Below are 57,671 nucleotides of genomic sequence, written 5' to 3'. Positions count from 1 at the left end.
TGATTGAAGATCTGCGCGACAGTCTTAATAAAGGCGAGTTTGAACTTTATTATCAACCTATTGTAGATTTAAAATTGAATAAAATATGTAAGGCAGAGGCCTTGATCCGCTGGAATCATCCCGTTAGAGGCATGGTCCCGCCATTAGAGTTTATCGCCATAGCTGAAGAGGTTGGTTTAATAGAAGAGATAGGTGAATGGGTGGCACGAACAGCAGCACGCGATCTCGCTGAAATCAGGAAAATGGGTGAAGCAGATTTTCAGTTAAGTATTAATGTCTCTCCCCTGCAATTTAAAGGTGATGGCCAGTGGATGTTAAATTGGATTGATTATATGGCAGCGCTTGGATTAAGCCGAGAAGCGATTATTGTTGAGATCACTGAAAATTTATTGATGGAAAATGAATCATCAATTCGCGCTAATTTAGGTAAATTAAAAGATCACGGCATAAGCATTGCCATTGATGACTTTGGTGTCGGCTACTCTTCTTTATCCTACCTGCAAAAAATGGATGTAGATTTTCTCAAAATTGATAAATCATTTGTAGATCACTTAATCACAAAAAGTAGTAGCCGGAATTTATGCCGAACCATGATAATGATGGCGAGTCATCTAGGTATTCAGGTTGTTGCAGAGGGTATTGAAACTGAAGAGCAAAAGGATATATTGGCAGAATCGGGTTGTCAATTTGGCCAGGGATACCTGTTTTCTAAACCATTACCGCTGGCAGAGTTTAAGCAGCAATTTTTAAAAAATTCATCAAAAACTAATTTGCACCCTGCTCTTTTGCGACCAATATCTTCCTTAATGATAAAGACAGTACTGCCGCAGTAGAGTTGGAAATCTCTTGATAGTCATATTTATGTAGCGTGCACAGGTATCGATTGCCGTAACGACAAACGGCAGAAGGCATTTTTTTGTGTAATATAAACTGGCACTGTCACCACATACTCCCCGAAAGAATAATCATTCCAGTTTCTGTTATTGCATGTAATTAGACAATAATCACACTTTCCGTGACTGAAAATGACGGCTTGCCTGCTTGATATTGAGATCCCGCCAGCGCTTTATCAATCAACCCTTTGGCATCTTCATCGGTGCTTTCACACCCGTTTCGATGACCTTTTTCAAGTGCTTCTGCCGCAAGGTTGGTATGAGCAACTCCCGCAGGACAACCTGTAGCGCCAATAATAAAGCCTTTGCTTGGCGCAGAAGAAACTTTGGTCAGCGCTACTTTTTCAAAGAGAATTTCCAGCGCCTGGGCGGTATTTTTAGCATTTAGAAATTTATCAATAAAGTCGTCTTCAATCAGTTTTGAAGAAAGCTCTGCTAACACGTCAAGGTGTTGGTTCGATCTATCATCTGGAGAGGCAATCATAAAAAACAGTTTTGATGGTTTTCCATCTTCAGTGCAGTAGTCAACCCCCGCTTTACTTACGCCAATGGCAACCGTTGGTTTTATTGCAGATCCGCCCTGGTGCTATGCCTGTTGGACAAGCTGTAACTGCAGCAATTTTTATTTATGGGGGCACTTCTGCGAGTTATTATTAATTGGAGGATATTCAACTTTAAAAAATGGGGGGTTCTTACTAATGAAATAAAGAAAGAGTGTCTAATGTGATCAATGAGGTTATAAACACAATAACGATTAGTTTTACTTTTTTAAATCCTACAGCTCAAATAGAAGACGCGCGACACTGATACCGTTCACCTAATCTCTGCTGTTGATACTGAATGCAGAAACGGCGGTACCAGTTCAGCACTCAAAGAACCGACTGGATTCTAATCAGCTTCTATCTAGAGGTTTAATGCAAAACTCAATAATACCCGTTTGCCCGATTCAATTTTAGAAACACTGTGATCATATTTATCCGGACGAAATAAATAGATACGATTAAATAAATTTATAATGCATTTTGAGCACTTAAAAACACCACCGGCTTTAGGCTTTATAAGCACAAAATTAAGCTTGTAATAACGCCCCTGTTGTACCGGATCAATATGCTGCATTACGCTATGATTGGTAGGATAAGTGACAAGATTGATAGAAAATATGCTGCTGCTTAAAATTGCTTTATTTGTTACTTTGCCGCTCATAGCCACTCCATTAATTTTACTTGCAGCATTGTACCATAGGCTGAAATAGCGATGCTTTTCTTCCACCGGACCAATACGCAATAAGATAGAGTTTTTATTCAGAAGATCCTGTTCTTTAAAACTTTGTGGTCAGCTAAAGCGGTTCAAAATCGGTCCATAAAATTTAGTGAAGCGGGCATAACGATCAAATGCAAGACACGCCTTGTTAAGGCTGATCTTTCCTTGGCAATCATTGCTCACTTCATTAATTATTTTAGCGGTTCTACTTAGGTTGCGCTCTGCGCACTTTTATATTATAAAAAATACCGATCGCGATAAAATAAAGATGCGTCAATGAGACAAGCAGACTGGCTATAGGTAATTCAATTTGTTGGCTGATGGCCTGGGTAAAGGGCTCGAGTATAAGACCTGTACTGAGGATCAGCACAGCAACGGGATGGAAGTGGAATCGCTGACATATTTTTGTCCAATCAAACAGATCAAATAGTGCGAAAAGAAAAAACAGGAGGCCAACAGCGGCGGTCATAGCGTGAGCGGATTGAACTTCTAACTGCATTTTTTAAACCTTAATTGGGTTGACAGAATAAATTTACTTTTAGGTTGTTTTTTTAAGAAAAAAACAACGTCTTAACTTATTAAGCTTACCCTATTCATTTCTTAAACGGTAATGTAAATGCGCCTGTGCAGAGTTATTTCAATAAGTTGTTTGCATTTTAATTCACTTTTAATAAAAAAATTCAAAATAGTGCTTTTCATGTGCCGGATAATGCCTATCATAGATTCTTTATCGCTCTCGGACATAGAACATGACCCAATGGACCCCGTCAAGCTGGAGAAACAAACCAGTACAGCAACTTCCCACTTACCCAGATCAACAAAAACTTCAACAAACCGAGCAGTATTTGTCTGCTCAACCGCCATTGGTCTTTGCCGGTGAAGCTCGCTCCTTACGTGAAGATTTAGCAAAAGTGTCCAGAGGGGAAGCATTTTTACTGCAGGGGGGCGATTGCGCAGAGAGTTTTGATGAGTTTCATACCAGCCATATTCGCGATACTTTTAAAGCCTTAATGCAAATGGCAGTGGTATTAACCTTTGGCGGACAAAAGCCGGTGGTTAAAATTGGCCGTATTGCTGGACAATTTGCCAAACCGCGCAGCGCCGACATGGAAACCATCAACGGCATAAGCTTACCTTCCTACCGCGGTGATATTATTAATGGCATTGATTTTAATGAAAAGAGTCGTGTACCCGATCCGCAACGTATGATCACCGCTTATAACCAGTCAACGTCTACGCTTAACTTGCTGCGCGCTTTTGCGCAAGGTGGTATGGCCGATCTAAACGAGGTTGGTAAATGGAACTTAGACTTTATTAAGAAAAGTCCGCTGGGTGAGCGCTATCAAGCATTAGCCGGCAGCATTGATGACTCGCTTGCTTTTATGAATGCCTGCGGCATTAATGCGGCTACTGCGCCACAGCTGCGTGCAACCAACTTATACACTTCACACGAATCGCTGTTACTGCCCTACGAGCAAGCGTTAACCCGTTGCGACAGCCTTACGGGTAAATGGTATGACTGCTCGGCGCACATGCTGTGGATTGGTGATCGCACTCGGCAAATCGACCACGCCCATGTAGAATTCCTGCGCGGAGTAGAAAACGCAATTGGTCTGAAAGTGGGTCCAACCACTGATCCTGAAGAACTGCTGCGTATTATCGACATCCTTAATCCAAACAACGAAGCGGGTCGTTTAAACTTAATTGTGCGTATGGGCGCAGATAAAGTGGCAGATCATCTGCCCGCACTTATTCGGGCGATCAAGCGTGAAGGTAAAGACGTAGTATGGAGTTCCGACCCGATGCACGGCAATACCATTAAAGCGCCAAACGGCTACAAAACTCGCCGCGTGGACGATATATTACGTGAAGTGAAGCAATTTTTTCAAATTCATAAAACCGAAGGATCTTACGCAGGCGGTGTGCACTTTGAGATGACCGGTCGTAACGTCACCGAATGTGTGGGCGGCGCGTTCCAAATTACCGAGCACGACCTGGCACAGCGTTACCATACCTACTGTGATCCGCGCTTAAATGCCGACCAGGCATTAGAATTAGCATTTTTGATTGCTGAGCACATTAAAGCGGCAAGATAATGCATAGTGATATGCAATAAATCGTTCAAGGGTGGTTACTGAGGTTATGTTTCTAATGTAGCGGTGTTGGTAAGGAATTAAAATTTGGGCCGATAGACTGTTCGGCCCAAGAGATTCATTGTAATGAACAACTCAAACAAGATGAGTTGTTGATCATAAACAAAAGCCTGAAGAGATTATTTAAACACTCTCTGACGAACTTTTTCAAGACGTTTAAGGATATCATCGAGGCGCTCAGGGTGAACCATAAACTCCTGGAATCCTTTCATGCCTTCTTTAGCCATCGCAGGATCAGTATCACGATCGTAGAATTGTGCGGTACCCTCTGCTGCATTCAATATTTTTACACCGGTCTGTAAAAACTCATTGTCTGCAACTGCGGCTTTATTGTTGGTTGGAATCTGCAACATTTTTTTGTTGATCAATTCTTGATTTTCTGCGCGAGCAACAAACTCAAGAAATTTACGTGCATCAACTTTATTCTTAGCTTTAGACGGGATATGTACCGTATCCATTGGTGCGTCTTCCGCCATTGGAACGTTTGCATCGATAGATGGGAACTGGAAGAAGCCCATTTTTCCGTCGAGCTCTTTCGGGAAACTTGGGGTAATAAAGTTACCGATCAAGTACATAGCAGCTTCACCGTTATACAAAAACGGTTGTGCTTCCTGCCAGGAATAAGCGGCGTGGTTTTCCAGGTAATAACCAGGCTCTACTATCTCTTTCCAATTTTCAAAGGTCTTTTTAACCCGCGGATCGGTATAAGCAACTTTCCCTTCCATTAATTTAATATGGAAATCTAAACCATTAGTTCGCATGTTGAGGTAATCGAACCAACCCGCGGCTGTCCATAGGAATTTAGTGCCAATAGTGAAGGGTGCGATCTCATTTTTCTTCAGTGTTGCCGCAGCAGTTTTCAGCTCTTCCCAGGTTTTAGGCTCAGCAATATCGTATTTTTGGAAAATATCTTTACGGTAGTAAAGACCCCATTGATAATAAGTATACGGCACACCATATTGTTTACCGTCAACGGTCATCGCAGCCGCAGCAGAGGTAAAGTCAGCCTTAAGATCATTCTTTTCCCAGATATCACTGACATCTTCAAAAAGGCCACGATCAACGAAGGTTTTCATACGATTACCCGCGTACCAGAAAACCACATCAGGTGGTGAAGTGACTAGCCAGTTACGAATGGTTGTTTTATAGGATTCATGGTCATAGAGATTATATTTAACTGTTATGTCCGGATTTTCAGCTTCGAAAAGACTGATTATTTCCCCCCATGCAGCTTTTGGCGCAGGATCAGAGGCATCTGAGTTAATCACTAGCGTACTCGCAAAAGCCGAAGCAGAGAGAGTTGCTGTAAGTATTGCCGATGCAGCAATTTGCTTTACATATTTCATATTGAGGTCCTTGTTGGCGAGCAAATGCTCGTTGTTGTTCAATGACAATTAGCGTGTCATCAAGTTATTTCTCAACCTGTTGTGAATATTTATACCTTGCGGTACGTGCGTCACTATTGTTTGCCAGCCGGTAAAGCAAGCTGGCAAGCTACAGTTATCCTTTTGTCGCACCTAACGTTAAACCAGTTATAAAATGGCGTTGCATAGTAAAGAACAGGATCACGGGTGGAATCGCTGCAACAACGGCACCGGCAGACATAAATTGCCATGATGATAACCACTGCCCCTGCAATGAACTTAACCCGGCGGTAACCGGACGAACTTCATCACTCTGCACCAATACTAAGGCCCAGAAAAAGTCGTTCCAGATGAAGGTAAATACCAGCACTGCAAGCGCCGCTAATGCAGGACGAACCAGAGGTAATACAATGTGCCAGAATATTTTCCATTCACTGACCCCTTCAACGCGCGCGGCTTCAATCAAAGCATTTGGAATGCCAACAATAAAGTTGCGCATAAACAGCGTACAGAAACCGGCTTGGAACGCGATATGGAAGAAAATAAGTGCCCAATGCGTATCGTAAAGCCCCAAACCGATGGTCAAATCACGTACCGGAATCATCAGGATTTGAAAGGGTACAAAGTTACCTGCAATAAAAGCGGCAAAGATCCACATATTGCCTCTAAAGCTATACTTCGCTAGTGCAAATCCGGCCAACGTCGACAGTGCGACAGCACCGGCAACCGCAGGCAAGGTAATAAGCAAACTGTTGAGCAGATACTGGCCCATCGAAGTGGAGACAAATACCTCCGTATAGTTTTCAATAAAGTTAAACGACTCTGGCCAACCCCAGTAATTACCCTTATTAATATCTTCTATCGAACGGATAGAGGTCATCATCACGGCAATCAGCGGCAGTAACCACAGTACAATTGAAATAGGTAGGGCAACACGATAGCTGATATTGGCAAAGCGGCCTGATTTTTTTATTGGTTTAGGAAACATTATTTTTCACTCCTAAGCATACGCCACAAGAAATATGCGATATAAACATCCATGATTAAGAACAGCACAACAGATACTGCAGCACCGTAACCCATGCGATAGTTAAAGATAGACTCTTCATACATTTGATAGGCAAGCACTGACGAACTGCCCCATGGACCGCCCGCAGTCATGGTTGCCACGAGGTCAAATGAGCGTAAAGCACCAATCACCGTCACCACGATAGCAATAAAGGTTGCGGGTCTTAACTGAGGAAGCACCACATACCAGAGCATTTTGAATTTTTTAGCGCCATCTAAACGCGCGGCTTCCAATTGCTCAGCATCAAGATTATTAAGCCCGGTCATATAAAGGATCATGCAGTAAGCTATCTGCGGCCAAAGACCCGCAGCAATAATGCCGAAAGTGACATATTCCTCATTCGCCAGAATGGCTATCGGTTCAAAACCCAATGCGCCTATGGCCACATTAAACAGACCAAAACTCGGGTCATAGAACCATGCAAACACTAAACCAACCACCACTTGGGAGATAACAAATGGAAAGAAGAACAGGGATTTTACAATGCGAATGCCCCTAACTTGCTGATTTAGGAAAAGTGCGATGGCCAGACCTATCGGCGGCGCAAGCATATAGAAAATTAACCATAATAAGTTATTTTTCAAAGAGGTATAAAAAGCTTGTGAATCAAATAGTTCAACATAGTTGCCAAAACCGACCCAGGTTTTTGCCCCCATACCATCCCAGTTGTAAAAGCTTAAGGAAATACTGGATAATATGGGATATAGAACATAAACAGAAAAAACTATCATTGCCGGGGCTAAAAACAGCCATGGGGATAATTTCGCACTAATTCGCCTTTTTTTACTAACCGAAGGCAATCGGCTTTTTGGGTACGTTGTTTTCACTGAACACTCCACCTTTCCGAGTTTCGACACTTGCACAATTATCATCATCAATAGGGTGAATCCTCGCATAAAAATTAATTTCAATTTTCATTAAAGGTCACAATAAACACGATGGGTTAAAGAGAGTAAAACCTAATTCAGCCTTTACACCGGCATAAAATGTTTTTGAAAACATCTGTTAAAAGGCATTGCAGTCAATATAAAGCAATACAACATAGCTTTAAAACTAACGCGTCATGATTTCGCAAACAACATCACAAAATCTATTTTAAACATCTCATAAACATGAGGTAGGTCAACAATTGGATATTATTGACTAACAAATTTTGACAAAAAGCATATCTTAAAAAGCACATTAGATATTTGTCTACAAATCAGCCATAAAAAGGAGCCCGTAATGGAAGACATTACACTTAAGAAGGTCATTAAACGATTCGACGATGTTCAAATTATCCATGGCATTGATTTAGAAATAAGTCATGGTGAGTTTGTCGTATTCGTTGGACCGTCCGGCTGCGGTAAATCAACATTGCTGCGACTGATAGCCGGTCTTGAAGATATTACGGAAGGTGAAATTTATATTGACGGCAAACTAGTCAACGACATTGATCCCGCCGAACGTGGCGTCGCGATGGTATTCCAATCCTATGCCCTTTACCCGCATATGACGGTTAAAGAAAATATGGGCTTCGGCTTAAAGATGAATGGCCACACTAAAGAAACGATTGATAAACAAGTCAGCCTTGCTGCGAAAACACTACAGCTTGAAGATCATCTAAACCGCAAACCCAAAGAACTTTCCGGGGGGCAGCGTCAACGTGTTGCTATTGGCCGCGCTATCGTACGGGACCCTAAAGTATTCCTGTTTGATGAGCCGCTGTCTAACCTGGATGCTGAACTTCGTGTGGAAATGCGGCTGCAAATAGCCAAACTACACCAGGAGCTTAAAAATACCATGGTTTACGTTACCCATGATCAGGTCGAAGCAATGACACTTGCAGACAAAATTGTGGTACTGCGTTTAGGTCGCATCGAACAAGTAGGCTCTCCATTACAGCTTTATCATAAACCAGTAAACGAATTCGTTGCGGGATTTATCGGCTCTCCGAAAATGAACTTTATTCCAACATCAGTCACCGCTACTGACGATGATAGCGTCACCTTAACCACCAAAGATAATCAGAAATTAATCATTCCGACTCCCAAAATAAGCGTGAATATTGGTGACCAAATAACCTTTGGTATTCGACCTGAACATCTTCTTATTCATGGAGACGATGAAATTAAGCTCACATTCAACAGTGAAGTCGTCGAGCGTTTGGGTAATAGTACCTATATGTACGGTCAATCTTCAGGCGTTGATGTTTTTACCGTGCACCTTCCGGGCGATCAGGAAGTTAAAAAATTCCAGTCAGTACAACTGAGTTGTGCCAGCGACAATATTCATCTTTTTAACGACAAAGGTATCTGCATAACAAGTTGAGTAATCAGCAACAATGAAATGCTTTGGCAATCTTAAGTTTGAGCGAATTCTTATAAGGTTCGCTTTTTTGTTGGAAAATTGTCTTAACCATATATATGAGGTTAGCAGTTAACGCTACATTTTCAATCACAACAGCTGATTGAAAGACCATCAACTATGACAATCTCCAAACCAGAGTGAAAATACATCTGAAGATAAATGTTATTAAAATACAGAGGAGAGAAGAGATGCAAAATAAACTGTCAGACTCACAAATGGCTGCAGCGCTTATAACGGCGTTCGGCGGTGAGCAGAATATCGAAGCACTTGATGCCTGTCTAACGCGTCTCAGAATTTCGGTTAAAAACACAGAAGAGGTAGATCAAGCACGGCTAAAAGAACTCGGCGCTATCGGCGTTGTGATCCTTGGCAACGTTATTCAAGCAATATTAGGTACCAAGTCCGACGATTATAGAGAATCGATGCAAAATTGGATAGATGCTAACCCGAAAATGGGTATTGCGTCTGTTTTAGTGGCAGCATTTGGTGGTAAAGACAATATCCTGGCATTAGATGCATGCCTAACACGTCTAAGAGTTTCTGTTAAAAACATTGAAGGTGTTGATCAAGCGAAATTAAAAGAACTGGGTGCAAATGGCGTAGTAGTTATGAGTGCAGATAAAAAAATTCAAGCCATTTTTGGCAGAGAATCAGATGAGCTTAAAGAGGCAATGCAAGCTTTAATTAAGCAATGATGATTGCGTTAACCTTATTGGGCAATCGTGTTGGTCGCTCTTCCGCTTTATAATATGGTCCTAATTTAGTCAGAAGAACCTTAATAATATCACTGGCATTGCTGATAGGATCTTGAGCTTATAAATTCATCCTTGTTTAACTAAAAAGCCAGAATCAGAGTTAGATGTTCTGGCTTTTTTATTATACAAAAAAGACTGGGCATATCTCTCCGCAATGATAATGGATAAAGAAAACGCGAGGCAAAATCAGAAAACCAGATCAAGATCTATTTTGGGGTAGTTATAATGCCTACTTTTCGAATCCTGATGGTTATTTATGGAAAATTGTTTATCCTGATTGCTGGGATTTCAGTCAGAATGGCAGCTAAGCCATTGACCAAAAAAATCATACTGCTGCATTTTACCTTTTATTGGCTATCATGAGTGGTTATTTTGGATTATTTAATTTTCAGCGTTTTATATTACCCGTACAAGGTTTTTAAGGTGCAGATAGTAATGAGAGAAAAAAATGGCATTTATTAAAAAATGGTGGCAAAAATATTGTGCGGCACTTGACGAGTTAGGCTTAACTCAAGAAAATATTCGCTGCTGTATCCCGCTGGATGAGCGGGCACAAAAAGCCATCAAAGAAGGTGAAAAAGAGTTAAAACCGCAACACCAGGATAACAAACCGCTTTAAGTGTCCCGTAATAACGGTCAGCGACTACAAAATTGTCAGCGCTTTTTATCTTAATTTTCACTGCTATTATTTATATCAGAGACTACTTTTTGAGTGTTTTGACCGATTGATTGTACTATGTCACGAGAAGTATGACCTATAGTTGTAGTCACCTCTTTTGTACCTTGACCAATAGTTTTACCAGTATCTTTAAGTTCAGCGCAAGCTGACAAAGCATAAATACTGATAATGCATAAAATCATTTGAAATATCTTCAACTTCATTCTCTACCTATATATTTATTTAAGTTTTAGGGGATAGCACGCAAACACCGCCCCCAACCGCGCCTACAACAGCTTATTATTTACCTTACAGTTCTTTTAACATCCAAACGTCACAGCCGTTGTGAGTAGAACCTGCTAACGGTTTATCCAGAGACTGAAACCCTAACTTTTCATATAAAGCGATAGCCGATTTCATGCTTGTCAAGGTATCCAAATAACATTTCTTATAACCTTTACTTTTGGCATACTCGAGACAATCTTGGGTAAGCTTTTTGCCAATTCCCTGACCTCGGCTTTCGGGTAAAAGAAATAACTTTCGTAATTCACAAATTTCATCACTGTTATCAAAAGAAGCAATACCACTGCCTCCGACGAGATGACCTTCTATACTGGCAACGAGATAGAGACTGCCATTTTCATTTTTGTAATACTGGCTCATGGCATTAACTTCGGTATCCGAAGGACCAAACCCTTCGCCAATTGCACCGTATTCCCTACCCACCCTTCGAATAATTTCGCACACTTTAAGGTCGTGCTGCGATTTTATTTGTTGGACTATATAATTCATTAAGGATCTCCAGAGTCGACTTGTGCAGATAACAGCACTTATTGGTGATCTGACTGGTTAACGACCAAACTCATTTAAGGCCGCTATCGCCATCTCTGCTTTTTCAGCTTGTACAAATATATGATCGTGATAGTAAGCTGCAATCACATTAGCGCTGATCCCTTTTTCTGCCAGCTTATTTGAGACTGCAGCCGTTAAACCAACAGCTTCAAGACTGGAATGAACCGTTAATGTAATGCCTTTAAATACGCCCTCATATTGAAAATTAGCTTTATCTGCATTATCTTTGCTGAGCAAAAGTGTTAAACCTTCAGATTCAAGATATGACGCTAAGGGCAAGGTTTCAGCATAATCGCCGTATTTTGCTCCATCAATAGTACAAAAAACATATTCTTCATCTAACAATACCGGCTTCATTGAAGCCAATAATTTAATTAAGTTTGTCTCTCCTGTCACAATAATCTCCCAGTTAGCTTATTAGACTGTTTGTATATAATAAAAACCAAAGTAGTCTATATTCTATGGGTTATTCTGTTGTTAATAAAGGACTGATTAAATTTAGTAATAGACCGATTTCTGATTAGCCAGACACCCTGTTTTTTATTGTATAAATAAAATTAAAAAAAGAGCTGCACAAACTATCAGCGAAGTTATTTGATTGATTTTTTAGCAGGCGGACTATAGTCACTAACCATCATAAAAAAAGGAAAAACCCTACTTTTAATTCCCCAGTAAATGATGTTTATTAGGTTTAAAAATGATATAAATAACACCTTTTCCTTTACTTATGAACCAGCATTAGGCAAGCTGATTATTTGCATCTTGAAAGCAAATGGAGAAACCAGAAAAATACAGGCACTCTCTAGCACAAATTATGTGTTTTGGGTTCTCTTATCGTTAGCAAGCACAAATATATAAATAAGGTAGAAAAAGGGTCAATAGTCACTCAGCCCATTGATTTTAAATTTTTTTCAATAATTGGTTACAGAATTTTTCAATAACCGGCAGTTAGCAAAATATTTAATTTAGAGGCACAGAGGTTCCTATGACCTATACAAAACCAAAGGTAGAAGTTGTTAATGAAAAAGATACATCTCTTCAAAATAACGAGCAAACAAAGCAAACTACTAAGTTGGTCATGGTCAATAAAGAACTCAATTTTCAAAATAACGAGAAACAAAAATGTGCGGCCGAGCTTGCCATCGCCTGCGCAAAAGATGCCGTCGGCCAGGCACCTCGCAAGAATGACGAACTCTACTCTGAATATCTACATATTAAAGCAGTTAAAAATGCTCAAGGCATGGTCACCAACTACGTAGAAAAACTCACTGACATCACTACTATTAAAGCTGCATCCGATGAAATTGAAAGGCTGGCTTTCTATGACCCACTCACACAGTTACCTAACCGCCGTCTTTTTCTTGACCGCCTCAACCAAGCTTTAGCTGTCAGTACCCATAGTGGTCGGCGAGGTGCTCTGCTGTTTCTCGACTTGGATCACTTCAAAACTCTAAATGACACTCGAGGACATGATATTGGTGATTTGCTGTTGCAACAAGTTTCAGGACGCCTAACTGCATGCCTAAGAGAAAGCGATACCGTAGCCCGTTTTGGGGGTGATGAGTTTGTGGTATTATTGGAGAACCTGAGCGTTCATACTCTTGAGGCGGCAGCTCAAACTAAAGATATCGCCACAAAAATGAGACTCTCTCTCAACCAACCTTATCAACTTAGCGCACACGTTTACCATAATACCCCGAGCATAGGCGCTACATTGTTCATCGGCCATGAACTAGTAGCAGAGGAACTGTTAAAACAGGCCGATATTGCCATGTATCAATCCAAGGCCGAAGGCCGAAATACCCTGCGCTTTTTTGACCAGATGATGCAGGAGACTATCGTTGCCCGTGTTAATCTTGAAAATGATCTACGCAAAGCCATTGAACAACAGCAATTCCAATTACGCTATCAAATTCAAGTAAACCACACCGGTCAACCTTCCGGTGCAGAGGTTTTAATCAGTTGGCAACATCCACAACGTGGCATCGTTTCCCCGCGACACTTTATTCCCTTGGCAGAAGACATAGGATTGATTCTGCCTATTGGACAATGGGTGCTGGATGAGGTTTGTGCGCAACTAAAAACATGGCAGCAAGACCCTCTGACCAAGGACATCGTGCTTGCGGTGAATGTCAGTGCCAAACAATTACATCAAGTCGACTTTGTGGAACAAGTACTGGCCACCCTGGATCGCCACGGCGCTAACCCGGCGCGACTCAAACTAGAGCTTACGGAAAACATGCTGCTTGAAAATATTAACGATATTATTGGCAAAATGAATGCCCTGAACAAAATGGGTATTCGCTTCTCATTAGATGACTTTGGTAGCGGTTATTCGTCTTTACGATATCTAAAAATGCTACCGCTGGACGAATTAAAAATAGACCAGTCATTTGTCCGTGATATTGCCACCGATAGCAGTAATAGAACAATAGTGCGCATCATTATTACGATGGCAGCAAACTTGGGTATAAACGTCATTGCTGAAGGGGTGGAAACCGCTGAACAACGGCAATTTCTGCTCGATAACGGATGTTTTTATTATCAAGGTTATTTATTTAGCAAACCACTGCCTATTGAAAAATTTGAACCTATTCTGAAAAGGTTCAAGTTAAGTTCTGAAAGTAAAGAAAGCTGACCGCCCCTTTAAAAAATCGTGGTTATACCAAAGGTATTAATGAAGTGAGCAAGTATTGCGAAGGAAAAATTAACACTAACAAGGCGAGAGTTGCATTCGATCATTGTTCTCCTTCACAAAATCGTCTGCAACGATTTTGAACAGCTTTAGCTGACCACGTAGTGGTGAAGAACAGGATGTTCTGAATAAAATTCACAACACTGTTAGAGGTGATTTTAACCAGCAAGAGTGATCACTTTTTTAGCTCTTTTGGCATTAGTTAGGTTTTTACACTCTTTATCGCAACCTGCTGATGACAAACATAAAAAAACTGCCCCAAACCAAGCAACAGGTTAAGTCATTTAGCGTTTCCATAAGACGTTAATTAACGCCCCAGCCATGATGCAAGTTCCCCCTATTATGGTAGTGATAATGGGGATTTCACTAAAATAAACCCAGCCAATAAAGATTGAAAATATAACCTGAACGTAAGCATAAGCAGTTGCTTTATTAGCATCTGAACTGTGCAGGGCTTTGGTTAAACCTATTTGACCTATTTGCGTAAAGATACCCACCAGGACTAATACACCTGTTGCCGCCAAACTGGGCAGAACAAAATCACTGCCTAATAAAACCATGGAAATAGGGAACGCTATAATAGGGAAATAAAACACAATCACCGAGCTATCATCGGTTTTGGTGAGCTTCTTAACAATAACATAAGCCGTTGCACTACCAAAAGCACCCAACATACCTGCCGCAATACTTAACCATGAATAGTGTGTACTACTATCGGGCAGAAAATTAGGCTGAATCATAATACTCAGGCCGAGCAGACTCAAAACAATACAAGCAATAGTGGAACGCTGTATATTTTCCTTTAAAAAAAGTAACGCTAATATCGCCGTAAACACCGGGTGCAAATACTGCAGGATAGTGGCTTCTGCTAACGGCAGCGTGGTAACGGCATAATAAACAAGCATCAGGGCAAATGCACCGACTATGCCGCGTGCGATAAGCCATGGTTTATTATTACCCCAGATCGATATTTTTTTGCGTTTAACGTCAGCGTAACTGATGATCGCTGAAACAATGGCTCTGGCGGCAACAATCTCAAGTACCGGAATACTATAGGTGGTGCTTGCTGTTTTTACGCATGCCGCCATCAGGGCAAAGCCAAGTGCAGACAGCATCATGTACCAGGCACTGATTGGAACATGATTTTTTAAAGGTGCATACATGTAATGATTTACCTTAAATGAGGTGACTAAAACTGAACATAAATAACAATTTGGCTCCTAACAGACTAGAAATACCCATTGCCTAGGCTGTTGTATTTCACATTTTCAACCTATCTGTTTAAAATAAAAACTAAGGTAGAGTATATTCACTTGATATTCAACGGATGGTTATGATTTTAAACATTTATTTATAATTGAGTTGATTGAGGCGGCACGGCGGGATCATTTACTCTTAAGCTTAGGGTAAACTTTTTTTAACTTTTCTGTTTTATGGGCTCAGGAAAACTGTCTTTTGCTGCTCCGGAATCACATTTTTTACAATTTAATTGGTATCCTAACATTGAACAACGACCTTTTTGCGTTGTTACCCAGGGTCGACAGATAAAGGGTGGGTTATTACGAACATGCTGAAAATGACCGCAGAGAAGTTCAGCAACCCAATCATTTTCTTGATCTTTATGGTAAGCGATAATTGCTTGCTTCATTAATTCACACAACTGCTCATTAAGGGCTTAAATAAAACTTGCCTGAAATAGCGAGCCAATTGATATAATTGAACTTCGCTTGAGTGACTTACTTTGCGAGCCTGTCCGCCCATTTCCCGTTGTTATTTTTATCACAATTCTCCTGCGTATCGTAGAAAATAGGAATAGAAATACTGTTCATTTTCATACCCATTTCAAAAAGCTTGTTCTGAATTAGGCCTTGCTGACTTTCCGTTGCCTTAAAGCGGTTAAGGTTATCATTACTATCAAAGACACAAATGACCTTTAAACTTTTAGGAAAATTAGCGTAGTTAACAACATGAGTTAACCATTGAAATCCGGCAACTTCCTTTAAGGTGCTTTCGCATATCTCGGTTAAAGCGCCCCGAAGCTGATTATCTATTTTTTTATCTGTTTTACGCATATTTGAATATTTACCTGTACTCGTTTAATAAAAAAAAGTTGACGAACATTAGCCAACTTTTTTTGTTATTTATTTAATGGTTATGTGTTTTTATGACTGCCATCGCAGAGGGGTTGTTTTGCTGTTTGTTTACAGCCGCAAAAAAACACTTTTTTAGATTCTGTCGCGGTAAATCTTACCGGCGAAAATTCAGAACCTTGATGAGATCCATCACAAAAAGGTTGTTTTTCGCTTTTGCCACAAGCACACCAGGCGTATTTTTTACCTTCTTCAACTTCTACTGCAAAAGGTGTATCAGATACTCGTACTGGTTTAGTCATGATAATTCTCCATAAGTTGATATTAAAAAACGCCCTGCTGACTGACGAGTAAGTTGGTGCTGTTTTTGTTTAGAGCAAAAACAGCGACGACCGCACTGAATATAAGTGCGGATAAGAGTTATATTTCTTACTTGCAGCGAGACAAGTGTAGCTCTTTATTTATATTGGGTGAGCAGATGAATTTAATCTAGTTCAAATTCATCTGGTTAATATTTAAGAGTCGCGCCCGTTGTTGTTCTACCCGCTTACATCAGCCATTTCCACCATATAAACAGTGCTAAGAAACCAAATAAATACGTCAAACCTAACCACGACAATACTTTCATTTTTTTGGTTAAGGCCAACCCTTCCGGTAAATTACTGCCGTTAACCAACTTGTAGTTAAGCAGAGCAAAAATGGGGGTAGTCATAAAGGCTAAGACCATCGCAAAATTCAGCATCGCCATCAAAGATGAAACAAAGAACAAAATAACCGCCATCGCACAAGCGCTAATCAATAACATCCAGCTATTATGGAGCGGCTCATCGTCGGATTTTTGCAGCTGTGCTTTGGCTTCTGCAAGCGCACGCGCATAACCATCGATGACGGTAATGGTGCTGCCAAAAATACAACCGAAGGCAATAACTGCAATCAAGATTCGAGACCATTCACCGATAGTACTGGCATACATGCCGACCAGTTGATGGGAAAAAGCAATGCCTGATTTTTCTAAAGTATCTGTCTGACCGTGCAAAACCAAGGCCCCAAGCGCTAAAAATGCGATAGCCAATAACGCGGTGATGATATAACCGACGTTAAAATCAAATAAAGCCGATTGATTGGTTACCTTGATCGTTTGCCGTTGTCGTTTTAACCATAACGATGTTAAGCAAGAGATTTCAATCGGCGCCGGCATCCAGCCCATGGTAATCACAATAAATCCGATAGAAGCAATGGTCCACGGCGAAGGGGAAGTAAAGTCAGCAGGCACAGCTTGTACTTGATTTGCAGCAACCACCACCGCAATCAGAGTGGTCACGGTTAACACCCCCATGATGATTTTTGCTAACCCTTCTAAGGCATTAAAGTGTCCGCGTAATAAAATTGCCAGACAAGCAATAATAACAATCCCTGATAGCACAGAGAGTGACAAATCAAAGGGTAAAAATATGCCTAATAAACTGGCACTAAAAATAGCTAACGCGGCGGTATTAATCACAGATGAAATAGCGGTTAATATAGTAAACAACCATAAATAACCTCTACCCATTTTCCCATAACCGGCGATCAAGCTTTGCCCGGTGCCCATAGTATAAGTGACACCCGCCCTGAAAAATGGATATTTAAGGAAATTAACCAGTAAAATCAGCAGCGCTAATTGCCATCCAAAAATAGCCCCGGCTTTGGTTGACGCGACAAGGTGCGAGCCGCCAACGGCAGCGGTTGCCATCATGATCCCCGGTCCAAGGGATTGAAAAAGGTGGCTGAGTTTACTTTTGGGTGTGATATCTACTATTGCGCTACTTTCCATGAACATTCCTAAATAATTTTAATGGATCATAGAAGAACACAGCGTGCAAAACAACGCAATAACCCAGCTCATAAAATGTATTTAACTTCATATAAATTAAGTGAAAGATAGTAACAGACAGGAAAACATGGACTTTACATCAAAGCCCATGAATAAATTTTGAGATGAAAAATTAATTAAAGTTTTCGAATGGTGGTATTTTGTTCAAGTTGTAAAATTAAAAGCCACTCTGTGCGCTGCGAAAAATACCACCGCGCAGCTATTTTAGAAGACCGGAGCGTTTGACCAACTCAACCGTCGTCAAAAAAACCACAATAATTACGACAAGTTCAATCACCCCGGAAACATTAGTGGGAACAATCAATTTGTCACTGATAAACGTTGCGCCTCGTATCCCGAAGGTATCACTCGCAATTTCCGAAGCCCAGGCTCCGCAAAAAGTCCCTGCGATCAAACCAATTGCATAGACTAACAAAGGTTTTAATTTTACCATTTTAACTCCCTTTATAATTGTAATGTTAGCAAATATCTTCTCTGTAAAAATACTACAGATAAGAGTGTGATTGTTGGTAACTTTATTATCTGATACTGATAAATTAAACCGCTAGATAATCTTTACTGCTGCGTAACAGATTCTCCATATCCCGAGCAATCAGTGGTCTGCTAAAATAATAGCCTTGCACTTCTTCGCATTTATTCTGGCGTAGAAATTCCAGTTGAGATGCCTCTTCAACACCTTCCGCCGTAACTGTCAACCCCATATTATGCGCCAGAGCAATAATCGCCTGAGTGACAGAAGCATCCCCCTTATCCGTGGTCACATTAATAATAAAAGAGCGATCAACCTTAAGTTTATCAATCGGGAAACGTTTTAAATAACTGAGACTTGAATAACCGGTACCAAAGTCATCAATCGCCAGATAGACACCTAATGCTTTCAGTCTATGCAAGGTTTCAACAGAACCCTCAACATCGTCCATCAACATATTTTCGGTAATTTCAAGCTCCAGGCAATGGACTGGCAGGCCGGTATCTAACAATACTTGGGACACCAGTTGATCTACACTTTGTTTAGCGAACTGTCGTGCTGATAAGTTTACTGCCACTTTAATCTCGGGCAAACCGTCATCTTGCCATTTTTTCACCTGACGGCACGCTTCTCTGAGCACCCACTCACCGATCGGTGAAATCAATCCGCTCTCCTCTGCAACCGGAATAAATTCAACCGGAGAAACTATTCCCAGTTGGGCACTGTTCCAGCGAAGCAAAGCTTCAACACCGATAATACGTCCACTTTCAAGATGTACCTGAGGTTGATAATTGATCGACAGTTCTTTATCATCGATAGCACGGCGCAAACAATTTTCTATTTCTAGTCGACGTTTACCTCCTACATTCATAGAGTCAACAAAAAGGTCATAGCCATTTTTGCCCGCATGCTTAACGAAATACATCGCGGCATCGACATTTTTAAGCAGACTTTCAACATCCTCACCGTGATCTGGAAAGATAGCAATACCGATACTGGTGCTGACAACAAAGTCATGCCCAGAAAGGTGAATACTGGATTCCATGGAGTCCAGTATTCGTTTAGCAATATTTTCGGCATCTTCTATCTGCCGGATCTCTGGCAGTAATATGGTAAACTCATCTCCACCGAGGCGGGCAAGCGTATTCTTATTTGAATATGTCTCGCAGAGACTATCGCTGCCACGAACAGTATCAGTTAAACGCCTGGCTACCTCTTGTAAAAGCTGATCACCTATACTGTGGCCATAGGTATCGTTAATTCTTTTAAAGTTATCCAAATCCAAAAATAATACCGCCCCAATTTGAGCATGGCGTTTTGCCCTTGCCACCGCCACCGCCACCCGGTCACGAAATACACTGCGGTTAGCCAATCCGGTAAGGCTATCAAAGTGAGCCATCTCAACAATCTTGTCCTGTGCCTGTTTCAATTCAGTCACATCAAGTACGGTACCTGATACCAGCCTTGCTGCACCGTTTTTGTCATAGAAGACTTCAGCCTGATGCTGTACATTTATGTGTCTGCCGTCGCACTGAGCAATACTGTGATTCAGCCCCTGGTGCTGATCCTCCTGATTTCCATTGACCAGGCCATGAATCCAACCAAGAACCTCCTTTCGTTCACTATGAGGCAGTTTGCTGATAAAACTGCGATAACTCAGCTTGGAAACTCCTCGATTCATTTCTATCATCTGATAAAGCTGCTCTGATAAATACATTTCGTTATTATTGAGGTTCCACTCCCAATTACCCAGTCGGGCAATGCGTTGTGCATTTCCTAAACGAGACTCACTTTTCTGTAATTCCTGTAACTGCTCGCTGGTATCACTAGCTCTTACCATATAACGTAATCGGTGTGCCAAAACCTTCCAATTGAAGGGCTTAGTGACAAAATCAGTCGCACCCGCTTCATAAGCCTGACGTACCGAATCAATATCGTCCTGTCCTGTCGCCATCAGTATCGGAATTAATTTACCGCAGGGGAAACTACGCAATTGTTCGCAGACTTCAAAACCACTCAGGCCCGGCATTTGCACATCCAGCAGCACGATATCCGGCTGCATTTCCTGAAACAATGCTAATGCTGTAAAACCATCTTGCGCTTCTATAACTACGAAATTTTCTTTACCCAAGGCCTGACTGGCCATCAGTCGTGCCGTGATATCATCATCAACCACTAATACTTTGGTCAATTCAGGGGGTTCGCTGATGATCTGAATTTTATGCATTATTATTCTCTTTAATTTCAATTAATGCGTCTCTGACTCGCTTATATTCTTCTTCGATACCGGCACATAGCGATTCAGCCTGATCAAGATTTTTGTCCCGCCCCCTTATTTCCAAGGTTTTACACAATTCTGCCAGGTGATGAGCGCCGAGGTTATAGCTGCTGGATTTAAAACTATGGGCCGCCTGACTCAGTGCTTCAGCATCAGACTGCGCCAGTCCCTGATTTAAGCGTTCGATATCTGTAGGGGATTTGTCCAGATACGCGTCAATAATACGATTAATGAAATGACCGTCATCATCCATCTCCCGCAGCTGCTCAATCGCAGTCGTCAGAAGCGGCCCATCTGCTACAACCATTGCGGAGTCAACAGCACAGGTAACAATCGCTTTTTTAATAACCACTTCCTCGACAACAGCAACAGAATCTGAAGCATTAGGAAGCCAGCGCTGCAGCAGGATCGCGATTTGCAATTTATTGAATGGCTTGGACAAATAATCATCCATACCGGCACTAATACAGCGCTGCCGGTCTTCTAACATGGCGTTTGCGGTAAGTGCAATGATAGGCAGACGCGGTGATCCGTTTTGCTGTTCTCCCTGGCGGATTAGCTGCGTTGCCCGATAGCCATCCATTACTGGCATCTGACAGTCCATTAACACTAAATCATAGTGCTGTTGTTGTAATTGGTTCAGTGCATCGGCACCATTACCGGCCAAATCCACCTCAACACCTAACCCCGTCAACGCTTGAAGAGCATATTCCTGATTGACCGGATGATCTTCCACCAGTAGTATTTTGCCCTGCAGTTCTATCTGTTTTTTGGCGATAGTGCGCACGAGCAAAGGATCTTCACTCAAAATCTGATCAGTTTTATTGAGCTTAAGATTAAACCAGAAAGTCGTTCCGTGACCTAACTCACTGCGAAAGCCAATATTTCCCCCCATCATTTCTATTAGCTGTTTGGAGATAGCCAGACCTAAACCAGTCCCGCCATAATTACGGGTGGTCGAACTATCAGCCTGAGAAAATGATTCAAAGATCCTATCCTGATGCTCAGCCGCAATACCTATACCTGTATCCTGCACCCGTATCTGCAGTGATAATTGCGTCACCGATGGCTCAAAAATGACCGCCGACACTGATACTTCACCTCTCTGTGTAAACTTAATAGCGTTACTGATCAAATTAGTTAATACCTGACGTAAACGAACCTTATCACCTAATACCCACGTATTTATTTCCTGAGGCAAATGGCAACTTAACTGTAATCCTTTTTTACCGGCCTGAGGGTTAAGCACAGTCACCAAATTGTCAATCAACACCCGTAATTGCATTGGGTGATTGTCAAGCTGCAGTTTACCCGCCTCTATTTTAGAAAAATCCAGAATATCATTGATAATATCCAGCAAGCCAACACCGGAGTATTTGATCAATTCCATAAAACGACGCTGCTCGGTGCTTAGTTCTGTTTCCATAACCAGGTCAGTCATCCCCAGCACACCGTTCATTGGGGTGCGAATCTCATGACTCATGGTTGCCAGAAATTCACTTTTTGCCAGACTGGCTTTCTCCGCGATTTCTTTTTCATGCCGTACCTGCAGAATATTCTCGCGAATAGATGCCTCCATAAACACAAAAGACTCTGCCAGACGCCCCACTTCATCACGGTATTTCATCGCCAAACATTGAATTTTTATGGTGTCGGGGTTTTGCTGACTGAAATCCTGTGTTGGTAATGCCTTCGCATAGGACGCCAGAGTATTCAGCGGACGGGATATGCGAAACACCAAAATCAGTGCGGCAGCTAAACTGAGCAGCGAAATCAGCCCAATAATAATGCTCTGCCGCTTGATCAGATTTTTACCCGGAGCTTTAATTTCTTCCACCGGGACGACTACCCCCAGATACCAGTCAAAGGCTTTAAAGTAGCTAATAAAAACTTCTACCTCCCGATCTCCGGAAAAAGGGTCGTTATAACTGATAGCGCTCTCATTTTTGCCATTGGCAGAAATAATTTTATCCAAAGCAATACTGTATTTAGGCAACGACCTGGATGGATCACCAATCGGATCGAAACTATCTTCCGGAGAAGCAATAAGAATTTTTTTATCACCATTAAAGAGAAAAGCATAACCGGTTTTTGCTATCTGAATTTTAGTAAAGGTCTGGGTCAGGGTGGCAATAATACTGTCCATTTTACGCTGACTTTCTTGCTCAACATTATCAAAATTAACAATTACAGCCAAGGTCCAGGGCCATCCATCGACGGGCAGAAACTGCCCCAAAAATTGACTCGATTTTACCTGTCCTGGTTGCTGCCAGGAAAAGATCGCCGTGTCGCCTTGCGGCCGCAACTGATCATCCCTCATCGCCTGATAGAGTAAACGTCCTTTAACATCCCGGATATCAGTAATAGTCTTCCCATAGAGCTCCGGTTTACTAGCAGCGAGAACAGTGCCATCATGATTAAATAGAAAAAATTCTCCTCTGGGGTAATCAATTTTACGCAACCAGTTTTTTGCTTTTTGCTGCGTTTCCTTCTCTGAAAAATTGGTATCTCTGTTGAGCAGCATAAATTCGCGCAGAACAGAGTTGCTCATCTTGGCGGTATGCACCATCTCTGCTTTTAACTGCGTTAACAACTCAATTTTGTCACTGATCAGCTGATCGTAATTAGCTCTAATATTCAGTTCAACTAATTGCAGCACGTTTTCTGCGGATGACTGCTCAGCCCGAAGCATCGCGCTGCCGACATCACGTTGCGTGAAATACAAAGTCCCCATCGAGGTGATCACCAGCACCAGTAAAATCAGTGCCACAATTTTAAATTTAAGTGAAGTTAAGATCATTCAGGAAGCTCAATCTGCCATAATAGATTATCAGCTGCTGCAAGCAGGTCTGCATTCACGTACAGACCTATATTTTCAGCGGTTTTCATATTCATTACCATACTGAATGAGCCATCAAATACCTGTTTTAAATTACGCGGTTTAGCACCATTGATAATTTTTCCTACATTATCCGCCAGAAAAACCCCTTCAGGTCCTAATCCCGATCGCCGGATTAACCCCAGAAGGTAACCATAACGAACTTGCTGTTCACCATGCTGTGCAAATGTTGGAATACCGTACCGATTAGCAATTTTAACAAGCTTTGGAGTGGTTTTGGCGTTTACTCCGCCTTGACTGGAAACGAAAATAGCATCAACTTTCGGCGCGAGCTCATCAAAGCAATCTACGACACTCTGTTCTGCCATCTGTTGTTCGGCAATATCACTCAGTGTATAACAAGGCACTATTTCAAATCCCAAATCTGCCGAGGCTTGTTCAATCAAGTCCATACCAGCATAGCTTCTGCCACTGACTGTATTTTCATAGGGTACACCCAGTTTTTTAAATCCGATCAGCTGGTGAAAAACCTGTATCTGTTGTTGTTGAAGCCTAGGATCGTAACTGGAAAACAGATGATCATAGCCTGAATCATCTATATTTTTAATAATGCCGGAACGTAACGGATCAGAAGCAGAGACCACAATAGTGGGTACCCGATGAAGATTATTTGCCAGGTCCTGTCCTGCCCATGTCCCCATCGCAAAAACCATGTCGATATCTTTATTATGATTAAGTCTCGATATCAGACTATTGCTAATTTTATGACGGCTAATATTGTCCCAATCCGCTGAATAGTAACCATCAGGAACAAACTCCAGATACTGACTATTAATATTAAGCGACAACCACTGCCACAATTTCAGGGTATCTCTATCGGGATAGTCTGGCAGTGATAGTGGTTCAATCCAGCCGAGCTTGCTCAGACCTTTCGTCATTGCATACAGATAATCATAATAATACTCATACTCACCGCCCTGATAATAAGCGATACGCCAACGTTGTTCTGGCTTAACCTGTGGACGACTACTGAAATCCTCAGCAGCGACACTGACAGTGAGAACACTGCAGCACAGCATCAAGCAGATAAAAATCTCTTGTGTTTTTTTCATCATTTTTCAGTATTCTATGATTATGGTTAATATTAATGACCGATTTTGCATATCATTCACCATCCTGAATTTTGAGGTAAATCTCATCGGCAGCCCCTAGTAGCAAAAGGGGAGGATTAAAACCGACGATCTCAGCAGTTTTCAGATTCAGTGCCACCTTTGGAGGCTCTTCGAACAGTTGGGTCAGTTGATTTGGCTTAGCACCATTAAAAACTTTTGCAAAAGTCATCGCGTGGAATGCACCAATATACTTATAGCCTGCGCGGGAAAGGCTTAACATGAAACCATATTTCACCTCTTCCACACCCGTTTGGGAGAATGTTGGAATACGATTACGGTTCGTAATACCTACCAATTTTGAAATACTATTCGCATTTATTCCACCTTGACTCGTAACGTAAATCGCATCGACTTGCTTTGACAGTTTTTCAAAACACTCTATGACGCTCTGTTCAGCAATGTTCAAGTCAATGACATCACTTTTTGTGTAGCAAGCGACCATTTTAAAGTTTAGTTTAAGAGATTGCTCTTTAATAACTTCAACTGCAGCATAGCTTCTACCACTCACAGTATTTTCATATGCAACGCCTAATCTTTTAAAGTCTACGAGTTCATGAAAAATACGTAACTGCCTTTCATGAAGCGAGGGATCAATAGTCGCGTTAATGTGATCAAACCCTGAATCATCTACACTTTTAATGATACCGGCAGCAAGAGGATCACTGGCGGAAATGACCATTGTCGGAGTACTATGCTGATTGTTAGCTAGGTCCTTTCCTGCCCAAGTGCCCATCGCAATCATCAGGTCAATGTCATTTTTATTGTTCATCCTGCTAATAACTTCTTGAGCAGTCTTAGCTCTGACATCCTCATCCCACGCCGAACTGTAGTGAGCATTCTGAACAAACTCTATATAATCGCTTTGTTCCCCATGTTCCAACCACTTCCAAAACCCAGCCGTTTGCTCACCTTTTAGCTCGGGTATATCCCGGTTTTCAACCCAACCAAGACGCATTAATCCCTTAATTGTTTCAACAAAAAGCTTCTGGTACTCGATATACTCGCCGCCTTCATAATACCCAACACGCCAGCGTTTTCCATCATTTAATACAGGTTCAAGCGAAAACGGATGATCAGTGATTTTAGCTACGGCAGGCATAATGCTCAAGGCAAATACCCCCACCAGAATGCATAGCAGATTTTTAATTATACTCATACTTTATCCTCTATAATTATCCAACATCTAAAATTACATTTAGCTAATACTCACTACCAAATTAGTAGATTGTCTTAATTATTAGTTTGTTGGGCATACTATTCTCTATTCCAGATGAAAACGACGATCTAAAGTCTTCATTGTGAGCTAACTCGACGGCAACATCATTGACAGTTTCATACAGTGATGCGGCATGCGCCTCGGCAACTGTCATACTATTGATCCTGTCAATCTCATCGTTTTCCAGCCCTCCAGATGCAATGATCTCGATGGGACCTGCGGGCATAAGACCACCATTGCGGCTTCGATACATCACTGCTTGCATTCCTGAAAGATAGCTATCAACAGGCGCATTTTCTATTGAAGAAATGACCCGACTGGATAATTTTGATTGTCTTATAACTAAGCCTAACTGATCACGCATCTCAGTCAGATAATCCCCTTGGTAATAGCCTCCCGCACAAGTCACTCCACGTGCAAAGGTAAGCGCGATGAAGCACGCCATGACAGAAGGCAACAAACGTCCCTGATCCAATGCCTCATATAGATTACTGGGAGTAAGCTCGATTTGCCAGAATTCCCCACTATCATCAACACCTACCAGCTTAAACTCGTTTCCTTCCTGTATGGGCAACAAAGGAATTTTTTGGCCATCATCCCCTACTCCCCAGAACATGAAGGTACCACTGGCTTTAGATGATTGGTGACGCAGGTCCTCTTTTTCTGTTAAGCGTCGAGTCAACTCACAGGCAGTCCAGCACCCCTTTATGCCGTCTAATCCGACCAGAAAATTTTCTCGAAGGGTGGTGCAGAACAACAATTGATACGCTAGACTATCGCTATTTTGTAGATCTTTACGTAACAGGATAGAAACGATCTTCTCCAACTCCATATAAATAAGAACGGGTTTGGTGGTCACATTACCCAGTATTTTTTCCCAGATATGCTGGTTTACAAACATGGACTGCTCGCTGTAACCTGCAACAGTCGGCGATCTTTCATTGACACAATATTTATTCAACACGCTCGATAAAGTCGACGATACTCGTTGTGGGATAGAGCATTCGGCGACACGTTTTCCTAAAACTTTCTGCGCACGTACGATCATTCCTTCATCGACACTTGCCACCTCAGACACCATTTTTCGTTTCATTCTATCTGGAAATAGTGGCAAGCGAAGTGGCAGCTTGCTCCCTTCAGTGGCATATAACAAAGCTCCTCGAGGATAAGTCAAATTATCCAACGGGATACTACCACAGGCAAAAACGGGTACTGTTTTAGCCTTCTGACCATTTGGCAGTTTGCGCTGGCTGAACAGCAGCGTACCCTGAACTGACTGGGCAAAGTAGTCTACTCCATGGTGGTTAGCCGTCAGAACCACGGGGCTCTGTTTGAGCTCTTCGCGCGCTATTGCAGCAGCCTCTTCACCGAGCAGCGGTAAGGCATATTCATAAACAGCATCCCCCAGATCTTCGTGTGACTGGTAGCGCTCGCTGGCGGTTTCGGTAACCACGTCAAGATATTCGCTCAGCGGCATATCACCGTATAACGCCAATGTTCTGTCAACGACCGGCACCCGCTTTCTGATTTCAGTCAGATAATGCTCGATCAATGAATCACCTTCCGCGGAACCGTCATCATTATTCAGATTATTCATACTACAAAATTCCTTTTTATATTTGTTGCAGTTGCTCAACTTCACGACCTGTCAAGCAGATAAAAATGAGTGCCATGACGATGTATGCCAGCCCCAGATATGTCACGCCAATACCTATATCCTCGAACACAAACAGCCAGGCGAAAATAATCGGCCCGAGCATCTGCCCGAGACGGCTGCTGGAACGAAATATTCCCATAGCCTTGCCTTCACCAAGCTCCTGAGTGATATCCAGTTTTAGTAGATATACACTTTGCGCTGACAGTACCAGACAATTGGAAAGTCCTAGTAAACAAATGGCAATGGTTGTCGCTAGCAGTCCGTCCCAGAGACTAAAGGTAAGGAATGCGAGCGCGCCGAGCAAACTGCCGATAAACACCAGCTGTTGTTTGTTTTCGGTGGCATCGATCAGCCGCCCAACTCTTGGACCGAGCACCGCCAGGCAGACACCAAAGAGCATCAACACCTGACCGATAGTGGATTCGGAGATCCCTTGTTGATTAAGATAAACCGGACTGAAATAGTTAAGAAAACCAACCACGGCAATAGACGCTGGCATACTGCTGAAAAAGATCGCAGCCAGTACCCGTTTGTCCAGCAAGAAACGCCGCAAGACAGACTTACCGGAATGCTGAAGCGGTACGGTTTTAGTCTTGCTTGGAGTAATGACCGGATATCCCAGAATCAGCAGGCTATATATCACCACGGACGTAATAATCACTGCACCGCTGAGAAACACAGCCTCGTAACCGAACTGCTCGGCCATCACCGCACCAGTTGCTGCACCGCAAATACTGCCCGCATAAAGACCGGCAGCCAAATGAGACATTCCTTGCGCCTTGGTGGATTTGTCCGTATTACGAATAACGAAACCATGAGAAGAGAGTTGTACCAGACCGTAACCAAGTCCTACCAGCCCGCGAGAGAGGATAAAATGTAGGGCATCTGGTGCCATCCAAGAATACAGTGCACCTAACGTTGCCAGTGCCAGTCCCGCATAGAAAGGCTCCTGCCAGCCGCGTCGGTCAAACCAGACACCCGCTAGCAGAATTGTCACCCCAACACAAAAAAACTCAACGGAAATGGGCAGTCCCATCATTACATTTTGCGATAGTCCGAAAAAGTTTTGGTCCATCTTTCCCATATACAGCGGAATAAAAGCCATCGACAGATCGATACCAAAAAGAAAAACGAAAATCGCCGGACGCATCAGCCGGAAGTCAACGGCTTCTTTTTGGCCCTGAATAGTTTTGGTCCGGGCAGTGAGTCTGGAGATTAAGACAAATGAGACCTCGAGGCAGATAAGTACCGCAATCAAGGTCGCAGTAACCCCGGCAGCCAGCAATTCAGGCAGAGCAGATGAGCTGGTACTAGTAGCGTAAAGCGGTTTTATATATAAGCCAAGAAACGTCACAAGCGCCACGCCTAACACCAGACTGAGTCCAGCTGCAGGTTTTCGTTGCAGCCAGAAACGGACTGCCGGCCGATATAGGTTTAACATTGCCAGAACCAGCAGACCTGCCAACAGCGACCATAATACAGCCTGAAGTTCTATCACCTCAGCTGTATGAATGCAATCATCTGCAAGAGCAGAACCCATACTGAGCAGCAGATAGGTGATTATCAGGCTCATGGGCAACATAACCAGTGCCGTAATAGTGACCGGACGTATTGAAACGGAATGAGTCATCACCACTTAAACCACCCGTTTATCTTTTTCCGGGACCGCAACAACAGACCCCTCATTTAATGCTTGAGCCAAGTTGTTATTTATAAGCGGCAGACGGTACAACGCATCAAATAACATCACAGGATTAGAGCTTATCTGCCATCCTTCCGATGTGTGTTTAATACGAATATTCGCTTGCTCATCATGCCAACGACAACGATGGGGTAAAACGTTAATATCTGAGATTTTCAGGTTTTGCATTCTATTATAAATATATGCCACCGCCAATGCACCGGTGCCACAAGCCAGCGTTTCCCTGTTGATACCCCGTTCATAACAGCGATTTTCTATCACCGCAGGATCGATACGACGGGCAAAATTAACATTTATGCCCGCACGGAAAATATGCTGCATCCGGTTGTTTATATAGTTGCCAATATGCTCCACCAGCCAGGTTCCAAAGCTTTCACGGCGCTCCGAGACTACGCTGTTATCGGAACCGGCAAAGATATAATCCGCCAGTTCCGGTGCAGAAAAGTCACTGTCTGGGAAAATAACCAAATGGGGTTCACCGGTAAACACCAACGAAGCACGGATACGTAACTCTCGTGCGCTTGTGTAACTCTTTAGGTCATCTGCACGAAACTTAACGGTCAGTTCCTGCATCTGATGAATTGTCGAAGAAATCTGTTCTGTATACTCTAAATTCACCAATTCCGGAGGCGTTAATCGCGGATACCCGAGATTAACCCAACTACCGGCCTGGTTTTTGCTTGCCCCTATATTGATAATCTTAGGCGTTGCCAGCGGGATCTCTGTCATTATGGAAGCACTGCTTATACCATGTTGGTTTAACAAATGACTAGCGATACACATCAAACCATTACCGCAACAAAGCGCTTCTTCTCCCGAAGGTTCAAACATTCGAAACAAGAATTCAGCTTTTTCAGCAAGTGGTGGTTGTACCCAGTAAGGCCGGCTTTGAGTAATTGATTGCAGCGTAGACTCATTACAACGCTGAATAACCAGCAGATTATCGCAGCCTACACCAAAACTGATATTAGTTGCCTGGAAGGCAAAACGAGACATATCATCTTCGCTGAGAACACTCTGATCAGTCTCATCAATAATAACAAAACTATTACCACAGGATGTATATTTAACTAAAGGGATCAGATTCATAATACGTGTCGGGCCTGTTATTTTATAGTTTGAGAACAACTCTCAAAATCCTTTTTATTCTACTTTTAGCTGCAGTATGATATCCATAAACCGACTTAAACATGGGCCCTGTATAAAATTCCGTTACCTATAGATACAACTAAAGAGCACAGATTAAATCCCTGCCCTATTTTCCACCAAGTTGTAACGGCACAAAAAATAACCAATTAAAACATGATCTTAAAATATTTTTTATGGTACAAAAAAACGGTAATTGAACACAATACCTAATAAATATCTTTTATACAAACATATACTCGCCATCAAAATCACACAAAAAACCAGAAAAACAAAATCTTTTATAAAATCTACATTAATAAAAAATAATGACCTATCCATAAATAATCTGGTATAGGTATATAAAGAAATGTTTATTGTAGAAGCGCAAAATATCGCTTTTATTGTTGAGTTTAAAATAGTCCACCTTTCACAAACTTCTCATAAAGAAATATATCGTTAATAAAGACTTTAAATGCAGACGTTGCTTGTATATATTTTCACCCGATATGTAGCACTGTTCCGTGCGTTTTAATCAACCTATTTTATTTCGAGTCTTATATTATTTATAACATTATTTGGTATGACAATAAAATGAGTATTTGACCTTGCACCGTTGACTTTGTTAATGCTAACAGGGGTACGCTGAACTTAACGCAATTTACAAAAACACTTCATCCAGCTGCGGGACAATCGGCATTTAATTCTATTAACAGCTCAAAATTGCATTTTTATTAACGGCCATTTTATTGGGAGCAGTACGGTGAGAAAATCAGAAACGCTAAAGTAATTTTTAATAAAGGACGGATAATCGCCTCAAGGAATGACGCGGTTATTACTGACAGTTCAGATAGATAAGATATATTACCCACAAAGTAAGCGGATGCCGCCGCTTCAGTATGCATCTGAGTCGACAGCCTCATTTGTCACAATAATGTATTTAGCCTCAAAGAAAATATTTTTATGATAAAAGCTATATGAACCGTTTTTTTGCTATGTGAAGCAATAAATATAATCCGCGCCAAGAATAAAATCGAGCTGAACAACTAAGTCAGCGCTAACAAAATACCTTTGTAAAAACTGAAATTATCACTGCTGATGAGCTTTCCTGCAGGAGTGGGAGCAAAGCAAAGATATGAAATATGCTTATCATAGTGCATATTCAACCGCTTTCTGAGCATGGATTGTTGTTGTATCTAAAAGTATCACTTGGGTATCAGCTTGCTCAACCAGCATGCCAATTTCAGTGCAGCCAAGAATGACAGCCTCGGCGCCTTGATTCGCTAAAGATTCAATAATTCGCAAATATTCGGCTTTAGATGCCGGCACTGCTTTCCCTAAACAAAGTTCTTGGTAAATAACATCATGAACAATTGCTCTGTCTGCTTGATTCGGAACCAAAACGCTTAAACCATAATTTTCGCTTAATCTGCCCTTATAAAATTGCTGCTCCATTGTAAAAGCGGTTCCCAGTAAACCTACTGTTTCAATGCCTTTTTTTGCCAGCACCTCAGCCGTTGCATCGGCTATATGAAGCAGGGGAATATCAATAGCCGCTTCTATCTGTGGCGCTACTCTATGCATAGTATTGGTACAGATAAGTAAAAAATCCGCTCCAGCCGCTTGCACATTCTTAGCAGCTTCAATAAGTATTTCCGCTGTTCCTTCCCAGTCCCCCTGCTGCTGTAATTTTTCAATGGGATCAAAATCAACACTATAAATAGCGATTTTTGCTGAGTGCAGCCCGCCAAGCGAATCTTTTATACCTTCATTGATGGCACGGTAATAACCGAGCGTACTTTCCCAGCTCATTCCGCCTAAAAGCCCAATTGTTTTCATATTATTTCTCTGCCTGTATTTATACCAAACGCATTAATAAAGTGATCTAATTTGCTATTTAAAATTGAACATAAATTTAATAGTTGTCTTATTTGAACGCCAACTAGCACCAACCATAACAACAAACGCATAGCTCGTAGGGTGCATTCTATGCACCGATTTCCGCTGCCCGCGGAACATAGAATGCACCCTACCGATAACACCATATCAAATGAATTCATAAAGTAATCAGATTTACTATTCAAAATCATACCGGCGCCCAACAGCAAAATCGCAAACCAATCATCACATAGTATGATCACTCCGACGCGGCAATCAGGCTTACATCACCACCCGCTGCCGTAGTGTCGACACACAGGTGCCGTGCTATGACAAAACGCTCCGTAGCATCAAGCTCGGTGATCAGCGGCAGTAATGCACCCTTGCGTTTCGCCAGAGCTACTCGATATGCATGCAGGGTTGGTTGTGTCGCAGAACTGGTCACTGCCGCAAATCCGTTAACGTGCTCAAGCGCTTGCGGCTGCAGCAGACCGTCCAGTGCGATCATCGCAACGCCTTCAGAGATCGCGGCAGCAAAGCGCGCTTCCGCGCCGGGAGCAACGACCACTACAGAATTGCCCTGCGACAGTGCGATGCCCGCCTGCTTAAAGGCGCATTGCAGATTGGGGCCGAGACAAACAACCACACCGCGCGGATGAAAGGAAAGACGATTGAGCTCTCCCGTTGGTCCGGGCATTTCTTTCGCAGTAATTGCCAAAGTGGCGGGCAGAACGCCAAAGAGCGGCCTGAGTCGCTTAGCACAATCGACAGTCTGGCAGGCGTTTTGATCTTTGCCGTCCAACTGATCAATGACACTTTGTAATTGCGCTGCACTGACGGCTGGTCTTGCGGCAGCCTCAACCTCATCGATGTTTTTGGATTTCATAAAGCGGCGCACATAATGAGGTCCACCAGCCTTCGGACCTGTACCGGAAAGTCCTTCTCCACCAAAAGGCTGGGAACCGACGATAGCACCAATCTGGTTGCGGTTGACGTAGATATTGCCCATTTTAACCCGCTTGACGATTCGCGCTATCTGCGTATCCATGCGTGTATGCAATCCGAAGGTCAGACCAAAACCTTTGGCGTTAATCTGATCGATGACCTTGTCAATCTCATTAGCCTTGAACGTCGCAACATGCAGAACCGGACCGAATATCTCCTCTTCCAGCTCCTCAATACCTGCAAGTTTAATCACAGTCGGCGATACAAAGAAACCCTGCTGTGGAGCCGGTAAAGTTTTCATCACCCGTCCCAAGTCTGCAAATTTCCGGCAATGCGCTTCAATTTTCTGCTTAGATTTAAGGTCGATCACCGGCCCGACATCCGTCGAAAGTAACCAGGGATCACCTATACTGAGCAAATCCATAGCACCGTATAACATGGTCAGTAAATGCTCTGCAATATCTTCCTGAACATAGAGCATGCGCAGCGCGGAACAACGCTGCCCGGCACTCTGAAACGCTGAAGAAAGCACATCTCGTACAACCTGTTCCGGCAAAGCGGTTGAATCGACAATCATGGCATTCAATCCCCCCGTTTCGGCAATCAGCGGCGCATTCGCAGCTAACGAGTTGGCCATCACTCGGTTAATATGCTGAGCTGTGTCCGTCGATCCGGTGAAACAAACGCCCGCAATGCGGGGATCACCGGTTAACGCGGCGCCGACTGACTTTCCGGAACCGGGTAACAGTTGTATAACCGCTTTGGGGATCCCGGCCTGATGCATCAGCTCGACAGCCCGTGTTGCTATCAACACGGTATTGCTGGCCGGTTTAGCAATAACGGTGTTACCCGCCGCCACTGCTGCGAGCGCCTGTCCTGCAAAGATGGCAAGCGGAAAATTCCAGGGAGAGATGCAGGCAAACACCCCGCGACCCGAGCCAAATTCCTTGTTTTCTTGCGCCTCATCCGCATAATAACGGGCAAAGTCCACCGCTTCGCGGATCTCGGCGATCGCATCCGCCATGTTCTTACCCGCTTCCCGAGTTGCCAGCGCAAACAACTCATAGGCATGGCTTTCAAACAGATCCGCCACGCGCCGTATACAGACGTTACGCTGATCAATCGGCAGTGCCGACCAGGCTGGAAAAGCGGATTGGGCTGCTTCGATCGCAGTCTCGATATCTGTGGCGGAAGCTTGAATAACGTGCCCGAGCAGATCGTCAGGGTCCGCCGGATTTCGTACTTCCAGCGTTTCTGTGCTGTGCACCTTAGCAGCTAAAACAGGTCCGCCTTGCCACTGATGATCCTTGAATTTCGCACGCGCCATGTCAATCATATTGACTTCGTCGGCATTACTGATATCCCAACCTTTGGAATTGCGACGTTTAGCGCCGTAAAGAGCATGTGGTCGTATAATCGTTTTACTGGTCAAGACGTTTTTCATGACTTCCACAACGCCAAAGGGATCGCGGGCAATCTCATCAGGTTTAATACTGTCATCGACAATCTGGTTAACAAAGGAGCTGTTAGCACCGTTCTCAAGCAGACGCCTGACCAGATAAGCTAATAAATCCTGATGTTGTCCGACCGGCGCGTAGATTCGGCAGTGCGCCTGCTTGTTGCTGACAATAGCATCGAACAGTGATTCGCCCATGCCGTGCAGACGCTGAAACTCAAAGCTGTCGGGATCTTTGCATAATTTCAGTACGACAGACACCGAATGCGCGTTGTGAGAGGCAAACTGCGGATAAAAACGGTCAGTCATACTCAACAATTTTTTGGCGCAAGCGATGTAAGACAGGTCACTGTTAACCTTGCGGGTAAACACCGGAAAGCCTTTCAGCCCCATCACTTGTGCACGCTTGATTTCCGCATCCCAATAGGCACCTTTCACCAGTCGCACTATCATGCGTCGATCCAGCTTGTGCGCTAACGCATACAACCAGTCAATTACGTGAGGAGCGCGCGGTCCAAAGGCCTGCACAGCAAAACCGAAACCATCCCACCCGGCTAAAGAAGGATCAGAGAATACCGCTTCAACGATATCCAAAGAAAGATCCAGTCTATCGGCCTCTTCAGCATCAATGCTAAAGCCCATATTGGCAGCCTTCGACTTCTGCGCCAGTTCCAAAACGCGGGGCACCAGTTCCTTCATGACCCGATCTTTTTGAGCAAACTCATAACGGGCGTACAGCGCGGATAATTTAACCGAAATCCCTGGATTCTTACGTACTTCGTTTGATTTGACTAAGGGTGCCAGGTTATCGAGAGCGACCAAATAGGCACGGTGGTAGCGCAGAGCATCAGCGTCCGTTCGAGCCGCTTCCCCGAGCATATCGTATGAATAGGTATAACCCCGCGCCTCATATTTTTTGCTGTGTTTAATCGCTTCCGGAAGGTCACGCCCCAACACAAATTGCCGTCCCATTCCCTTCATCGCCTGATCAAAGGCGGCACGTACCACCGGCACACCGACCCGCTTGATCATTTTGCGCAGCGTATGTGCGATGCCCTTCTTTTCAACCGGTTTGATAAGCTTGCCGGTCACAAATAGCCCAAGACTGGCGGCATTAACCACAGAAAATTTGGACTCTCCCAGATGCTTATTCCAGTCGGCAGAGGATATTTTATCTTCAATCAGGGCATCAATAGTATGCTTGTCCGGCACTCTCAACAGCGCCTCGGCCAGACACATAAGTGCAACACCTTCGTGGTTATTTAGCCCGTACACAGAGAGAAACATTTCCATTACTGTCGGCTTGGATTCAGTGCGCACAGTGCGCACCAATTCTGCCGCATGAGCACAGATAGACGTTCGCTGATCAAGAGAAAGTTGGGTATCGGCCACCAAGGTATTTACGACTTCGGTTTCATCTGCCAGATAGTGAACACGGATATTTTCACGGTATTCAGCCATGGACTGTAATTTATTAGCCCCCATTAACTTATCTCCCCTGTTGTTTATTTATTTAAAACATACATTCTCTGCTTTGAACTGAGTTTTGATAGCCTGAGACGGAGCTGCGCACAAGCGGTAGACGGTGCGAATAACCCGCAAGGTTGATCACGACAAGCCGCTCTATTGATTACCATCGTCATTAATTTTTCCTCCCCGAATGCAGAGAAAATCTCTAACCAAAAGTAAACAATATAACCGATTGATTTTAAAGTCGCATAAAAAAGCCCCAAGCAGTTAAATAACTTGAGGCTAACCATAAAAATAGAAGATTTTATGTCTGACTTTTTGGATTAACGCTCAACCCTCGCTGGTCTTTAAAAAAACAAGGTCTCTGCTGGGCGTTATGGTTAGACAGTTAAAGTGCAGATGACGGTTTTTCAAAACACATTACGGCTGCTGTATTGGTTTTATTAGCGGTAGTGTACTCGGACATGTAAATCATTCTCCAACCATCATAATTTTTAAGAATCTCATTGGTATCCTCATCATCGCCGGTTGTGTAATTAGCACAACGCGTCATCATACTAGAGCCTTCGCTAGCAGATTCTCTGGCTTGAGAACTGATATTGGCTGCAGCGCAGCCCGTTAAAAGAACAACAACACTTAAACTTAATAACAACTTCATTCTATTTCCTTATATGTGCACCCTGTCATTCAACCTTCGGCCTCGGGTGCTAAAAAGCCTGAAAGACTATCTCGCCTTGATTCTGTTTTTGCTGTTTTTTTTAAGAAAAAACGCGACAACCCTTATGCCAATGCACCAAGTTGTTCTCTATTTTGTTAATCAAGGTAGCCTTTTTTCTTCAGCTCTTTTTCACTCAGGTATTCTTTACAAACTAAAGTAATTCCCAGCGCGACAATGAAAAAAGCACCCAAGGTAATCAGTAACTTCCAAAATAATGCCGTTTCCATGATAGAAAACCACATTTGAACCAGAGACAGTAAGACCGCTAATACAAAAAGAGCCGTGCAAATTATGGCGCCGCCTTTCATCGTGCTCTCCCCAAGACCACTACATAGGCTTCTCTTTTCCAAAGCAGCAGCATTCTACGGATGTCTTTCTCCATGGTTTGTACTCTCCAGCCTTGAGAAGCATTTTCATTAAGAAAATTCGAGAATTTAACGGGATCAACTTTTGAGTTACCAAGTAACAGTGACCCTAACATTCCCTCTTGATATATAACGACTTTGTATTCCATTGTAATTCCTTTATATTTAGTTTATTGCTGATGCCGTAAACATTAGCGCATAGATTGGTACTGTTTTTCTTCTTTGATTTTTTAGCAAAAAAAGAGAAAAATGTATCGAGTCCGAGTGCAACAATTTGTTATAAGCTATTTTATTACCTTCAGATAGGATGGCAGACGAATTTTCCCAACCTTCTGAGTTTCTTGATTAAGAAACTCCTTTTTAGCACTATCAATTAATATTTCTAATTTATTTAAATAATATTCACACAACTCTTCAATGGACTTGTTCTTTAACTTATTGTCTTCAGGAACGGGCAATTCACTAAAATGTTGTTGTACCTTAGCCATGCTTTCTGGAATGTTTACGTAATAATGTTCTTCCGTACCGTCAGCAAGTTCTATAACCCAACCACTACCGCCAGTTTGATCTCCAATAAAAAAACCTTTATAGCCTGGTGGAGGGGTTCCTAGCTTAGCTATATCATTAGAAGAAAAGCTTGCAGAAACAGAAGTACTAATAGGTAGTTTTCCTTGTTTTAATATTTCGTTTCTTAACGTCACGAAGTATTTCATTAAAACATTTGCTTTCATTTCTTCTTGTAGTGGCAAATACCATTCATTAAATTTATCTTCTCCGACAGGAGTTTTTAAGTTTTGCAGTACAAAAGTTACTGACCGACCAAAAACGACAAGATTACGTAACCCTGAGAAGCGGCGACCTCTATTTGCTAAAGTAAGGTCATCAAATCCAAATCTGGCCGTTTGATATGTATCTTCAGCTTTTTGAATTATTGCTTGAATTTCAATACTCACGATATCTCCATTGGCTTATAACAGCGTATTAGTCTCCATTCTCACTAATACACATTTTAAATCTTATTTATTAATGAAAACTATATCACAACAGACTTATAAAACAGTTAGATAGATTCAATGATTGATTGTAAATTGATTGGTTGTATTGGGAGATAAATGAAAAGTAGAACAGCTAATCAACAGATGGAAAGTCAAACTTATAACCATTCAATTAAGGAGATGATCTGATTAATTGGATGGTTATTGTTTGAAGATAAATAAGATTTACGCATTTTCCGCTGGTAAGTATGACTTTATAATTTCATATAAGCGGGGACGGAATTGGGCAATTTCTTGATTAGAAAGCCCTTCCAGAGAATGCGGATATTTTAACCATGCATCTGTCTCATGAAGATAATAGTCTGGAATGCGATCCGTCTTATTACGTGTCGGTTTAAAATAAGGGACTGCAACTCTCACATCTGCAGGCATATTGAGCCGGGTCTGCTTGTGCAATTCATCGATAATAGCCTCAATTGAGCGACCGGTATCAAATACATCATCGACCAGTAATAATTTGTCATGCTGCTGGAGATTCTTGACTAAATAGTTAAGCCCGTGGACTCTGACTTCTTTGGCCTGCTGATCGATTGCTGCGGCATAGGAGGATGTCCTGATGGCAATATGATCTGATGTAATGCCATGTACCGCCAAAAACTCCTGAACGGCGATACCGATTGGCGCACCTCCGCGCCATATTGCGACAATAAAGGTGGGCTCAAAACCACTGTCTAGAATCTGACGTGCAAGTGCGTATGAATCTTCTAATAAAGATTGCGCTGTTAAGTACTGTTTTTCTGCCATATTAATTCCAGTTAAATAGTCATCACGTTGTGCCTTGCCTTGCTATTCTAGTGAGTGACTGAATGCGGCACCTTGGTTGGCAACGGGGTTAGATATACAGTCGCTAAACCTTGAAAAAACACTGCGTTTATGTTCTAATTCGCGACCTAAATGATTGATAATATACCACATTCAATCGGTAATTTCTTGGTAAAAAATCGTGAAAAAAATATTTTTAGATGAAGATTCATTAATCGAACAGTCCTTTCAATTAGCAACCCAAATAATGGCCAGCGGTTTTAAACCGACCTTTATTGTCGGATTATGGCGTGGTGGCAGTTCGGTTGGTATTTATGTGCAGGAATGCCTGCAGACATTAGGTGTTAAAACGGATCACATCTCCATTCGCACCTCCTACGGCGGTTACGACAGTTACCAGCAAAACAGTGATTGTGCACAACCGATTCAGGTGCATGGTCTGACTTATTTAGTTAAAATGCTAAATGCGGATGATAAATTGCTGATCGTTGATGATATGTATCGTTCCGGAAAAAGTGCTCAAGCCGTTATTGATGAGCTGCAAAAAAGACTCAGACGCAATATGCCGTCCGATGTTCGAATTGCGACCGTGTGGAAAAAAGCCTCATTAACCGAGCAGAAAAGTCCTCACTTTTATGTAAATGCAACCAATGACTGGGTTGTCTTTCCCTATGAGCTGCAGGGTTTATCCCTTGATGAAATTAAAGAGCATAAGTCTTTTGCTTATAACTCGATTGATTCGGACTTATTTATTAAAAGTTAAACCGGTTATATTAACCCCGTATACGTTTATCTGAGAGCAATTAGGCAACATATGGGGTCATTCTATTTTCCGTTCTATCCAATATACCCGCACGGCCTAAGCACTTTGAGAGTAGTAATGATTTTAAATGATAAAGCGGATCACTTAACTAATACGTTTGCGATGATCATTTTTGTTAGGATATTTTTTACAAAACAGTGCCCCGCCTGAAGGCGCGATTCCAAATGATAAAGTCTGCCCGGCTCTCGGAACTGAGCCTTTAGGCTCGGCATTTGGTATTTTTCTGAAGTAACGTATTGATAACAAACATATTAAATTTATACTCAATGCCTTCAAAGACAAAATTGACACTCATAAAGTAGTAGTGATGATTTTAAATGATAAAGCTGATCACTTAATTAATGCGTTTGCGATGATCATTTTTGTTAGGATATTTTTTACAAAATATTGCCCCGCCTGAAGGCGCGATTCCAAATGATAAAGTCTGCCCGGCTCTCGGAACTGAGCCTCTAGGCTCGGCATTTGGTGTTTTTCTGAAGTGGCGTATTGATAACAAACATATTAAATTTATGCTCAATGCCTTCAAAGGCAAAATTGACACTCATAAAGCAGTAGTAATGATTTTTGATGATAAAGCGGATCACTTAACTAATACGTTTGCGATGATCATTTTTGTTAGGATATTTTTTACAAAACAGTGCCCCGCCTGAAGGCGCGATTCAAAATGATAAAGTCTGCCCGGCTCTCGGAACTGAGCCTTTAGGCTCGGCATTTGGTGTTTTTCTGAAGTGGCGTATTGATAACAAACATATTAAATTTATGCTCAATGCCTTCAAAGGCAAAATTGACACTCATAAAGCAGTAGTGATGATTTTGAATGATAAAGCGGATCACTTAACTAATACGTTTGCTATGATCATTTTTATTAGGATATTTTTTACAAAATATTGCCCCGCCTGAAGGCGCGATTCCAAATGATAAAGTCTGCCCGGCTCTCGGAACTGAGCCTTTAGGCTCGGCATTTGGTATTTTTCTGACTGCGGGCTAATTAAGCTATGTGGCATTTTGGTCACTCCAGCCGATTGATTTTTTCAATCTGCAGGAGTGACCAACTTAAGCATTCACTTGCTATTAATCTTTCATATCTTCCGGCAGCACCAGATTCAGGATAATCGCAGTGATCCCACCAGCTGCCATGCCTGAGGATAAAACGCCTTTTACCCATTCCGGCATGAACTGCAGGATTTCAGGATTCTGTCCAATACCCAGCCCCATTGAAAATGACAATGCCATGATCAGAATGGCACGACGGTCGAGATCGCAGCGCGAGATAATGCGTATTCCGGAAGCGGCAATAGTACCGAACATCACAATAGTCGCACCGCCTAAGACAGGTTCAGGAATCAGCTGAACTAAGTTTGCCACACCCGGAAACAGGCCAAGCAGTACCAGCATACCTGCCACAAAGTAGCCGATATAACGGCTGGCAACACCGGTCAGTTGGATAATACCGTTGTTCTGGCTGAAGGTTGAATTAGGGAAGCTGTTCAATACCGATGCAAGCGCCGAATTAATACCATCTGCCAGTACCCCGCCCTTGATACGCTTAAGGTAAAGGGGCCCCGCGACCGGTTGCTCAGAAGTTTCTGATGTAGCAGTGATATCGCCGATAGCTTCCAGCGAAGTAATAGCAAAAACAATAATCAGCGGGATCAATAGCCCCCAGTCAAACCCTAAGCCGTATTGCATCGGCATCGGAATAGCAATCAAAGCGGTCTCTGATACGCTGGAGGTGTCCAGCATATCCGTAAACCATGCCAGTAATGTGCCCGCTGCCATAGCAATGACGATCGACGAGACCCGCAGATAGGGATTTTTCATCCGATTTAATAACACGATGAACCCCAAAACCGTGCCGGCCAGCATTAAGTTATCCAGGCTGCCGAAGCTGTTATTTTCAATGGCAGCATAACCGCCCCCCATAGAGGTTAAGCCAATCTGGATCAGGGTGAGTCCTATCAAAGTGACCACTATGCCCGAGATGAGCGGAGTAATAATACGCTGAGTGTATTGCAGTATTCGAGAAATAAACACTTCCGTCAGAGAGGCAAACAGAATGGTACCGAAGATAGCGGCCATCATAGTGGGAATATCGGCTCCCCCTGCTTTGAGTGCTAAACCGGCGCCAATGATCGGACCGAGGAAGTTAAAGCTGGTGCCCTGAATCGACAGCAAGCCGGAGCCTATCGGACCAAAGGTGCGAATTTGAATAAACGAGGCTATCCCGGAGGCAAACAATGACATGCTGACAATAGTATTGGTATCGCTGGCGGGTAAACCAAGTGCCTGACAAATGATCAGCGATGGCGTGATCACCGCGACAAACATCGCCAATAGGTGTTGGGTGGCTGCAAAAAGGGTTTCCGGTAGTGGTGGTCGGTCTTCTAAACGATAGATCAGATCAGAGTTACGGGGAATTTTTATCTCGCTATGCGGGTGGGACATGGGTGTTATTTTCCTTGGTTTTATAGCAACCTTATTAATTTTCTGATCTGTTTTGCTCACTCAAATTGATGTTTACAGAGCTACTACTCATTCAAATAAACTTATTATCATCATTCATAATGCTTTGCTCTCATTGCTTTTTTGCTGCACATAACCTGATCATCCCTTTAACTCGGACGGTAGACTTCTTTATCCCTATCGATGCGCTGAATGGGCATCAATACGCGAAAGCTGGATAGTTCTGTGATTGCTGTTACTCAGATCCAGACCAACACAAGGAGAAGTGAAAGTGGGTAAAATTGGTGCGCTATTTTAAATGTCTGACGGTAAATAGCAAACGATAGCGTTGTTACGGATGATAAAATGTCATATTGATGACAATTAGGAGGTCAGTAGACAGGTTTTCTATTTGAATCAAAAGGTAAGCATTTTAAACAGCCTATAAAAAGTGCTTTGCTGGCGCAATAAAGCTAATAAAAAACTAAATCAGTCAGCAATAATTTGCTGACTGAGCACCGGAAAAAGCTATATTACAGCTTATTTAAAAGCCGGCTATTTTTAATTTTCTTTCCTTATTTACAACACAAAAATTGCCGCGTTTGGTACGACATTTTGAGCATCTTTCACAATCAACGGGCGCTCTGTCACCTTCTTTCCAGCGTTTGATTAAATCAGGCTCAGACAACAAAGGTCTGGAGAGGGCAAAGTATTGAATATTAGTTTTATCGGCAATCTCTTCTATCGCATTAATATCCGTTAATCCGCCAACGGTAATAACGGGAACACTCACCTCTTCACTAATAACATGCCCATATTCATGAAAATAGCCTTCTTGTTGAATCTTATATCCATCAAAACACTCGCCAATCATAGTATCAGCCTTACCATGGATATTGCCTGAGATGATGATGGCATCGACGCCAATGGCTTGCAGTTTTTGACAAATAAGGCGGGTTTCAGCAAAGGTCAAACCACCCTCAAAAAACTCAGATGCCGTCAATTTAACTAATACCGGATAGTTATCACCGACAACTTTCCTTATTTCAGCATAAATTTCTAACAACAATCTCATTCGATTATTCAGGCTGCCGCCATAGCTATCTTCTCTGCGATTGTAATAAGGGCTTAAAAACTGATTAATTAAATAGCTATGTGCAGCGTGTATTTCAACCCCGTCAAATCCTGATTCACAAGCTCTGCGGCTTGCCTGCGCGAATGCTCGAACGATGTAATCAATTTCATCCTGCGTCATCGCTTTGCCTAATGTTTGCGTGCCTCTTTCGCACACCTCACTGGGCGCATAGATAACCCTTTCACCAACGTTAAAAGTAGTTTTTGTGCCGCCGTAGGCAAGCTGCATGACTATTTTAGCGTCATTTTGGTGTACCAACTCGGTGAGCTTTTGGTATTCACAGATAAAGGAATCATTGTACATTCCCATCATGCCCGCATTGGGTTTCTCTTCTTCTACAATATTTGCATAGCCAGTGACAATCAGAGCCACTTCACCTTTAGCCAATTCTTCATAGATGGCGTATAACTTATCGGTCATATGGCCATTTTCTGTGGCCATATTTTCCCACGTAGCGCTGCGTATAAAGCGGTTTTTTAATAGCATGTTGCCAATACGACTTTCTGTATACAAAGTACTCAAATCTAATCCTCTTAAAAATTGTTTTATATTTTTGAGCTGCATTATAAAGGACAGCCCTAATATTGAACAATGAGGAAGGATAAATAAAATAATTAAACTAATAGAAAGACAAAATTTAATGGAGCGGATTAACCTGAAGAACGACCATTAATGGGAGCTTTATTTACCGGAATGAAGGTATTTAGAAAACAATTTTTAGCTCCACTTATGTAGCTTAAGATGCCTTGTTTAGCACATCAATAATCTTGGGTGTATGTTAATTATTTTCAATAGTAAAAATTCAGGTTAAAACGGGAGGCGTTGAACCATCGATTGTCTACGATGTTCAAAGCGTTGCCCGGTGAAGTTATCATTACCGCATAAAAAAGTACGAAATACACAACGGGAAATACAATGACAAATTTTTAGGGAATAAATTTGAACAGCTTCAGCTGGCTTCGAAGAAGTGCATAACAGGGATGTTATTCATAAAGTAAGGTGTATCAACAAGGGAAACCTGTGTTGCACGTAATTGCGTCATAATGCGCTCCTAATCATTCAGAATAGTGTCTGAATAAAATAATACAGAAACGAATTAATATTTAGCAAACCAGGTGGGTGTCCAGTTATTTCAGTTATTTTACTTCCAACTAAAATCTCGATTTATTGCACTATTGCACTAAGCACTCATTTCATTTTGTAACACTTTTAATTGATCAAGAATGCTAATAAATTTTTTACCAAAAGGGGTTGTAACATACTCAACCTTTGGAGGTACTTCGTTGTATTCAATTCGTTCAATGATACCAAATTCTATGTTTTTCCGCAGACACTCATTAAGTACCTTTGTTGATAGCCCTTCAACACTGCGTACCATTTCGCCAGGTCGATTAATGCCTTCAGCTAGCAACTGATAAACTGTCAATGACCACTTACATCGAAAAACAGTTTCTATCATACGTGCACTTCGCTCTGGCGCTGAGTTTCTTGTAAATATTTTTCTGTTATTAATCATAAAGATGTACCCATTTGTACCTACCTTACCAAAATGTACCTACTTTTATCACACAACCAACAGTTGTAATCTCAGTCTCACTTTATACATACCTAAAAGGGTTATCAAATGGAAAATACAACTCAACCTATCGCACTTATCATTGGCGGAACGAGTGGAATGGGGCTAGAAAGTGCAAAGCTGTTATTAAAGCGTAACATTAAAACCTTCATTGTTGGTCGTAATCTAGAAAAATTAAATAAAGCGAAAGAAGCACTTTCTGAATTTGGAGACATTAACACAATACAGGCTGATTTATACCAACCTAATGATGTTAAAAAGATTATTGAATTTGCTAACAGCAATAACCTACACATCAAATATTTACTAAACTCCGCAGGTTACTTTAAACCGAAAGCATTTATTGAACATGATAATAATGATTTTGATATTTATCACGAGCTAAATCGTGCCATCTTCTTTATCTCACAAGCTGTTGCTCAAAACATGATTTCAAATAATGGCGGTTCTATTGTCAACATTGGCTCTATGTGGGCAAAACAAGCCATTAAAGCAACCCCCTCTTCCGCTTATTCTATGGCAAAAGCCGGGCTGCATTCACTGACACAACATATGGCAATGGAATTAGCAGATCATAATATTCGTGTAAATGCGATTTCACCCGCTTTGGTTAAATCAACAATTTTTGAATCATTCATTGAGCCAGAAGTAATGGACGAGACACTTGCTACGTTTAATGCCTTTCATCCCATTGGCCGCATTGGCCAACCCGAAGACATCGCTAAAATAGTGAGTCTTTTATTAAGTGATCAAACAAGCTGGGTTACTGGTGCAATATGGGACGTTGATGGCGGAGTGATCGCGGGTCGAAACTAAAATAATAGGTCATCAATAACATTATTGGTTATACCAAAGGAATTAATGAAGTGATCAAGTATTGCGAAGGAAAAATTAGCACTAACAAGACGAGAGTTGCATTCGATCATTGTTCTCCTTCACAAAATCGTCTGGAACGATTTTGAACAGCTTTAGCTGACCACGTAGTGGTGAAGAACAGGATGTTCTGAATAAAATTCACAACACTGTTAGAGGTGATTTTAACCAGCAAGGGTGATCACCTTTTTAGTTCTTTTGGTATTCCTTGCTACCAACATTAAAAAATTCAACTCTTAGCTTTAAAGGATTAGGGATGAAATGGTTAAAAAAATATTGAGAAATCACCCCCATACAACTTCTACCAAGCATTGAGCCGGTTAACATCCAGTTATGTTAGTCTAGTTATTTTATTGTTAGCTCAGCAAGATCCGCGTTATGCATTTTTATCCACAAGTTCTAATCTCAGGTGCCAATCCGCAAGCGACTCTTGCGGATACTCTTCAAATAATTTGTCTGACGGTCCAGAATGGACTTCAACCCACGCAGCTTTTGAGTTCAACATCATATGCGTATGCTCAGGAGGTACGGGTAAATCAGTATCAATTGCCGAGGCGAATGGGTGAACAAGTTTCGGCCACCTCGAATCCCATTGCCAGAGAGCACTTCCGCACTTTTTACAAAAATGTCTTTTCCCAGGGCTTTGCTGAATCTCCGCGGTTTCTGAATTTCGAATCTCGGCCTGATAGACACTGATATACTTCTCTCCTTCCACTTTTAGGGTCTCGTAGTCCGCCCCCAAATTAATAGCATAACCGCCACCACCCGCAGTTTTGCGGCAGATAGAGCAATAACATTTGTTAAATGGATAGGGATTAGCAGAATTAACGATAAAGTGGACACTACCACAATGACAAGAACCTTCGAGCAGCATTTCTTATTCTCCAAATATCATAAATGAATAACAGTGTTACAAACATCAGTATGCACAAAAACCTGCACTACTGATCTCATCTAAAATAACCTTAACAATATCTATTTAAACTCATAAAATCAACGCATTAAGACAAGGTTTAGTAAATATAACGTGTTACTTTAGCATCATTTCCACCACATATTGATAAACCAGCACCTTGAGCTGCCGCTTGTAGTGCTAATGTACTTCACTCGTCGCCAATGACGCTTTTTCAAAAGACATTAAGACAACAAAAGCGATCAGCAAACAGCTTAGGCTCAGTAATAAAGGTGCCTTGAAACCAAAATATTGAGAGATTACCCCCATACAACTTGTACCAAGCATTGAGCCGGTTAACATTGCATTACTATAGAATGCGGATATTTTACCAATAGAATTAGGCGCGAAATCCTGCATGATAGTGACGCCTAAACCAACGAAAATACCGTAAAATAAACCGTTAAAAATTTGTAATGCTAAAAATAGATAAAAGGATGAAGAATAATACATGCAAGCATAAAAAATAACACCAGCTGCAAGGCCACCTTTTAAGACCCTGCTTTTACCAAATCGACGCGACCACCCCACTGCAAGCAACATGGCCGGAATTTCTACTGCGGCGGTAAGACCCAGTAATAACCCTGGATAAGATGTTGGAAAGCCGAGTTCTTCTGTTATATAAATGGGGATGGCAGTGATATATGCGCCATTGGCCATGTTCGTCAGTAAAATTACACCGGCTAAAAACCACACCGGACGCGGTAATTTTACAGCAATGACATGATGATTAATCGTTGCAGCCATCCGTTGAGGTTTAAACAGAGCGACTGCTAACACTATCACTACACACGCTATTAATGCAGCAAAGTAAAAGTTTGATTTAAAGCCAAGTGTGTCCACGGACATAAAAGCAAATGGCGGTCCAACTATCCACAATAGTGATACCGTTGAGCGCATTTGGGAATTAAGACGAGCGCTATCTTTGCCAGATGCATCTGCGTGCCTTCTGATAATCGCGAGAATAATAGAGACAGAGGATGAGGCAAAAGGCATCAGAATACAGCCAATTAATAAAGCATGCCAAAACTCAGTAGCTAATGAAAAACCTATTGCTGCGAAAATGATTCCGAGCAGCGAGATAACTAACAATAATAGAGAAGAAATGCCTTTATCAATCAACCCGGTGAGCTTTTGGCTGACCACTATGGTCATGATTGCCGTTAATGAAGTATAAATACCAATGGATGCAGGCTGTGCATTTAATTCACTCACCAGGAATAAACTCATGATCGGCAACACCACTGAAAATGCCAATGCAGTCAAACCATTTAATGTGAAGAGCACATTGGTTTGATTTAACAGCACCATCTTCGTACCTAAAGCAGGAGGTTGTCTAGCCGGCATTACATTGCTCCTGATAGTTTAGGTGATTGATATTTGGAATAGTATGAGAAAAAACCAAATTTAATAGCCTAATGATAGCGCCGTAAAAAGAGTAAAAACAGGTTGCTTGCAAAGCTATTATTGCAGTGCTGATAACATTATTTGAATGCATGTCAGGATTGATTTTAATTAATAGATGAGCACTTACAGCGCAACTTTCTTTCATCTTTGTAATCCAATTGAACGATAGAAAATCGACCATTGTGTTCTCTTTTTTGTGAATTGTGTATATACCCGTCATCGTTCAAAATGCAATAATCAGCATAATATCTGCAGGTATATTGTTTAGTATTTAAGGTGTTTAGTCACCCTATTATTTAATAACCATATTTTTAATAGCCATGTTTTTAATAGCCATGTTATTCACTAACAAGGCGATGGGTGTTATAACAATGCTTTTTCAGTCTTCTGGCAAAGTTTTAATACGATGTCCTGCATCATATTGTTATTTTATATTCTGACTTTTTGAGCCGGATTGGAATAAGGTAACTGATAAATAAAATACGTTAATTGGGAAACATATAGATGAAAGAAGTCTGTTTCAGCAGCATCGATAATACCGATACGCTTACGAAACAATTAAGCGCCTTTGGTGAAAGTCTTTCTGCGCCAGAAAATAATGCCACGCAGATGAATTTTTCCCGAACCATGAACAATTCAGAAAATTGGATTGGCTGTGGTTATATGAAAAAATCTACAAGCCATATGGCCTATGAAAATGTCCGTTTTCCATTTTATTCCATCGTCATTGTTATCAAAGGCAGTGGTTCATACATTGCTCAAAATGGTAGCCGCCATAAATTAACACCCGGTAGCGTATTTCAACGCTTTCCTGAAACACCTCACTCATCTTATGTGGATATTGGCTCTGGTTGGCGCGAGTATTATATTGATTGTGATAGAGGCCTTTACACGCATTTATGTTCAATGGGCATTATTGATAGTACGACGCCTGTTTTCTCAATCAACATGGAAGCGCTATTCCTCGCTAAAATAGAAACCTATTTTAAACGCCTTGGAACGGTCCCACAAACACAGCTGCCGGATCTATATGTTGAGTACCTGAGTATATTAAGATGTCTATTTTCGCAGTCAATACACAGGGAAAATAGTATCTCGGGCGACCGTATGGTTGATATCGCTTGTCATGATTTTAAAACAAAATATAAGCAACGTTTTGATCTAAAAGTTTATTGTGCAGAGAAAGGCTGGGGTTATGATAGCTTCCGTAAGCGATTTAAACATCAGTTGGGTTTATCTCCCCTTGAATACCTGGTGAGAAAACGCATGGAAATAGCTTGTCAATTACTGCGCTCCGGCTCAAAGCAGATTACTGTTATTGCCGCTGAACTGGGTTACGCTTCCCCCTACGAGTTTTCCAATCAGTTCCACAAACATTTTGGTATCTATCCGAAACATTTTCGAAATGGCACAACTGCAACTATCGAATAGATTTCAATAAGCGAATATTGTTCAGGAATTAACTAACTGGGTTCAGGAACTAACTAAGCCATCATTCATTACCTGCAAGTAAATATAGATAACTAAAGACTAAAACAGTGGTTAAATATTCATCAACAATCTTGGGTGGCCATGTTACTTTGACCTACCCAGCACGCTACCTATACCGCTTTGTGATCAGTGAGCAGAATATATTGTCTCTTGATAACGGGCAGGTAACATTCCAGTATAAAGAGAGTAAAAGTAAACAGTTTAAGGCCATTACCGAGCCCTAGGTGGATTTTTTATGGCAAGTTTTACAGCATGTGCTGGCGAAAAGATTTCGACCGATACCCAAACGCCTACAGCTCATACTTGAAATAACGCTCAAAGTGATTCCTGTTAGACAGAAAAAATGCATTTACTGTGCGCAATGTTAGGGGAAGATGCAGCTGTATTTAATGCGCATCGGCACGCGCCTTATCATCAACGGCCACACGATCTAAAACAAGGAAGTGTTCAAGCAAAGGGAGTTGTGGCGAAATCAGCATTAATATTAAAAATGAAAGTGAATGGGTAAATAAAATATTTTAAATTCAATAAATTGCAGATAAACGCCCGGGCTTGTCCAACAACAGGATTAAGTCATGATTAGTGTTGCTCACACGACCTATCCTTATTAGTTAGCTGTTTATGTAAAGAACTGACTTTGACCTCTACCTTGCCATTTTTTTATTACTTTTTCAGCTGTTTTTTCTATGCTAAGTTTACTTGTATCAACTTCAAAGTCATACACTGAATAGGTATGAACATGGCGCAAATGATACTCTGCTTCTCCTAAGTACCGATTACCAATATGCCTATCAGAGCGTTGCTCCTCCCGCTGTTGAATGATTTGCAATGGACAATGCACCCCAACAAAAAACATATCAAATTTACTCAACTCTTGTTGTAGCTCCTTAAACCATTCCTGAGATTCAATGATGTGATCAAGAATGATATTGTTATCTGCTAATAAAATTGACTTAATACAACCATGAAAAGCATTAAAAAATTTAGGCCTGTTAATCTTCCAGTCAAACTCACCGCCATCATTAACTCTTTTAGGAAGCATACCAGCCTCAACAAGTCAATCCGCTGCCACATGCCAAAAAGGTATATCCGCTTGCTTCTGGATTTCACGAGCTAAAGTAGATTTACCTGAGCTTGATGTTCCATTCAAAAATATTATATATGCCATTTATGCCCTTTTTAGTGAGATCCATAGGGCGACAAAAGCAGCGAGTTAGTTAAAGTCACCCGTATATTATTAGCAACCATCAGCCTCAATAGCTTACTAGCTATTACCTACTGATTGCCCTTCTCGTTTATTTACATTTTATCTGTAAAAAAATGGACGTTATTACGTCCTTGTGTTTTAGCACTATACATTGCTTGGTCAGCATTTTTTAGTAAGGTGTCAATGTTCGAAGCATCATTTGGGTAAAACGTAATTCCGATGCTTGCTGTACAACAAACACTCTTTTCTTGAATGGTATAAGGTTTAGCCAGCGCGTTTGATAATTTATTTCCTATTTTGTGCATATCTTCAGGTAGTGCAACACCAACAAAAACAATAATAAATTCATCCCCTCCTAAACGTGCTGCAATATCATTTTTTCTAATGCAACCTTTAATACGTTTTGAACATTCGATAAGTAAAGTATCTCCGGCACCATGGCCTAAAGTGTCATTAACCTCTTTAAATTTATCAAGATCTAACATAGCAATAGCGAGTTGTTTGTTTTCTCGTTGGGCATTGGCAATTGCACTTGTTAGATGCTCATGTAATAAATTACGATTTGGCAACTTGGTTAAGTTGTCAAAATTAGCTTGTTGCCATATTATTTGATCTGATTTTTCTCGCTCTATTGCGATACGCGTGAGATTTACAAACTGTTCAATAAGTTTGAATTCAGAGGGTTTTGGCGTCGATATTTTATGATGATAGATAGACAAAGTACCGAGCAGATTTCCTTGATTACCAATGATAGGCTCTGACCAGCAAGAAGCTAATTTAGCTTCTTTTACTAAAACTGACCAAGCAGCCCAAGAAGGGTGTGTTGCTACATCAGTGACTATGACTCTTTTCCCGGTATAAGCTGCAGTTGCACTTGAACCTACCTGACTAATCGCTAAGCCATTTAGGAGTTTATGATAACGCGGATCTATGCTGGGAGCGGCTCCTAACACTAAGTATTTGCTTGTTTTCTCAAGTAATAGAATACTGCATTTCGCGTCAGTAAGTTCATTTTCAACAGCATGTGCCACAGCATTCAATATTTTGGATAACTTGCTTGAACTGGCGATTAACTCGAGAATATTATTGTGATGTTGACTTATTTTGTCTTTTTTTAATAACTGACTATTTTGATTTTTCATAAACATTGAAAATAGTAACGAAAATATATTCGTTACTACGAACGAAGCAATAAGGCGTGTCAAAGTGAAACTATCAAATTGCTGATAAGTAAAATAACAAGCAATAGTAACTAATAGGATATTAAATGTGCTAGCAACGAAGAGCGGCAATAAATAATAACTGGCTATTATTATTGGGTAAAGCCAATAAATTAACCCCACTCCTTTTAAATAAATACCGATTAAAATATTAACATGGGCAAGCACAGCGAAAATGCCACTAAAAAGTTTAATTTTTCTCGTAAACCAAACACCGATAAATATAGAAAAAATACCACCGACCGCGACGGAATCTACAAAAATATGTGCTCTGTCGTGAGATAAAATGCTTGTAATAAGGAAAGGGAATAATATCAGGGTTGCTGCAGCAGTAATTGCCAAGAGAATTTTTTCTTCTAAAGTACGGTCTTTCATTTTATCTAGCATACAAGATTCGCTTGTTATTCATAGCAACGGTAAAACAGACCTATCTTAATATCATCTGTTTGTGAACTTAGTTAGGCTTTTGAAACTGTTTCAAAAGAATAATAAGATGGTCTTATCTAATTGTTCAGCGTTTTTCAACGATGCATTATCGAGATAATCTTTAGCATCTTCAAATGTTTTTCTATTCAGAGACCCTATAACCATGACTATTCCTTGAATGCAACGCCGCAAACACTGGCGCGTAGGTTGGTGTTGTTTTTGCGGGTTTTCTTTTCAAAAACGATGACAACCGTAATACGTCCAGTTGATTGTTAGAATTGAATGCTGCACCTATTGGGGAAACACTTTTTGAAAACGCTCAAGTACAAGTTCTGAACTTTCGTTGAATGTTTTGCCGATTTCTTTTGCATGCATTGTAAAGAAACCAATGTGTGCTTCTCGCCACCATTCATAGCTGCCGTCACCTTCCCCTTCGGACTCTGCAAACTCTCTTGTTACTTTGCTAAAAGGACAAATAGAAACTTCAGTTAACCTAACAATACAGACTGGTTCCTGATTCCAATTTAAAACAACTGTAATTCGCCCAACTTCTGGAAGTGGTTCATTTTCAAGCTCATACACTACTTTTAAGCTACACGAAGCACGTTTAATTCGATTATCTATTAATCTCGCACACTCATTTGCATTATATTCATCTCCACAAAAGTATTCAGCTAAGAATTGAGGAATAGAATCTCGCTCAGCTTGGCTTAGCGTAGACAAATATTGTTCTAAGAATTCTTCTTGCTTTTCGTTCATATCAATCCTTGAAAATACTACGGTTAAAAAATTTCAACGCCGCAGACACTGGCGCGTAGGTTGGCGCTATTTTTGCTGCCTTTTCTTTTAGTAAAAACCGCAACAACTGTATCAACTTCGAGTGCAGCAACTTGTTAAGCATCTATACAACCAAACAATTTTGTATAATTTTCTTTAAACACTTTGGGGGTTAAAAAACATGCCCAATATAAAGAAATAACTATATTAACCAACATGAGTATTCCGGTGACCAATAATGACACCAATTCGTAACCAAACAATAATGAAGCAATAAGTGGTAATAAATAGGTAATCAACGTATGTAGTTTATAACTCTGGTCATGCTTTATTAAAACAAGGATTTCATCATCACTTTTAAAACTCAAAAAAGATAAAAATATGAGTAGTAAAGAGATAAAAATAATAGCCCAATTAGTTAAAGCCAAAACATACAGATAGCATCCAGCGAAATATAACATCCAAGTCATAGATGCCCCTTTTCCAAGAAGCGTTAAATCGATTTTATTAGTAGAAAATTTAGTTGGGTATTTCACTCTAAATCCTGATACATAACGAGGCTGTAGAATTTCTCCATCTTCAGAAAAAACACAATTTCTCTAAATTTAATTTATTTTTAAAACAACAAGTTAAAAAGTATAAATTTTGATAAATTTATAAAAAACGAGTTATTCTTCACCCTCAACGCCTTAATAACTGGCGTGTAGGTTGGTGTTATTTTTGCAGATTTTTCTTTCGCAAAAATGATGACAACCGTAACACCTCCAGTTGATTAACTTGTAGCTGTATTTTATATTTCTGTTTCTAACTGAAGCAGATATTCTCGCATGAATCTGGTTCGATGCTGCCCCTCTATTCTTGCAGATTCTGTATTCATTGTATCGGCAAGACTAAACAACTTCGCATAGAAATGATCAATTGTATACTTACGGTCATCAGGTAAGCGTTGTTTGCAAAATGTATCACTATTACGATATAGAGGCACCTCAAGATAAGTACCAACTTGTAAACATCGCGTTATACCAATTGCACCTAAAGAATCGAGGCGATCAGCGTCTTGGACTATTTCCCCCTCCAATGTCCGCGGTTTAACATTTGCGCTATAGCTATGTGCCGTGATGGCATGGTGAATATCATCGAGGTAAGTACTTGGATAGCCAATTAGCTTTAGAAATTCAATCGCCTTATCTGCTGCTATTTTTGAGCTATTTGCTCTATTTGGATGATTTTTTGCAAAAGAAAAACAATCATGAAGGTAGGCGGCAGGCAAAACGACTTCCAATTTACCTTTTTCATGATGGCATAAATCCTTTGCCGTTTTTACAACACGCAACACATGATTAATATCATGAGCGGGATCTTGAATCATTTCTTTTTTAACGAATGCTAAAAGCTCATTTTCATATTTCTCAGGCACTTTCAATTATACTCCATACTCAATGTAGACGGCTAACGCCAGCAATAAACGGCGCTAGGTTTGGCGACGTTTTTGCAGCTTTTTATTTTAGCAAAAACCGCGACAACTGTAACGAGTCCGAGTGCAGCAACTTGTTGAATTTATTTTACTAAGAAGTGAATGTTCTATCGGTTTCATTTAGTTCTGGTTCTTCAAAAAAACCATCAAAAAACGCAACATCCTTCTCTTTGATTTTGAAAGAGTGATTGTCATTACCAAGATTTCTCTTGCGATTTCTTTCGAGCCTAATTTCTAGAGGAATATCAAAGTAATATTGATACGCTTCAATTCCTTCATTTTCAAAAAAATCACGAATTTCATGTCGAGAAGACTGTTCCCAAAATCCCCAATCTAAATACACATCAAGACCATTTTTCACAAGTTTAATAGCTAACCGTTTTTGATGTTCAAAGCACCCTGAATAAGTACTATCAAGTTGCTCTCTAGTCGGACTTTCACCAAAAATATCAAGCTGAAGTTCATCAAGTGAGAGAAAGATCGCTCTTTCTTGTTCCTGCATTTGTCTTGCGTATGTAGTTTTCCCACATGCCACTTTCCCTATTAAAAGCACTACCTTTCCGTGTGTATTTTTCTCTAGCATAATTACACTTTACTCACTTTCTATTTGCGATCTTAATTCGACAGTATTGCCTTCGGGGTCTTTAATATAAATTGATTTACCAACCCCCTGAGCACCATATCGATCATGAAAGCTTCCTCCATCGATTCCATGCTTCGATAAATGTTTTTCGATTTCAGTTTCCGATATGGGTTTTAACTGAAGGCAAAAATGATCTAAATTGTTTTCAGTTTCTGTAGGTGCACCTCCGCCCATCCTCCCTAGGTCGCTTTCAACGGTAACTAAATCAATCAGTGCGCTTCCCGCGCGTAACTGAGTTAATCCTGTTTCGGAAGTTGTTTCTCGTTCAACGGTGCAGCCCAGCACATTACAGTAAAAATCCAACATAGCTTTGATCTTTGAAGTTCTTAGCACAATGTGATCAATGGATGAAATTTCAATCATATTTTCCGTTCCTCAAAAAATCTAGGGTATTTCTCATTGCCATTTAACGCCTTGCTCACCGGCGAGTAAGTTGGTGCTGTTTTTGCCATGTTTTTCTTTTGCAAAAACGATGACAACCGTAATGCGTCCAGTTGATTAGCTTGTATGGAGTTTTATACTCGTTCACAATATGCTAAAGCTTCATGCACATTTATATCAATGTATTCTTTTGGTTTTCCAGTTGCAAACCAAATAAATCGATACTCAGACTCATGTACAAATCTACTATGCTTCAGAAAAAATCCTTCCATACTTTGCCGAAAATGAAGCGAAGCGTAATAGCCCGCACTTTTTAGTCCTTGTTGATTTTCTTGTTATGTTCTTGTTGAACGAAGCCGCTGTGCGGCAGAAAAACAAAATACAAACAACACGCATACTTATATTTACATCACTTTTCGGTGATGTTTAATAGGAGTATAAACGATGAACAACTCAGAACAACAACACTTTAACCTTTTATATCAACAACATTTGACCAACTTGGCATTACAGGGCATGAGACCTGCCACTATCGATGCCTATTCCCGTGCAGTGCGTAGGATAACCACCTTTTTCGACCGCTCACCTGACACATTAACCAAAGCAGATTTAAAGTGCTACTTTGCACAACTTATTCAAACCCACTCATGGAGCACCATAAAATTAGACCGTAATGGTTTGCAGTTTTTCTATAAGCATACTCTTGAACGTCAATGGGAATGGTTAAATATTGTCAAACCGCCGCAAGTAAAACGCATTCCAGATATCATCACCAATAAGCAAATTGGCCAGTTAATTACCGCCACTCGCGCTTTACGCTACCAGGTGTTTTTTCTTGTCCTGTACAGCATGGGTTTACGTTTAGGTGAAGCACTTCATTTAACCGTTAATGATATTGATAGCGAAACGATGCAAGTTCATATACGTGAAGGTAAAGGAGGCAAAGACCGTTTAGTACCACTCCCAAAACGTACATTAGATGCACTACGACATTACTGGAAAATACATCGCCATCCTGTGCTGTTATTTCCTCGTGCCGGACAAGATAAACAAGTGCCTCTTCATTGCACTCCAATGGATAAAGGCAGTGTTCAAAAAGCGTTGAAAAAAGTGATGACAGAATTGGAAATTAAAAAGAATATAAGCCCACACTCATTACGACACTGTTTTGCGACACACCTATTAGAGCAAGGCATTGACCTGCGCTCACTACAAATACTGTTAGGCCATCATAGCCTCAACACCACGGCTAAATACACACAACTTACAACACTCAAACGCAAAAATAATGTGGCTGCACTTAATCAGTTAACCGATAAATTACCCATTGAATGGGAGGCTTTATGAATAAATTTATCACACTGCTTGAGCGCTACCATCAACAATTGGAAGCCCAATATGGTGGATTATTAAATCAAGATATTCGCCGCGCTATCACTGATATGTTGCATTGTAAAAGTGATGCGACTCGTTACACCCAGTGGCATTGCGGACATTGTCAGCATGACCAACAACACCCTGCATCATGTGGTAACAGAAGTTGTCCGCAATGCTTACATCAAACCACTTCAAATTGGCTCGCAAGACAAACGGATAAACTGACGTGGTCAACTAAATTCACTCACCCTAGTTAAGCTACTTTTTTCAAATACCCGTTCATCATTTCAAAAGTGTTTGGGCAACAATAACCCAGGTAAGAATGAAGCCTATTACCGTTGTACCACAT

At 41.3% G+C, this 57,671-nt stretch carries 53 protein-coding genes and 1 pseudogene (1 of these 54 running past the window's edge); 13 read left to right on the top strand and 41 right to left on the bottom strand.

The window, feature by feature from the left end; genetic code table 11:
* Positions 1-833: the 3' portion of a putative bifunctional diguanylate cyclase/phosphodiesterase gene (locus ACJAZP_RS11380; protein ID WP_415230863.1), read on the top strand. Its footprint begins 1,276 nt before the window's first position; 833 of the gene's 2,109 nt are visible here — the last part of the coding sequence; its start codon lies beyond the left edge, outside the window; it ends in the stop codon at positions 831-833.
* 160 nt (positions 834-993) lie between these two features.
* Here ACJAZP_RS11380 and ACJAZP_RS11375 read toward each other — a convergent pair whose 3' ends face one another.
* The 3 genes from ACJAZP_RS11375 to ACJAZP_RS11365 form a co-directional block, all read right to left on the bottom strand.
* Positions 994-1,443: a PTS sugar transporter subunit IIA gene (locus ACJAZP_RS11375; RefSeq protein ID WP_415230888.1), complete on the bottom strand. Its 450-nt coding sequence runs from the start codon at positions 1,441-1,443 to the stop codon at positions 994-996.
* Between the two features lie 353 nt (positions 1,444-1,796).
* Positions 1,797-2,096, bottom strand: coding sequence for a 2OG-Fe(II) oxygenase (locus ACJAZP_RS11370; protein ID WP_415230862.1), 300 nt, complete (start codon positions 2,094-2,096; stop codon positions 1,797-1,799).
* Positions 2,097-2,358: 262 nt separating this feature from the next.
* Positions 2,359-2,652, bottom strand: coding sequence for a hypothetical protein (locus ACJAZP_RS11365; RefSeq protein ID WP_415230861.1), 294 nt, complete (start codon positions 2,650-2,652; stop codon positions 2,359-2,361).
* 250 nt (positions 2,653-2,902) lie between these two features.
* Between ACJAZP_RS11365 and ACJAZP_RS11360 the strand changes: the two genes are divergently transcribed.
* The gene (locus ACJAZP_RS11360) at positions 2,903-4,249 is read left to right on the top strand and encodes a class II 3-deoxy-7-phosphoheptulonate synthase (protein WP_415230860.1); all 1,347 of its coding nucleotides are present in this window, start codon (positions 2,903-2,905) and stop codon (positions 4,247-4,249) included.
* 176 nt (positions 4,250-4,425) lie between these two features.
* Here the strand turns inward: ACJAZP_RS11360 and ACJAZP_RS11355 are convergent, their stop codons facing one another.
* The 3 genes from ACJAZP_RS11355 to ACJAZP_RS11345 all read right to left on the bottom strand — a co-directional run bounded on the left by ACJAZP_RS11355 (position 4,426) and on the right by ACJAZP_RS11345 (position 7,566).
* Positions 4,426-5,652, bottom strand: a complete 1,227-nt coding sequence (locus ACJAZP_RS11355; protein ID WP_415230859.1) for an extracellular solute-binding protein — start codon at positions 5,650-5,652, stop codon at positions 4,426-4,428.
* 154 nt (positions 5,653-5,806) lie between these two features.
* A complete protein-coding gene (locus tag ACJAZP_RS11350) occupies positions 5,807-6,658 on the bottom strand; it encodes a carbohydrate ABC transporter permease (RefSeq protein ID WP_415230858.1) in 852 nt (283 codons plus the stop codon).
* Positions 6,658-7,566, bottom strand: a complete 909-nt coding sequence (locus ACJAZP_RS11345) for a carbohydrate ABC transporter permease (RefSeq protein WP_415230857.1) — start codon at positions 7,564-7,566, stop codon at positions 6,658-6,660. The genes ACJAZP_RS11350 and ACJAZP_RS11345 overlap by 1 nt, the downstream gene beginning before the upstream one ends.
* 397 nt (positions 7,567-7,963) lie before the next feature.
* On the opposite strand from ACJAZP_RS11345, the gene ACJAZP_RS11340 reads away from it, so the two are divergent.
* The 3 genes from ACJAZP_RS11340 to ACJAZP_RS11330 all read left to right on the top strand — a co-directional run bounded on the left by ACJAZP_RS11340 (position 7,964) and on the right by ACJAZP_RS11330 (position 10,462).
* Positions 7,964-9,049: an ABC transporter ATP-binding protein gene (locus ACJAZP_RS11340; RefSeq protein WP_415230856.1), complete on the top strand. Its 1,086-nt coding sequence runs from the start codon at positions 7,964-7,966 to the stop codon at positions 9,047-9,049.
* A 227-nt stretch (positions 9,050-9,276) separates the two neighbouring features.
* Complete coding sequence (locus tag ACJAZP_RS11335; RefSeq protein WP_415230855.1) at positions 9,277-9,783, top strand: glucose PTS transporter subunit EIIB; 507 nt, start codon at positions 9,277-9,279, stop codon at positions 9,781-9,783.
* Between the two features lie 508 nt (positions 9,784-10,291).
* Positions 10,292-10,462 carry a hypothetical protein gene (locus tag ACJAZP_RS11330; protein ID WP_415230854.1) on the top strand — a complete coding sequence of 57 codons (171 nt, stop codon included), beginning with the start codon at positions 10,292-10,294 and terminating at the stop codon, positions 10,460-10,462.
* A gap of 50 nt (positions 10,463-10,512) precedes the next feature.
* On the opposite strand, the gene ACJAZP_RS11325 is transcribed toward ACJAZP_RS11330, so the two are convergent.
* From ACJAZP_RS11325 to ACJAZP_RS11315, 3 genes are all read right to left on the bottom strand, one after another.
* Complete coding sequence (locus ACJAZP_RS11325) at positions 10,513-10,725, bottom strand: hypothetical protein (RefSeq protein ID WP_415230853.1); 213 nt, start codon at positions 10,723-10,725, stop codon at positions 10,513-10,515.
* Between the two features lie 85 nt (positions 10,726-10,810).
* Positions 10,811-11,293 (bottom strand): GNAT family N-acetyltransferase, encoded by a 483-nt coding sequence (locus ACJAZP_RS11320; RefSeq protein WP_415230852.1) that lies wholly within the window; start codon positions 11,291-11,293, stop codon positions 10,811-10,813.
* Between the two features lie 57 nt (positions 11,294-11,350).
* Entirely contained in the window at positions 11,351-11,749 is a 399-nt protein-coding gene (locus ACJAZP_RS11315; protein ID WP_415230851.1) for an ACT domain-containing protein, read from the bottom strand.
* Positions 11,750-12,338: 589 nt separating this feature from the next.
* Between ACJAZP_RS11315 and ACJAZP_RS11310 the strand changes: the two genes are divergently transcribed.
* Complete coding sequence (locus tag ACJAZP_RS11310; protein WP_415230850.1) at positions 12,339-13,991, top strand: putative bifunctional diguanylate cyclase/phosphodiesterase; 1,653 nt, start codon at positions 12,339-12,341, stop codon at positions 13,989-13,991.
* 341 nt (positions 13,992-14,332) lie between these two features.
* Here ACJAZP_RS11310 and ACJAZP_RS11305 read toward each other — a convergent pair whose 3' ends face one another.
* The 20 genes from ACJAZP_RS11305 to ACJAZP_RS11210 form a co-directional block, all read right to left on the bottom strand.
* Positions 14,333-15,211 carry a DMT family transporter gene (locus ACJAZP_RS11305; RefSeq protein ID WP_415230849.1) on the bottom strand — a complete coding sequence of 293 codons (879 nt, stop codon included), beginning with the start codon at positions 15,209-15,211 and terminating at the stop codon, positions 14,333-14,335.
* A gap of 254 nt (positions 15,212-15,465) precedes the next feature.
* On the bottom strand, positions 15,466-15,696 hold the full coding sequence (locus ACJAZP_RS11300) for a DUF3565 domain-containing protein (RefSeq protein ID WP_415230848.1): 231 nt from the start codon (positions 15,694-15,696) through the stop codon (positions 15,466-15,468).
* A gap of 88 nt (positions 15,697-15,784) precedes the next feature.
* Positions 15,785-16,120 carry a Fis family transcriptional regulator gene (locus ACJAZP_RS11295; protein ID WP_415230847.1) on the bottom strand — a complete coding sequence of 112 codons (336 nt, stop codon included), beginning with the start codon at positions 16,118-16,120 and terminating at the stop codon, positions 15,785-15,787.
* Between the two features lie 80 nt (positions 16,121-16,200).
* Complete coding sequence (locus tag ACJAZP_RS11290) at positions 16,201-16,440, bottom strand: CDGSH iron-sulfur domain-containing protein (RefSeq protein WP_415230846.1); 240 nt, start codon at positions 16,438-16,440, stop codon at positions 16,201-16,203.
* 245 nt (positions 16,441-16,685) lie between these two features.
* Positions 16,686-17,951, bottom strand: a complete 1,266-nt coding sequence (locus ACJAZP_RS11285) for an NRAMP family divalent metal transporter (RefSeq protein WP_415230845.1) — start codon at positions 17,949-17,951, stop codon at positions 16,686-16,688.
* A 259-nt stretch (positions 17,952-18,210) separates the two neighbouring features.
* Complete coding sequence (locus tag ACJAZP_RS11280; RefSeq protein ID WP_415230844.1) at positions 18,211-18,444, bottom strand: hypothetical protein; 234 nt, start codon at positions 18,442-18,444, stop codon at positions 18,211-18,213.
* Positions 18,445-18,547: 103 nt separating this feature from the next.
* Entirely contained in the window at positions 18,548-20,707 is a 2,160-nt protein-coding gene (locus ACJAZP_RS11275; RefSeq protein ID WP_415230843.1) for an EAL domain-containing protein, read from the bottom strand.
* The gene (locus ACJAZP_RS11270) at positions 20,700-23,558 is read right to left on the bottom strand and encodes a cache domain-containing protein (RefSeq protein ID WP_415230842.1); all 2,859 of its coding nucleotides are present in this window, start codon (positions 23,556-23,558) and stop codon (positions 20,700-20,702) included. Before ACJAZP_RS11270 ends, ACJAZP_RS11275 begins: the two co-directional genes overlap by 8 nt.
* Complete coding sequence (locus ACJAZP_RS11265; RefSeq protein ID WP_415230841.1) at positions 23,555-24,709, bottom strand: ABC transporter substrate-binding protein; 1,155 nt, start codon at positions 24,707-24,709, stop codon at positions 23,555-23,557. Before ACJAZP_RS11265 ends, ACJAZP_RS11270 begins: the two co-directional genes overlap by 4 nt.
* A 52-nt stretch (positions 24,710-24,761) precedes the next feature.
* Entirely contained in the window at positions 24,762-25,925 is a 1,164-nt protein-coding gene (locus ACJAZP_RS11260) for an ABC transporter substrate-binding protein (protein WP_415230840.1), read from the bottom strand.
* Positions 25,926-25,986: 61 nt separating this feature from the next.
* Positions 25,987-27,582: a hypothetical protein gene (locus ACJAZP_RS11255; RefSeq protein WP_415230839.1), complete on the bottom strand. Its 1,596-nt coding sequence runs from the start codon at positions 27,580-27,582 to the stop codon at positions 25,987-25,989.
* 16 nt (positions 27,583-27,598) lie between these two features.
* A complete protein-coding gene (locus ACJAZP_RS11250) occupies positions 27,599-29,215 on the bottom strand; it encodes an MFS transporter (protein WP_415230838.1) in 1,617 nt (538 codons plus the stop codon).
* A 63-nt stretch (positions 29,216-29,278) separates the two neighbouring features.
* Positions 29,279-30,472: a diaminopimelate epimerase gene (locus ACJAZP_RS11245; protein ID WP_415230837.1), complete on the bottom strand. Its 1,194-nt coding sequence runs from the start codon at positions 30,470-30,472 to the stop codon at positions 29,279-29,281.
* Between the two features lie 1,146 nt (positions 30,473-31,618).
* Positions 31,619-32,308 carry an aspartate/glutamate racemase family protein gene (locus tag ACJAZP_RS11240; protein WP_415230836.1) on the bottom strand — a complete coding sequence of 230 codons (690 nt, stop codon included), beginning with the start codon at positions 32,306-32,308 and terminating at the stop codon, positions 31,619-31,621.
* Positions 32,309-32,606: 298 nt separating this feature from the next.
* The gene (putA, locus tag ACJAZP_RS11235) at positions 32,607-36,233 is read right to left on the bottom strand and encodes a bifunctional proline dehydrogenase/L-glutamate gamma-semialdehyde dehydrogenase PutA (RefSeq protein ID WP_415230835.1); all 3,627 of its coding nucleotides are present in this window, start codon (positions 36,231-36,233) and stop codon (positions 32,607-32,609) included.
* Between the two features lie 373 nt (positions 36,234-36,606).
* Entirely contained in the window at positions 36,607-36,876 is a 270-nt protein-coding gene (locus tag ACJAZP_RS11230) for a hypothetical protein (RefSeq protein WP_415230834.1), read from the bottom strand.
* A gap of 155 nt (positions 36,877-37,031) precedes the next feature.
* A complete protein-coding gene (locus tag ACJAZP_RS11225; RefSeq protein ID WP_415230833.1) occupies positions 37,032-37,244 on the bottom strand; it encodes a hypothetical protein in 213 nt (70 codons plus the stop codon).
* Positions 37,241-37,450: a DUF4177 domain-containing protein gene (locus ACJAZP_RS11220; protein WP_415230832.1), complete on the bottom strand. Its 210-nt coding sequence runs from the start codon at positions 37,448-37,450 to the stop codon at positions 37,241-37,243. The genes ACJAZP_RS11225 and ACJAZP_RS11220 overlap by 4 nt, the downstream gene beginning before the upstream one ends.
* 135 nt (positions 37,451-37,585) lie before the next feature.
* Complete coding sequence (locus ACJAZP_RS11215) at positions 37,586-38,254, bottom strand: hypothetical protein (protein WP_415230831.1); 669 nt, start codon at positions 38,252-38,254, stop codon at positions 37,586-37,588.
* 267 nt (positions 38,255-38,521) lie between these two features.
* A complete protein-coding gene (locus tag ACJAZP_RS11210; protein WP_415230830.1) occupies positions 38,522-39,100 on the bottom strand; it encodes a phosphoribosyltransferase in 579 nt (192 codons plus the stop codon).
* A gap of 199 nt (positions 39,101-39,299) precedes the next feature.
* Here ACJAZP_RS11210 and ACJAZP_RS11205 point away from each other — a divergent pair, with 199 nt between their 5' ends.
* Both ACJAZP_RS11205 and ACJAZP_RS11200 read left to right on the top strand, forming a co-directional pair.
* Positions 39,300-39,881, top strand: coding sequence for a phosphoribosyltransferase (locus tag ACJAZP_RS11205; RefSeq protein ID WP_415230829.1), 582 nt, complete (start codon positions 39,300-39,302; stop codon positions 39,879-39,881).
* A gap of 422 nt (positions 39,882-40,303) precedes the next feature.
* Positions 40,304-40,591, top strand: coding sequence for a hypothetical protein (locus ACJAZP_RS11200; protein WP_415230828.1), 288 nt, complete (start codon positions 40,304-40,306; stop codon positions 40,589-40,591).
* 421 nt (positions 40,592-41,012) lie between these two features.
* Here the strand turns inward: ACJAZP_RS11200 and ACJAZP_RS11195 are convergent, their stop codons facing one another.
* From ACJAZP_RS11195 to ACJAZP_RS11185, 3 genes are all read right to left on the bottom strand, one after another.
* On the bottom strand, positions 41,013-42,386 hold the full coding sequence (locus ACJAZP_RS11195) for a uracil-xanthine permease family protein (RefSeq protein WP_415230827.1): 1,374 nt from the start codon (positions 42,384-42,386) through the stop codon (positions 41,013-41,015).
* Positions 42,387-42,927: 541 nt separating this feature from the next.
* A complete protein-coding gene (locus ACJAZP_RS11190; RefSeq protein WP_415230826.1) occupies positions 42,928-44,040 on the bottom strand; it encodes an NADH:flavin oxidoreductase in 1,113 nt (370 codons plus the stop codon).
* A 658-nt stretch (positions 44,041-44,698) separates the two neighbouring features.
* Positions 44,699-45,034, bottom strand: a complete 336-nt coding sequence (locus tag ACJAZP_RS11185) for a winged helix-turn-helix transcriptional regulator (protein ID WP_415230825.1) — start codon at positions 45,032-45,034, stop codon at positions 44,699-44,701.
* Positions 45,035-45,142: 108 nt separating this feature from the next.
* Here ACJAZP_RS11185 and ACJAZP_RS11180 point away from each other — a divergent pair, with 108 nt between their 5' ends.
* Positions 45,143-45,910 (top strand): SDR family NAD(P)-dependent oxidoreductase, encoded by a 768-nt coding sequence (locus ACJAZP_RS11180; protein WP_415230824.1) that lies wholly within the window; start codon positions 45,143-45,145, stop codon positions 45,908-45,910.
* A gap of 433 nt (positions 45,911-46,343) precedes the next feature.
* Here the strand turns inward: ACJAZP_RS11180 and ACJAZP_RS11175 are convergent, their stop codons facing one another.
* Both ACJAZP_RS11175 and ACJAZP_RS11170 read right to left on the bottom strand, forming a co-directional pair.
* A complete protein-coding gene (locus ACJAZP_RS11175) occupies positions 46,344-46,841 on the bottom strand; it encodes a GFA family protein (protein ID WP_415230823.1) in 498 nt (165 codons plus the stop codon).
* A 219-nt stretch (positions 46,842-47,060) separates the two neighbouring features.
* Positions 47,061-48,266, bottom strand: a complete 1,206-nt coding sequence (locus ACJAZP_RS11170; protein WP_415230822.1) for a sugar efflux transporter — start codon at positions 48,264-48,266, stop codon at positions 47,061-47,063.
* 564 nt (positions 48,267-48,830) lie between these two features.
* Between ACJAZP_RS11170 and ACJAZP_RS11165 the strand changes: the two genes are divergently transcribed.
* Entirely contained in the window at positions 48,831-49,757 is a 927-nt protein-coding gene (locus ACJAZP_RS11165; protein WP_415230821.1) for a helix-turn-helix domain-containing protein, read from the top strand.
* A gap of 107 nt (positions 49,758-49,864) precedes the next feature.
* Entirely contained in the window at positions 49,865-50,041 is a 177-nt protein-coding gene (locus ACJAZP_RS11160) for a transposase (protein WP_415230820.1), read from the top strand.
* Positions 50,042-50,436: 395 nt separating this feature from the next.
* Here ACJAZP_RS11160 and ACJAZP_RS11155 read toward each other — a convergent pair.
* The 7 genes and pseudogenes from ACJAZP_RS11155 to ACJAZP_RS11125 all read right to left on the bottom strand — a co-directional run bounded on the left by ACJAZP_RS11155 (position 50,437) and on the right by ACJAZP_RS11125 (position 55,927).
* A pseudogene (locus ACJAZP_RS11155) lies at positions 50,437-50,985 on the bottom strand (chloramphenicol phosphotransferase CPT family protein).
* A gap of 131 nt (positions 50,986-51,116) precedes the next feature.
* Complete coding sequence (locus tag ACJAZP_RS11150) at positions 51,117-52,631, bottom strand: diguanylate cyclase domain-containing protein (protein WP_415230819.1); 1,515 nt, start codon at positions 52,629-52,631, stop codon at positions 51,117-51,119.
* A gap of 330 nt (positions 52,632-52,961) precedes the next feature.
* The gene (locus ACJAZP_RS11145; RefSeq protein WP_415230818.1) at positions 52,962-53,429 is read right to left on the bottom strand and encodes an ASCH domain-containing protein; all 468 of its coding nucleotides are present in this window, start codon (positions 53,427-53,429) and stop codon (positions 52,962-52,964) included.
* Between the two features lie 134 nt (positions 53,430-53,563).
* On the bottom strand, positions 53,564-53,983 hold the full coding sequence (locus ACJAZP_RS11140; protein ID WP_415230817.1) for a hypothetical protein: 420 nt from the start codon (positions 53,981-53,983) through the stop codon (positions 53,564-53,566).
* Positions 53,984-54,237: 254 nt separating this feature from the next.
* A complete protein-coding gene (locus ACJAZP_RS11135) occupies positions 54,238-54,864 on the bottom strand; it encodes an HD domain-containing protein (RefSeq protein WP_415230887.1) in 627 nt (208 codons plus the stop codon).
* 148 nt (positions 54,865-55,012) lie between these two features.
* Positions 55,013-55,504, bottom strand: a complete 492-nt coding sequence (locus tag ACJAZP_RS11130) for an AAA family ATPase (RefSeq protein WP_415230816.1) — start codon at positions 55,502-55,504, stop codon at positions 55,013-55,015.
* A 9-nt stretch (positions 55,505-55,513) separates the two neighbouring features.
* Complete coding sequence (locus tag ACJAZP_RS11125) at positions 55,514-55,927, bottom strand: VOC family protein (protein WP_415230815.1); 414 nt, start codon at positions 55,925-55,927, stop codon at positions 55,514-55,516.
* A gap of 462 nt (positions 55,928-56,389) precedes the next feature.
* Between ACJAZP_RS11125 and ACJAZP_RS11120 the strand changes: the two genes are divergently transcribed.
* Both ACJAZP_RS11120 and ACJAZP_RS11115 read left to right on the top strand, forming a co-directional pair.
* Positions 56,390-57,292, top strand: a complete 903-nt coding sequence (locus ACJAZP_RS11120) for a tyrosine-type recombinase/integrase (protein ID WP_415230814.1) — start codon at positions 56,390-56,392, stop codon at positions 57,290-57,292.
* Positions 57,289-57,579: a transposase zinc-binding domain-containing protein gene (locus tag ACJAZP_RS11115; RefSeq protein WP_415230813.1), complete on the top strand. Its 291-nt coding sequence runs from the start codon at positions 57,289-57,291 to the stop codon at positions 57,577-57,579. Before ACJAZP_RS11120 ends, ACJAZP_RS11115 begins: the two co-directional genes overlap by 4 nt.
* Positions 57,580-57,671 lie beyond the last annotated feature (92 nt).

Source organism: Psychromonas sp., from assembly GCF_047632955.1.
GTDB lineage: Bacteria > Pseudomonadota > Gammaproteobacteria > Enterobacterales > Psychromonadaceae > Psychromonas.
The sequence above is the reverse complement of the archived record's forward strand: the minus strand, read 5'-3'. Positions and strand labels throughout refer to the sequence as shown.

What these genes read in the sequence shown, in the direction of transcription:
- ACJAZP_RS11370 (WP_415230862.1), bottom strand. Translation starts at nt 2,096, where the DNA reads ATGAGCGGCAAAGTAACAAATAAAGCAATTTTAAGCAGCAGCATATTT.
- ACJAZP_RS11365 (WP_415230861.1), bottom strand. Translation starts at nt 2,652, where the DNA reads ATGCAGTTAGAAGTTCAATCCGCTCACGCTATGACCGCCGCTGTTGGC.
- ACJAZP_RS11360 (WP_415230860.1), top strand. Translation starts at nt 2,903, where the DNA reads ATGACCCAATGGACCCCGTCAAGCTGGAGAAACAAACCAGTACAGCAA.
- ACJAZP_RS11355 (WP_415230859.1), bottom strand. Translation starts at nt 5,652, where the DNA reads ATGAAATATGTAAAGCAAATTGCTGCATCGGCAATACTTACAGCAACT.
- ACJAZP_RS11350 (WP_415230858.1), bottom strand. Translation starts at nt 6,658, where the DNA reads ATGTTTCCTAAACCAATAAAAAAATCAGGCCGCTTTGCCAATATCAGC.
- ACJAZP_RS11340 (WP_415230856.1), top strand. Translation starts at nt 7,964, where the DNA reads ATGGAAGACATTACACTTAAGAAGGTCATTAAACGATTCGACGATGTT.
- ACJAZP_RS11335 (WP_415230855.1), top strand. Translation starts at nt 9,277, where the DNA reads ATGCAAAATAAACTGTCAGACTCACAAATGGCTGCAGCGCTTATAACG.
- ACJAZP_RS11330 (WP_415230854.1), top strand. Translation starts at nt 10,292, where the DNA reads ATGGCATTTATTAAAAAATGGTGGCAAAAATATTGTGCGGCACTTGAC.
- ACJAZP_RS11325 (WP_415230853.1), bottom strand. Translation starts at nt 10,725, where the DNA reads ATGAAGTTGAAGATATTTCAAATGATTTTATGCATTATCAGTATTTAT.
- ACJAZP_RS11320 (WP_415230852.1), bottom strand. Translation starts at nt 11,293, where the DNA reads ATGAATTATATAGTCCAACAAATAAAATCGCAGCACGACCTTAAAGTG.
- ACJAZP_RS11310 (WP_415230850.1), top strand. Translation starts at nt 12,339, where the DNA reads ATGACCTATACAAAACCAAAGGTAGAAGTTGTTAATGAAAAAGATACA.
- ACJAZP_RS11305 (WP_415230849.1), bottom strand. Translation starts at nt 15,211, where the DNA reads ATGTATGCACCTTTAAAAAATCATGTTCCAATCAGTGCCTGGTACATG.
- ACJAZP_RS11300 (WP_415230848.1), bottom strand. Translation starts at nt 15,696, where the DNA reads ATGAAGCAAGCAATTATCGCTTACCATAAAGATCAAGAAAATGATTGG.
- ACJAZP_RS11295 (WP_415230847.1), bottom strand. Translation starts at nt 16,120, where the DNA reads ATGCGTAAAACAGATAAAAAAATAGATAATCAGCTTCGGGGCGCTTTA.
- ACJAZP_RS11290 (WP_415230846.1), bottom strand. Translation starts at nt 16,440, where the DNA reads ATGACTAAACCAGTACGAGTATCTGATACACCTTTTGCAGTAGAAGTT.
- ACJAZP_RS11285 (WP_415230845.1), bottom strand. Translation starts at nt 17,951, where the DNA reads ATGGAAAGTAGCGCAATAGTAGATATCACACCCAAAAGTAAACTCAGC.
- ACJAZP_RS11280 (WP_415230844.1), bottom strand. Translation starts at nt 18,444, where the DNA reads ATGGTAAAATTAAAACCTTTGTTAGTCTATGCAATTGGTTTGATCGCA.
- ACJAZP_RS11275 (WP_415230843.1), bottom strand. Translation starts at nt 20,707, where the DNA reads ATGCATAAAATTCAGATCATCAGCGAACCCCCTGAATTGACCAAAGTA.
- ACJAZP_RS11270 (WP_415230842.1), bottom strand. Translation starts at nt 23,558, where the DNA reads ATGATCTTAACTTCACTTAAATTTAAAATTGTGGCACTGATTTTACTG.
- ACJAZP_RS11265 (WP_415230841.1), bottom strand. Translation starts at nt 24,709, where the DNA reads ATGAAAAAAACACAAGAGATTTTTATCTGCTTGATGCTGTGCTGCAGT.
- ACJAZP_RS11260 (WP_415230840.1), bottom strand. Translation starts at nt 25,925, where the DNA reads ATGAGTATAATTAAAAATCTGCTATGCATTCTGGTGGGGGTATTTGCC.
- ACJAZP_RS11255 (WP_415230839.1), bottom strand. Translation starts at nt 27,582, where the DNA reads ATGAATAATCTGAATAATGATGACGGTTCCGCGGAAGGTGATTCATTG.
- ACJAZP_RS11250 (WP_415230838.1), bottom strand. Translation starts at nt 29,215, where the DNA reads ATGAGCCTGATAATCACCTATCTGCTGCTCAGTATGGGTTCTGCTCTT.
- ACJAZP_RS11240 (WP_415230836.1), bottom strand. Translation starts at nt 32,308, where the DNA reads ATGAAAACAATTGGGCTTTTAGGCGGAATGAGCTGGGAAAGTACGCTC.
- putA (WP_415230835.1), bottom strand. Translation starts at nt 36,233, where the DNA reads ATGGGGGCTAATAAATTACAGTCCATGGCTGAATACCGTGAAAATATC.
- ACJAZP_RS11230 (WP_415230834.1), bottom strand. Translation starts at nt 36,876, where the DNA reads ATGAAGTTGTTATTAAGTTTAAGTGTTGTTGTTCTTTTAACGGGCTGC.
- ACJAZP_RS11225 (WP_415230833.1), bottom strand. Translation starts at nt 37,244, where the DNA reads ATGAAAGGCGGCGCCATAATTTGCACGGCTCTTTTTGTATTAGCGGTC.
- ACJAZP_RS11220 (WP_415230832.1), bottom strand. Translation starts at nt 37,450, where the DNA reads ATGGAATACAAAGTCGTTATATATCAAGAGGGAATGTTAGGGTCACTG.
- ACJAZP_RS11210 (WP_415230830.1), bottom strand. Translation starts at nt 39,100, where the DNA reads ATGGCAGAAAAACAGTACTTAACAGCGCAATCTTTATTAGAAGATTCA.
- ACJAZP_RS11195 (WP_415230827.1), bottom strand. Translation starts at nt 42,386, where the DNA reads ATGTCCCACCCGCATAGCGAGATAAAAATTCCCCGTAACTCTGATCTG.
- ACJAZP_RS11185 (WP_415230825.1), bottom strand. Translation starts at nt 45,034, where the DNA reads ATGATTAATAACAGAAAAATATTTACAAGAAACTCAGCGCCAGAGCGA.
- ACJAZP_RS11180 (WP_415230824.1), top strand. Translation starts at nt 45,143, where the DNA reads ATGGAAAATACAACTCAACCTATCGCACTTATCATTGGCGGAACGAGT.
- ACJAZP_RS11175 (WP_415230823.1), bottom strand. Translation starts at nt 46,841, where the DNA reads ATGCTGCTCGAAGGTTCTTGTCATTGTGGTAGTGTCCACTTTATCGTT.
- ACJAZP_RS11170 (WP_415230822.1), bottom strand. Translation starts at nt 48,266, where the DNA reads ATGCCGGCTAGACAACCTCCTGCTTTAGGTACGAAGATGGTGCTGTTA.
- ACJAZP_RS11165 (WP_415230821.1), top strand. Translation starts at nt 48,831, where the DNA reads ATGAAAGAAGTCTGTTTCAGCAGCATCGATAATACCGATACGCTTACG.
- ACJAZP_RS11150 (WP_415230819.1), bottom strand. Translation starts at nt 52,631, where the DNA reads ATGCTAGATAAAATGAAAGACCGTACTTTAGAAGAAAAAATTCTCTTG.
- ACJAZP_RS11145 (WP_415230818.1), bottom strand. Translation starts at nt 53,429, where the DNA reads ATGAACGAAAAGCAAGAAGAATTCTTAGAACAATATTTGTCTACGCTA.
- ACJAZP_RS11130 (WP_415230816.1), bottom strand. Translation starts at nt 55,504, where the DNA reads ATGCTAGAGAAAAATACACACGGAAAGGTAGTGCTTTTAATAGGGAAA.
- ACJAZP_RS11125 (WP_415230815.1), bottom strand. Translation starts at nt 55,927, where the DNA reads ATGATTGAAATTTCATCCATTGATCACATTGTGCTAAGAACTTCAAAG.
- ACJAZP_RS11120 (WP_415230814.1), top strand. Translation starts at nt 56,390, where the DNA reads ATGAACAACTCAGAACAACAACACTTTAACCTTTTATATCAACAACAT.
- ACJAZP_RS11115 (WP_415230813.1), top strand. Translation starts at nt 57,289, where the DNA reads ATGAATAAATTTATCACACTGCTTGAGCGCTACCATCAACAATTGGAA.